This is a genomic window from Polynucleobacter sp. JS-JIR-5-A7, from assembly GCF_018687935.1.
Taxonomy (GTDB): Bacteria; Pseudomonadota; Gammaproteobacteria; order Burkholderiales; family Burkholderiaceae; genus Polynucleobacter.
Genome location: NZ_CP061308.1, coordinates 1,497,934 through 1,553,852 on the forward strand (window position 1 = coordinate 1,497,934; position 55,919 = coordinate 1,553,852).

Here is a 55,919-nt window from a genome sequence, read left to right on the forward strand (position 1 = left end):
CGTGCTGTACCTTCATAACCTACTGGAGCTGAACCAACAATGGAACGTCCTGCTGCTTCAAACTCACGAATACAAGAGGTGTAAAACGGATGTAATGCAGCAACAGTTACACAATCGAGCGCTTGATACATTTCACGCCATTCACGAGTGGGTACTGAAGCCCCAACTGCCAAGCCCATTGGCTCAATCATCATGCCGATGCCAACAGGATCCGCTGGGAAAATTTCACCTAATAGAGTAATCGTTGGCTTACTTGAGCGACCAGCACGAGGTGCTTGTACTGGGCCCGACATGGCTTCATTGCGAGCATAATTGAGCATAGCGCCGGCTAGAACATCTTTTGCTTCAGCATGGGTTGGCACACCAAAGCCTGGTACATCAATCCCAATAATCCTGACACCATTAATTTCTTTTGGCAGCAACTGAAGTGGAACACCACTGGCTGTTGGTACGCATAAATTAATAATGACGATCGCGTCATATTTTTCTGGATCAGCCTCTTGGTAGACAGAGTCGCGAATATCTTCAAACAACTTACCAGTCACGAGGGTCTCTGAATTAAACGGCACATAACCCACACTACGACGGGCGCCATAAAAATGAGAAGTGAAAGTTAAACCATAAACACAGCAGGCAGAACCAGAAAGAATCGTGGCAGTTCTACGCATCCGCAAACCTACGCGCAATGCTCCAAATGCAGGGCACATACTTTGTGGTTGGTCATGCGGGCCCTTAGGATAGTCTTTGGCATATTGCTGCAGAGTTTCAGACTTACCAGCCGCCTTAGCAGCAGCGAGCATCTCTGCTTCACCGGAGTGACAGCCCAGACCATCACCTAAAGTAGGATCGGTCTTGAGCTTTTCCTCGGGAGTAATCGGAATGATCGTTTTAGTCATAGCAGCAGATTGCTCTCTATCTCTTTAAGCTTGATCGTAAATAACTTCGAGTGTTTTCTTAACGACTTCGTCTTTACCCATCATGTCCTTAACGGTAGCAGGCTTCAAAACAATGTCGCGACCAGTCACTTCTGAAGAGAACAAGCCTAGTAACTCATCTTGACTTAATGGTTTAGGACGAACTGGTGGAGCTTCTGAAACATTGGTAGCCAGCTCTTCGAATAGTGGGGCCCACTGCGTGCCAGGCTGACCAATAATTTCATAGCTAGCACTCTTGCGACGAATATCTTCGTTCGCAGGAATAGCTGCTAGTACTGGAATACCAGCCTTTTCAGCAAACGCTTGAGCTTCACCGGTGAGGTCATCTTTATTGATCACCATACCTGCTACGCCCACGTTACCGCCTAATTTACGGAAGTACTCCACCGCTGAACAAACGTTGTTAGCAACATAGAGAGATTGCAAATCGTTACTAGCAACCACAATGACCTTTTGGCACATATCACGTGCGATTGGCAAACCGAAGCCGCCGCAAACCACGTCACCCAAGAAATCAAGGAGTACATAGTCAAAGCCCCAATCATGAAAGCCCAATTTTTCTAAAGTTTCAAAGCCATGAATAATGCCGCGTCCACCGCAGCCACGACCTACTTCTGGACCACCGAGCTCCATCGCAAATACACCATCACGAATAAAGCAAACATCGCCAATCGATACTGACTCACCAGCTAATTTTTTCTTCGAGGAGGTTTCAATAATGGTTGGGCAAGCTTTGCCACCAAATAGGAGAGAAGTAGTATCGCTTTTAGGGTCGCAACCAATCAACAACACTTTCTTGCCTTGCTGAGCCATCATGTAAGACAGGTTCGCAAGCGTAAAGCTCTTACCGATTCCGCCCTTGCCATAAATAGCAATGATTTGGGTTTCTTTGGTCACTGGACCTGTGGAAACTGGATCGGGCTCAATTGCAGCCTCTTTCTTGAGGTCCATGAATTGCACTGTTGCTGTTGCTGGGATGCTTGATGAACTCATTGTAGATTTCTCCAATCTAGAACCATTTTTAAACAATCGATATTGTTGAAAGCCGTGTGATAGGCCTCATTTGCATCATTAGGTGAAGAGCGATGCGTAATCAAGCCATCTAAACTTAACTTGCCCGACTCCACCAAATCTTTAATTGCAACTAAATCTCCAGGCGCCCACTGTGCTGCAATACGAATACGCGCTTCCCGCATAAATGCTTGCGGAAACGAAAAAGAAATCGTGTCATAAAATCCTGCCAAAACAATTTCACCGCCAGGAGTAAGGCAGCTGATCAATGTATCTACTAATTTGGCATCGCCACTCACATCCACAATCGTTTTGTACTTCTTAATCTGATCGTCTTTAGGATCTATGGCCTCATAACCTACAGCGCCTTCTCGGCGGCCCGCATTGGTCTCCCAAACTACTGGGCGCTTGCCTTTAGCAACTGCAATCCGCGCAATCAAGCGACCTAATACGCCATGTCCAACAATTAAATCTGGTTGCTCCTGACCAGGACCAGAGGTCACGTGATAACCAGTCGCAGCCAAAGCAAAGAGGATTGCCTCTTCGCCTAAATGATCTTGAATCGCAATCACGCGATTGCTATCAACAATCACGCGTGAAGCTGCACCACCAAACAGACCTCGAATTTCTCCATAGCATTTAGCTCCTGGAACAAATACTCTTTGTCCCACCTTCAGATTCGAGTCAGTACCTGCTTTGACTACCCTACCTACAGACTCATAACCGGGCACGAGCGGATAACCCATGCCAGGAAAGTTGGGCATTTTTCCGGTCCACAATAATTTTTCTGTACCAGTACTAATGCCGCTCCACTCCATATCTACCAAAACATCGATGGGGGTCATGGGCGTTAATTCAAGATCAGCAAGAATGACACTTTCTGGCTTTTCTAGAACAATTGCCCTGGTTTGATACTTATCGGTCATGTCTCTTGGGTCATTCAATTTTTGATTAAATGTGTAAAAAAATATTTACACTTTAGTTTTTAATCCTTAATTGCCCACTTGTCATCTAGGGGTTTTCTCTACTAAATTGAGTATTTAGAGAGACTTCTATGGATATGTTTTTGAGGTGCGTCTTACGTACCCTAAAGAGCAGGTTTACTGCACTGCAATATTTGTGCATTTAAGGGCATATAGGAATTTAATAATTGAATACCAGTAAAACCTGCATCGCCCAGTAAGCGTCTTATTTCAATTTCAGTTCTCGGTCTGCCCCTACCCATTGCCAACAAATAAAAACCAAAATAGGCGTGACCCATTGCCTCAAAACCTTTGGTCTCAGCCATTGGCTCTGCTAGCAATAAAGTGCCGCCAGGATTAAGGGCATCAAATACATTGGCTAGTAACTGCCTTACGCGAGCATCATCATGATCAAAAATAACCCGCACCAGGGTGGCAAGATCGCACCCTCTTGGCAAGGGATCTTGAAAAAAGTTACCGCCAATCGCTTGCGCGCGGCCAGAAAGTCCAATGTCTTTGAAATGAGCATTGGAGAGCTCTGCTACTCCAGGGATGTCAAATAATTTGAACTGCAAATGAGGGTAACGCGCGGCCAACCTTTTAATAAAGGCGCCCTGCCCACCACCAATATCAAGAACCGTTTGATGCTTACCCATAGAATAGGCATCGATAATTTCATCTGTTACCAGTGATTGCGTATGCGCCATCAATTTGGAGTAAGCGGCAACCTTTTCAGCAGACAAGTTTTCTGGTGCAGCACCCTTTTCAGAAGTGATATAGGGCCAGTATTCGTTGAGCGAAGCAGAACTGGTATCGCCCTGCAAGAGCGCGATTGGGTCAGCGAGATCACGATAAAAATCGGCATGGTGTTTAACCATATCCAAAATAGCGATGTTTCCAACTAATGGGGCGCTCTTCATGCTGAGGGCATAACGATCTTCGCTACGCTTTACAAGCAACTCAATAGCAACAGCTGCATCCAATAAGCGCCTCAGGCCAGCAGGTTTTAATGGGATTTGTTTTTGCAGTTCATCAAAGCTGAGAGCACCCTTCGCCAAAATATCAAACAGGTTGATTTGAGTGCAGGCTAATAGGACTTGGGTATAAACAAACCCCGCCATCAAATCAAAAATATCGGATGCTTGTTTTTTGACTAACCAGCGAGTAAGGGGGAAGCGTGTAGCCCAGCGCTGAAAGCTGGGTGAAGCAATGAGTCGATTTCGCCAATCGAAGAAAATTTCCATGAATGGCAATTCAGAAATTAATTAAGGGTGGTAATGGGATTAAGAATGACTGGTTTGACGAAATAAAATTTTTCTTTTTGCATCTTTAAACCAATCAGAAGGCACAAGACGTTCAGATTCTTGAGTAACAAGAGCACGTAACATCTTCTCACCTTTGCAATGCGGTATAGAGGCAATGGCCTTCCTTACTAATTCATCAAAGCGTTGCACGGCACCACTAAGACCCAAATCCCTAGCAGAGCTCGGACGATCATGAGCTATATCCTGGCCAGCAGGCTTTCCTAATTCTGCTTGATCAGCTACGACATCACGTATGTCATCTGCTACTTGATAAGCCTCACCGAGCCATTCACCAAGTGGCCTCCAGGTGGCGGCATCAGCACCGGCTGCTTGTGCACCAGCAGCAGTTGCTGCCTCGAACAAAGAGCCTGTTTTAGCACGTTGATAGTCGCTCAAATCGACTTTTGGCTCACACTCCCACGCTTGACCTGCAACAATTCCATGGGGTGAACCGACACTCATCGCAATCGTATTCATGAGAGGACCCAAGCGGAAGATAGAGCGTGTACCAGAACTAGCTAAGCACTGAAATGCCAACACAATGAGTGCATCTCCAGCGAGTACTGCAATACGCTCGCCATAGGCAGCGTGCACAGAGGGTCTGCCACGTCGTAACTCTGCATCGTCAAAGCAAGGTAAATCATCATGCACTAAAGATGCACAATGCAATAACTCAATGGCACTAGCAGCCGCATTTGATAAAGCAGGATCATCATCACCACACGCTGCAGCAACAGCTAAACATAATTGCGGACGAATTCTGGCTCCGCCTGGAAACACTGAGTAATGCATTGCCTCTTGCAAGAGCTGTGGCCCGTGTTTGGATTGAGCCAAATGCATCGCATCCTCAAGACTTTGATTAATTCGCTCTAATATGCTCATATTAAATTTTGTATTCAAGTATTGTGTTTAAGAAAGAGTTTTAGCCACTGAAAATCATTAAGCCGCTAAAGAGTTATTGTCGTAAATGCCCTCTAAGCGATCCTCTAGCTCGTCATTAGCCTCTTGCATCGCTTTGAGCATTTCTGGCTCAGGCTGCCAGTAATTTCTTTGCGACGCTTCAGTCAAACGATTCGCTAAACGAGCAGCAGCAGTAGGATTTAGTTTTGCTAAACGCTCACGCATTTCAGGGTTCAGCATAAAAGTCTCTGTTAACTGCTTATAGACCCAAGGCTGCACTTGACCCGTAGTCGCAGACCAGCCCATGGTGTTGGTGATATGCACCTCAATTTGTCGTACACCCTCATAACCACTTTCCAACATGCCTTCGTACCATTTTGGATTGAGCATCCGAGTACGAGTTTCTAAAGAAACTTGTTCAGAGAGTGTTCTGACTGCACCCTCACCTTTTGTCTGATCACCAATAAAGACTGGGACGTCGGCACCGCCCTTGGCACGCTTCACTGCTCTCGTAATTCCGCCCAAGGTATCAAAGTAGTTATCAATTGTTGTTACACCTAACTCCATCGAGTCAAGATTTTGATAAGTCATTTGCACATCGGATAGAACGCTCTTTAACAAAGCGTTATTTTGAATCGGTACACCAGCGCGTCCGAAAGCAAAACCTTTTCTACGGGTGTAGGTTTCAGCTAATTCATCTTCCTCTTCCCACACGCTGTTTTCAACCATATTGCTAACGTTAGAACCATAAGCGCCATCGGCGTTTCCATAAACACGCAATGAAGCTGTTTCTAAATCACAACCATGTTCTTTTTGGTAAGCCAAAGCATGCTTACGAATAAAGTTTTGTTCCAGCGGCTCATCTTCCGCAGAAGCTGCCATAAATGCTGCCTCAGCTAGCAACTTAATTTGCAAAGGTAGTAAATCGCGGAATATGCCAGACAAGGTAATGACTACGTCAACCCTTGGACGACCCAGCTCACTTAAAGGAATTAATTGTGCGCCTGCTAGACGACCATAACTATCGAAGCGTGGTTTTGCGCCCATCAATGCAAGCGCTTGACCAATTTGACCGCCTTCAGATTTCAAGTTATCACTGCCCCACAAAACCATCGCAATCGATTCTGGAAGTGAGTTGCCATCTTCTTGGTATTTATCCAAAATGCGCTGAGCCTGTTTAGCCCCATCTTTCACGGCAAATACACTGGGAATACGGAATGGATCAAAGCCATGTAGGTTGCGACCCGTTGGCAATACTTCAGGATTGCGCATCACATCGCCACCAGCTGCTGGGCGAATAAAGCGTCCATCTAACGCATCTAACATACCAGCCACTTCAGTCTCTGCAGACATCAACTCATTGGACTGCACCATCTTGCCAAACAAATCTTCTAATATCTCGCGAGTACCAAGCTCTAATAGCTTAGGATGAGCATCAATCACTTTGTCAAACTTCTCACCATTCATCAGGGCTTCTACCACCGCATCTTCAACTGGATGATCCAGAGCTACATCAGCCATCGCTTTTAATAATCCAAAGCGCTCAGCTAAAGGTGGCACAGCACCAACCACATGCAAGCCATGAGGAATTAAGGTGTACTCGAGCTCGAGTAATTCATTAAAGAGATTGCTGACGATATTTTGCAAACCATCTAGATCTGTTTTATCCCAGACAGGCTCGGCTTTGCATAGATCAATCTCTGCTGCTTGGGCCTGAATCAGATCTCCCAAATCTATCCGCTCCTGATTTGCATCAACATCTAAAGATCTAAAGCGCTCAATCGATGCTTTGAGATCAGCCAAGCCGGCATATAAACCGGCTTGCGTTACTGGCGGAGTAAGGTAACTAATCAGGGTTGCACCAGAGCGGCGTTTAGCAATCGCGCCCTCAGAAGGATTGTTCGATGCATACAAATAAATATTAGGCAGATCATTGATTAAACGGTCTGGCCAACATGCGCCACTCATGCCAGTTTGCTTACCAGGCATGAACTCTAATGCGCCATGCGTACCAAAGTGAATGACTGCTGTAGCAGCAAAGTCTTCCCGCAAGTAACGATAGTAAGCAGAGAATGCATGGGTTGGCGCAAAACCACGTTCAAATAGCAAGCGCATCGGATCACCTTCATAACCAAACGAAGGTTGCACAGAAATCAGCACATTGCCAAACTGCTTACCAAGGACAAAGATGGAGCTTCCGTTAGAGAGTTGCTTACCTGGAGCTGGACCCCATTGCGCTTCAATTTCTTTTAACCAAGGTTCACGCCGAACATGATCATCTACAGGAATTAAGGTGTGCACGTTTGCATCTGCGCCATACTGCTGGGCATTGCCTTTTAAGATTGAATCACGTAACTCATCTACGGACTTGGGAACGTCAACGGTGTAGCCACGCTCCTTCATGCCAATTAATAAATTTTGGACCGATTGGAAGACGCTCAAGTAAGCAGCGCTACCAATATTGCCGGCATTCGGTGGGAAATTGAACAATACAATGCCAACCTTACGTTGCGCACGCTCCGAACGACGCAAGTCAACTAACTTTCCAACCCGTGCAGCCAGCATTCCAACACGCTCGGTACAGGTAAACATATCCTGTGGATTGTGATCATCTGTAAATGAACACTGCTTATGGCAACCTGTACAGGTGGTACCAGATGCACCGGGTCGCCCACCATATACCATCGGAATGGTTGAGCCATCTAGTTCAGGAATCGCCACCATGATGGTGCTCTCTACAGGGAGCAAACCACGCTCAGAACCTCCCCACTGCTCAAGATTTTGAAACTCAACGGGGTGAGCCGCAATATAAGGAATATCTAATTTAGCCAACACCTCTTCAGCCGCATGAGCGTCGTTATAGGCTGGTCCACCCACCAAAGAGAAGCCTGTTAGAGAAACCATGGCATCAATCGTTGGCTTGCCCTCTTTTGTAAAGTAATCATCAATAGCTGGGCGAGCATCTAAACCGGCCGCAAAAGCAGGCACTACTTGTAAACCTTGCGCTTCTAATGCGGCAATGACCGGATCATAGTGACCACTGTTACCAGAGACCAAGTAAGAACGCAGAACCAAAAGTCCGACTCTTCCGCGCGCTTTTGCATCTGGCACTACCTTAGGCAAATCACTTAAATTACTACTCAAGCGATTTTTCATGCGTGGGTGATACACCCCAGAATCTGGATATTCGACTGGATCAAGGGCCTTCGCATTTTTACGCAAGACCTCACGTGAACCAGCTGCATAACGATTAATCAGATTAACCATCATGTTGTACATGTTCTCTTGAGAACCACCCAGCCAATACTGCAATGACAAGAAATAAGCCCTGAGATCTTGGGCAGTTCCAGGCACAAAGCGCAGCATTTGCGGAATCACGCGCAACATCTTCATTTGCTTTGCGCCAGCAGTCGAACTCTTGCTGTTGCCGTCTTTGTCTTTGGCGCTCGGACGCAGCTTTTTCAGCATGGCCATCAAGCCACTGGCTGGTTGACTCATATCGAGCTTGCCAATTTTTGTTAACTTAGTAACGTCTCCTGCAGACATGGCACAAACCATGGCATCACAATGGTCTCGCCTTGCTTTAAGATCTTCCAAAATTGGTAAATAGTGATCCTCTAGGAACAACATAGTGGCAATCACGATGTCGCCACTAGCAATGTCATCCTTACAGTGTTGTAAATGCTCTGGATTACCGGCAAATTCACTGGCTGAATGGATGCTCAGCGTTGCTCCCGGAATAGTCTTCTTGAGATCCTCATAGGCACGGTTTGCAGCGCTATTTAAATGAGTATCCATCGTCACAAGCACTAACTTAATAGGCTCATGCATATTGGAAGATTTTGTTTTGGTAAGCATTCAATAAGTGTTATTAAAAAGATTAAATTTAAAAAAATTTACTTTTTAGTTTTTACTTTCTATCTCTGATTGATTCTTGAAGAATCCTACAATACTGTCAACCAAATTAGACACCTATTTCGCCTCAAAACTATCCTTTAAGGGTATCTCCTAATAAAAACTCAATACCAGTATATTTAAAGAATTGAGCACTCATCAATTGATTTGCTGCTATGCAATAAATCAATTCATTAGGCTCGTATTAAACAATTTCAAGGAATCTGAATGGCACGTAATTACCCTTTCTCTGCAATTGTTGGGCAAGAGGATATGAAGCTGGCAATCTTGATTGCGGCACTCGATTCCAGTGTTGGGGGAGTGTTAGTAATGGGTGACCGTGGCACAGGTAAATCCACGGCAGTTCGTGCACTTGCAGCATTACTTCCGGAGATGAGCTCAGTTCAAGATTGTGTATATGCCTGTGATCCGAATGCTGCACCAGGAACCTGTCCTGTATGCGATGAATTAAGAGCCAAGCTCAAGGTTGGTGGAAAACTCAAGGCCATTAAGAAAGCAGTGCCAGTAGTGGACTTGCCATTGGGCGCTACGGAAGATCGGGTTATTGGCGCATTAGATATCGAAAAAGCACTGAGTTCTGGAGAAAAAGCATATGAACCCGGCCTTCTTGCTAAAGCACATCGAGGCTTCCTGTACATAGATGAAGTGAATCTTTTAGAGGACCACTTAGTCGACTTATTAATCGACGTTGCTGCTTCTGGAGCCAACGTGGTCGAAAGAGAGGGTCTCAGTATTCGTCACCCTGCAAAATTTGTTCTAGTCGGCAGTGGTAACCCAGAGGAAGGTGAATTACGTCCACAACTACTCGATCGCTTTGGTCTTGCTGTTGAAGTGAAGACTCCTCAAGAATCAAAGTCTCGAGTAGAAATTATCAAACGACGCGATGAGTTTGAGCGCAATCAAGCCAAGTTCATGGAGACTTGGGAAAAAGAAGATGACATCATTCGACAGCAAATTCAAGCTGGGAAAAAGAAATTGCCTTCAGTCAAAGTGGATGATGCGATGCTAGAAAAAGTAACTCAGCTTTGCAGTCACCTGGGAACTGATGGTCTACGTGGGGAGTTAACCCTGCTGCGCGCAACCCGAGCTTATGCTGCACTCTGCGGAAAAAATCAGGTAACGATCGAGCACCTGAAAAAGATTGCAGTACCCGCCTTACAGCATCGACTCAGGCGCAATCCTTTGGATGACTCAAGTTCTGCCGTTCGAGTCAGAAGAGCTTTAGAAGAATTGTTTCCCGAAAAAAGTAAGTAAAAACACTCAATCAGCAAATACTGTCTTTTGGAAAATCTAGCGCAAACGCAAGAGATTAGTAAGAGCGCCAAACTCGAAACTTGGTTGCGGGCGCTCCAGGTTGCCCAACTCTTAGCTATTCATCCGCATGGTTTGGGTGGCGTAATTTTGCGTGCACGCTCTGGACCAGTCAGAGATCGTTGGCTAAGCTACCTCAATACCGTCGCTCAATTGGGAGGTATGCGCCTGCCTTTACGCAAAATGCCTCTTGGCATCTCAGATGAAAATCTGATTGGTGGTATCGATCTCGATCAAACACTACGCACAGGCAAAGCCGTTCTCAGGCAGGGACTCCTCGCGCAATGCGATCAACAGTTATTACTCATGCCAATGGCAGAGAGAGTTGAAGTAGGCGCTGTAGCGAAAGTGGTGAGCGCTTTGGATAATGGATTTATTGCAATTGAGCGTGATGGTCAAAGCCGCAGAATTGAAAGTCGCTTTGGAGTTGTGGCTTTGGATGAGGGTATCGAAGATGATGAACAGCCCAATGAAAAAATTCGGCAGAGAACCGCATTTCTGTTGAACCTCGATATTCTCGGCTGGAGAGATCTACCAGAAACTGATGATGATTTTCTGCCTGATACCCAAACACTTCAATATGCACGTGAGAACTTCTCTGCAGTCACTGTGAGTGAAGATAGTCTTAATGCATTGGTTGGTGTTGCTGAACAGTTGGGGGTGATATCGATACGTGCCCTTAATCTGGCTATGAATACCGCGAAGTGTTTAGCAGCTTTTGATAGAGAAGATGAAGTGACTAGCATGCATTTGCAACAAGCGATTGCATTAGTTTTATCCCCACGCGCTACGCGACTGCCACAAAGCGCTCCGCCCGAAGAGGAAGAGATTCTACCTGAACCAGAGTCAGACGAACAACCTGAGAGTGAGCAAGATCCCTTAGATCAAGAGCCGCCTCCTCCAGAAACACCTCCACCTGATCCGAGTGAAGATCAAAATAGGAATGAAGATGAGGGGGAGGAACAGGAAAATAATGCAGAAAATCCACAAGCGCTTGAAGATGAAATTTTAGAAGCCGCTCAAGCAGCAATCCCTGCAGACCTCTTGGCGCGCTTGGCAGATTTAGCTGACTTAAAAACACCTAAAGGTATGGGTGGCAAAACTGGCGCTATCAAAGTCGGCCGCATACGTGGTCGCCCACTCGGAAATATACCCGGCATGCCCGAGGGTGGCAAAACTCTGAGCATCATCGATACGCTGCGTGCTGCTGTTCCTTGGCAAGCTGTACGCAGAGCAGAAATGAAGGCAGCTGGCAAAACAATCCCTCTTGGGAAAATTTTGATTCGCAAAGAAGATTTTCGGATTAAGCGCTATCAAGAGCGCACTCAAACCTTAACGATGTTTATCGTAGATGCATCTGGCTCCTCCGCGATGCATCGCCTTGCAGAAGCCAAGGGTGCAGTGGAATTGCTATTAGCTGAATGCTACGTAAGACGAGATCAAGTAGCAGTGATGTCATTTAGAGGTAGTGTTGCCGAACTCGTCCTCGCCCCTACGCGTTCATTAGTCAAGGCTAAACGAGCCCTCAGTGGTCTGCCTGGCGGTGGTGGGACCCCCCTGTCTCGTGCGATTGATGAATCTTTTGAAGTTGCTAGCGCATCGATGCGAAAAGGACTTACCCCCGCCTTAGTCTTCTTAACGGATGGCCGAGCCAATATTGCTAAAGATGGCTCTCCTGGAAGACCAAAGGCAATGGAAGATGCGCAGCAGTCAGCACGCGCTGCATCTCATTACTCTTTTAAGTCCTTATGGATTGATACTTCACCGCAAGCTCGAGACGAAGGTAAAGCCATGGCTGCAATGCTGGGGTCTATGTACTTACCACTACCGAATGCAGGCGCTAATGAGGTTTCTCAAGCGATCATGCAAGGCCTGAAAAAGGCTTAATCGCCAAACTCAGTCTTCAAGCCTTCGAGAATCAGTTGTGCCACTTTGTTTGGCTCAAGTTCATGCATGATGTGACCACCCTCCCATTTCACAATCTCTGCAGCAGGAAAATAATCCAGAATAATCTTTTCTAAAGGCTTTACTGGAATCCACGCATCCTGATTACCTAAGACGCAAATTAATTTACCGCGATATAAATTTGCTTCAACCAAAACTTTGTGAATATCTGCCGCCGCCATAAAATTCATGGAGCCGCGTACATGTTCTGAACGCTCAAAGAGTTTACGGTAATAAACTCTGCGATTCTCCGGCAAAATCGTATTCGTTGAGTCTAGCAGCTTATCGACCATTCCTAAACTAGGTGAAAGTGAAGCAAGCAAGCTAGAGAGCGTTGAGGATCGGGTAATGGGACCTAAGAGTGGTCCAAAGAAACTAGTGTAGACAGCTGGTGGCGGTATAAAAGAGGGATTCAAAGCAATCACTAGCTTAGGTGGCTTTGATGAACCTACGGCAAAACGCAATGCTAAAGGTGCGCCAGCAGAATGGCCGACTACGATCGAGGGTGCTTCAATTCCCAATTGCTCAATGAGTAGCTGCAAAGAGTTTGCTATTTCATCAAGTGTTAAGTCTTCTAGTTTTGCACCTAAGGTAAAGGCATGTCCTGGCAAATCCGGCACTAAGACTTGTGCATGGGCTTCTAACAGAGGAATCAGATCAGACCAAGAATGGGTTGAGCTGCCAGTGCCATGTAATAACAAAACAACAGGGCCCTTACCAGTGAGCTGCACATGCCAATCTAAACCTCCAACAGAGACGGTACTACTATGTTGTCGATTGGGCCAATCTAAGGGTATTCGTTTCATTGCTTATAAGAACTCTTTGAGTGCCTGAAGTCCAATTGTAGGTTGCTCTTCTTGTGGCAAGTGGCCAATATTAGGCAAGGATACTCTCTTCACATTAGACATTACCTTCAAGTAATCATTTGAATTTGCAATCGGGATAAAAGCATCTTGCTCACCCCAGATCAATAAAGTAGGTGCCTTGATATTGGTCAAAGAGGGCACTGGATCTTGTAAGACAGTTTGCTGCATACGGGCCAAAATGGCACCTCTTACCCCAGGGGCTAACATCAGGTCGTAGTAACGATTCACTAAAGCATCATTTAATGTTTTTGGATTGGCGTAAGCTGGCTCAAGGTTCATTGCTAAAAAAGTTTTAGAAAAGAAATAGCGATAGAGCTGAGCAATTGCAGGGACTTCAGTCTTTTTGCCGTACTCAATTCCTGGGCTAGCATACCCATCCGGTGAGATGAGCACCAACTTCGCAACCTGATCCGGATACCGCGCGGCAAATTGCCAAGCAAACTTGCCGCCCATCGAATTGCCTACCAACACCACCTTTGGAATTTGTAGCGCTCTCATGAAAGCCTCAAGTACCTCCACACTTCTCTCATCGGTATAGACGCCACTTGGATCTTCTCCGGTAAGACCAAATCCTGGCAAGTCTACAGAAATCACACGGTAGTCCTGACTTAAAGCTTCTGACCAAGCATCCCAAGTCTGCAAACTTGCACCAAAGCCATGCAAAAATAGAATGGGTATCGGGTTTTTGGAAGGGCCAGTATCTTGATAATGAATGTTGACTCCCAATGCACTGACATATGCATTTTTAGGAGAGCCATACATTTTTTCTAACTCTGTTTTAGACTTATCGGGAGCCCATAAATAGAGGGCTGCAAAAAAGATGAAGGTTGTTAATACCAGAGCAATGATCTTGAACGCTTTGAGGAGCATCGATTTCTAGCCTTAAAATAACAATGATGAATTTCTACTAAAACTAAGACTGTAATAGAAAAATGACTGCCAATACTACTCAACCCCTTGCCATTATTACCGGAGCCTCATCTGGAGTTGGCTTATATGCCGCCAAAGCTCTGCTGGCTCGTCATTGGCGACTGATACTGGCAGTCCGAGACCCTCAAAAAATGGAGTTAACCGCAAAGGCACATCAATTTGATTCTAGCCAATATGAAATCTGGGAACTAGACCTTGGAAATCTCGATAGCGTTAAAGCATTTGTCCAACGCTTTAATGAAAGCGGTCAAAAGCTTAACGCTTTGCTCTGTAATGCGGCGACTTATTTACCACTCTTAAAAGAACCTGCCCGCTCTCCTCAAGGATTTGAAATTAGCGTAGCAACGAATTATTTTGGGCACTACGTTCTGAGCAGAATGCTGCTGGACAAGTTAATCCAAACTGCCAAACAACATGAGCATGCACGTCTGATTACCTTAGGCACTGTGACCGCCAACTCAGAAGAATTCGGCGGCAAAGTACCTATCCCTGCCCCCGCAGATATTGGTGCTTTAGAAGGTCTCATGGCAGGCTTTAAAGCACCGATTGCCATGATCAATGGAAAACCCTTTAAACCTGGCAAGGCATACAAAGATAGCAAGCTATGCAATATGGTCATGAATCGAGAGCTACAAAAAAGATATCACGCTAGTACTGGCGTGATCTTTAATACCCTATATCCTGGATGTGTAGCTGAGACGGCACTCTTTAGAGACACTCCGCCACTCTTTCAAAAAATATTTCCCTGGTTTCAGAAAAACATTACTAAGGGTTATGTGAGCCAAGAGCTTGCTGGAGAACGTGTTGCTCAAGTGGTTGCAGATCCACGCTTTACCCAATCAGGTGTTCATTGGAGCTGGGGCAATCGCAACTCGGCTATCAGAGAGCCTTTCGCCCAAGAACTTTCTATGAAAGCCAAGAGCGAAAAATTAAGCAACGATCTCTGGGAAATTACAGCCAAGCTCGTTGGCATGCCCAGTGATTAACTAAGCAGATTAATCAAAGCCAAGCAAATCAAATATATCTCTGTCCTTCATTGGTATTGAAGGCAGGGGATCTGCTCCGGCCCAAAGTGCTGCAGCCAAACGCATGTACTCTTGCTGGACTTTTTCAAGCTCAGGAGAGTACTCCATCTCAAATAAAGTTGACTTTTTAAGACGACTACGACGAATCACATCCAAGTCAGGGAAGTGAGCCATCGTTTTTAATCCAACCTGTTCATTGAATTTGTCGATTTGATCGGTATCCTTACTGCGATTCGCAATCACACCACCTAAGCGAACGTTATAGTTTTTCGCTTTTGCACCAATAGCTTGAATAATGCGATTCATCGCAAAAATAGAATCAAAGTCATTGGCAGTAACGATAAGCGCGCGATCAGCATGCTGCAGTGGCGCAGCAAAGCCGCCACAAACTACGTCGCCCAACACATCAAAAATCACGACATCGGTATCGTCCAGTAAATGATGTTCCTTCAGGAGTTTCACAGTTTGCCCAACCACATAGCCCCCACAACCTGTTCCTGCTGGAGGTCCGCCCGCTTCTACACACATTACGCCGTTATAACCTTCATACACAAAATCTTCGATGCGCAACTCTTCGGAATGAAAATCCACTTTCTCCAGCACATCAATTACCGTAGGCATCAGCTTTTTGGTGAGGGTAAATGTTGAATCATGTTTAGGATCGCATCCAATTTGGATGACGCGTTTTCCTAATTTAGAGAAAGCAACCGATAAGTTAGATGAGGTGGTGCTCTTACCAATCCCACCCTTACCGTAAATCGCAAAGACCTTCGCTTTACCAATTTTCAAATTGGGATCTAGCTGAACTTGAAGGCTTCCTTCACCATCAGGTGGTGGACTGCGAAAATCTGAAACGGGTATGTTAATTGCTTTCATTTTGGATTGCTTTCACTGTTTTTGACTAGATGTCACTATTTAACTTTTAAAGTGTGTCTTTGCATCATACAAAGTTTCTAAGGTAATACTCAAGAGTCCTTGCTCAACTGCATAACGCTCTGTATTTCTTCTGGCCTTGCCTCTCACAAAAAATGGGATTTTATTGAGTTCTTTTTCAGCATCATTTTCCCAGGAAGGTGCTCCATTCTTGACAGTAATCATCGAAGGGGCATTCTCTGAGGCCTCTTTTGCGGGAGTCGAATGTCCAAGATGGGATGGCATCGCGCCATCATGAAACTCAAAGTCTCCTTTGAACATGCCAATTAAATGTTCTTCGAGACCCATCATGAGAGGATGAACCCAAGAATCAAATAATACGCAGGCACCTTCAAAGCCCATTTGCGGAGAATAACGAGATGGAAAATCTTGGACATGCACTGGAGACGAAATGACTGCACAAGGTATTTTTAAGCGCTTGGCAATATGACGCTCCATCTGGGTTCCTAAGATCAACTCTGGCTGAAGTTCAGTAATCTTTTCTTCAACTTCTAAATAGTCGTCCGAAATGATTGCCTCAAGCCCGAATTCAGCAGCAGCCTCACGTACTTCACGAGCTAATTCACGGCTATAGGTGCCTAGTCCAACTACTTTGAAGCCCATTTCATGAGCAGCTACTTTTGCTGCAGCAATAGCATGCGTTGCATCACCAAAAATAAAGACTCTCTTGTTGGTGAGATAGGTTGAGTCTACCGATAACGCATACCAACGTGCTCTAGATGATTGACTTAATTTTTCAACATCACACTCAATACCTGCTAACTGGCAGACTTCAGTAATAAAAGCTTGAGTACCCTTAAATCCAATCGGAATCGTTTTAGTCGAAGGCTGACCAAAGCTTCTACTCATCCAAGTGACTGCAGTGTTTGCTGTCTCTGGGTATAAATTGACATTAAAGTCGGCTTCATGCAAACGCGCAATATCTGCAGGGTTAGCGCCTAAAGGTGCAACCACATTGACTTCAATTCCTAAATCACGCAATAAACGAGAAATTTCTTCGACATCATCGCGATGCCGGAAACCGAGAGCCGTAGGCCCTAAAATATTACAACTCGGCTTTGCATTGGCTGCACGGGCTGGACGTTGTTGGCCTGGAGGCAGAATAAATGACTGCCCTAATAGGCGAACCATCTGATAAAAGGTTTCTGCTGCGCCCCAATTTTCTTTCTTTTGATATGCCGGCAATTCCAGTGGCAAGATCGGTACAGGCAAATCAAGCGCGGCGGCTAAGCCACCAGGGTCATCTTGAATCAACTCTGCTGTACAGGATGCGCCCACCATTAATAAATCAGGCGTAAAACGGGCATAAGCTGATCTAGCAGCATCTTTGAATAATTCTGCAGTATCGCTACCTAAATCACGCGCCTGGAAAGTGGTGTAAGTGACCGGCGGTCTCTTTTTCATCCGCTCAATCATGGTGAAAAGGAGATCGGCATAAGTATCGCCTTGCGGAGCGTGCAGAACATAATGCACCTTCTCCATTGCGGTAGCAATGCGCATCGCTCCGACATGGGGTGGTCCTTCATAAGTCCAAAGCGTTAATTTCATACGGTCTCCGCCATCATGAGCTTATGTTTTCTCGTTAAAGGGCGAGCAAATAATTCCGCAAGATCAGCTGCTTGGTTAAATCCTTGAATAGGTGTGAAGACAAGCTCAATCGACCACTTTGTAGTAAAGCCCTCGGCTTCCAAGGGATTCGCTAATCCCAAGCCACAGACAACCATATCTGGCTGTTGCGCGCGACAACGGTCTAATTGATTTTCTACATTTTGACCTTCAGATAATTGCGTCTGAGAATCCAACATAGTCAATTCTTCCGCCATATGCTGACGATGCAAATAGGGAACGCCGACTTCCATCAATTTCATGCCAAGCTCTCTATTTAAATAACGAGCCAAAGGTATCTCTAACTGTGAGTCAGGGAAGAAGAAAATGGATTTGCCCTGCAGGATCTCACGATGCGGCGCAAGTGACTTATTGGCACGATCACGTTGGGGTGCAATGACCTTCTCAAAGACATCTTTAGGCACACCTAATTCTTGGGCGGCGGCTGCAAACCATTTTTCTGTTCCCTCTACACCCAATGGGAAAGGTGCAGCAATTCTCTGAGCCCCTAAATTTTCCAAGAATCTAGCGGTATCGGTCAAAAATGGCTGAGACAATAAATACTTTGTCTTTGGACCAACAACGATTTTTTGCGTCGACTCCCTAGGCGGGAAAAAAGCAAAAGACTTGAGACCCAGGTCTTTAAAGATGCGACTAAATTGATCTTCAACCACATCAGCCAAACAGCCGACCACCAATAAATCAACTTCATCAGATTGATTAGACTTAGGTAGATCTTGCACTAACGCAGCTAAACAAGCGTCTTCCCCTTGGGTAAAAGTTGTCTCAATACCGCTGCCAGAATAATTCAGAATGCGTACATTTGGCGCAAATGTTTTACCAAGACGTTGTGCTGCCCTCGACAAATCTAACTTTATGACTTCTGACGGGCAAGAGCCCACTAGAAATAATAGTTTGATATCAGGACGACGCTCTAGCAATTGCTTTACAACCTTGTCTAACTCATCATTAGCATCTGCAAGACCAGCTAAATCACGATCATCAATGATTGCTGTTGCAAAACGTGGTTCGGCGAAAATCATCACCCCAGCGGCAGACTGAATTAAGTGTGCGCAGGTTCGAGAACCAACCACTAGAAAAAATGCATCTTGAATTTTTCGATGCAACCAGATAATCCCAGTCAGGCCACAGAAAACTTCTCTTTGGCCACGCTCTTTTAAGGGCTGGAAATCCATCTTCACTTCATTGGCTACAGAATTCAATTCTTACCTCAGACTTTGATGAACGAATTGAATTGGGAATGGAGGACCATCGAACCAATTTCAGACGGGGCACAGAAAAAAGTAGTCATACAGTCATACGCAAATCAATAGATGCCTTAGTAAAAGGCTCTTGAGGGCTTTTAGATATAAGTGTTTATACCCATAAAAAGCCTATCGCTAAAAGGGGAATATTGCCAAGCCAAAGAAAAAGCCCCAAATATTAAGCAACTTGGGGCTTTTAATTGAGTGAAGTTTGAACCTTATCGTTGCGACTTTAGCAATGCTTTAAAGGTTAGCACGCTGAGAGATACCGCAATTCCTAGCGAAACTAAAAACATGGCAAATTTAGACTGGGTCTGGCCCGCAGGAAAGATCAAGTAGAAAGCAACGGTAATGCTGACGACCATTCCAAAAAATCCTGCAATTTTAGAAATCCGGTCTTTCATATCATGGAATTTAAACATGCTCTGTATCCTTTCAGGTTTTATATCTTGTGCGCATAAGAACATCAATGGATGATTGCTAATTGATGTCGAAAACTTTAAACCTCGTTTTTGGTAGAGTCAAGACACTAGGGTAAACCCTCTAAAAATTAGCAGCTTTCTCCATCTCCAGCATGCCATCTTCGATGGAATAGATTGGTTCATAAGCTAACTGATCTTTGGCTTTCTGAATCGAGACAGAAAAAGGGTGCGCCATTAAATGGACCATCTCCCTAATTAACGGGGGTTCGCCACGAAGCGGTAAGTATTTCCAACCATTTTCTGTAAACCGAGCCAACGGCCTAGCCAAGGAGCGAGGTATCGATAAAGATGGCACCTTGTAATGACCGGCTTTGAGTCTCTTGGTCATCCATTGCCTAAATGGAATTGTCTGCCCATCGCTGATAAAAAAACTCTCTTGAGTTGCTGCTGACAGCAGCGCTTTATTTACTGCTTCGCAAAGATTTTGAATGTAGCAAGTTGAGAAGGGGTAGTCACCCTGATCAAACCAGCCAAACTGATTCAGATTAGCAGCCTTGCCCAAGCTTTGGTCAACCAAATCACCTTTACCCCAAATGGATGCAGGTCGAAGGCTTATCGTTCGGAACTCTTCATTTCCAGCATCAAGCACCAACTGTTCTGCTTGGGACTTGCTATGACTATAGGGAAAGTCATGCAGCGCTGGTAAAGATTGAGATTCTGAAAGATTCAGATTTTGCCTCAAGGGATCTTTAGCGATCGATGCATCACTCATGTAAATAAACTGCTTTACACCGGCCAGCTTGGCTGACTCTAAAACATTTTTTGTCATCAGCACGTTAGTCTCAAGCAAAGCTTGCTCTGAATTCCAAAGCCTCATCTCTGCGGCACAATGAATCAGGACATCAAAATCCTGAAGTCTCTTCGTTAAGCTTTGGATATCGTTTAAGTCCCCCGACCAAATCTCAAGATTCTGCGAAGGTTTGCTAGCGACGGCATGCGGCGCACGAAAGTGGCAGAGGATTTCATGCTTGGCAGCATTTAAGGACTCAAGCAAATGACTTCCAACAAAACCGCTAGCTCCAGTTAAAAAGATTTTCATAGAACGAGAGAGTTAGTCACTTACTAAACCTTTGCCCAAGAAATAGAGCTGATTTTCCATAGTAATAGGCGGTGGCCAACAATATCTTTGGTGAGAATGCGATGATAGAAATCAGAAGCAAGGGAATGAAAGACCAATGTTGAGTTGATCCATAAGCACCCAATATGATGAGTGCTAAAAAAATGATCTTACGCACTCCACCGCGAGGTAGCCAGGGACTTCTTTTATATATAGGTTCTTTATGAGTCGCGGGACTGTCGTCTGCCATCTTCCTAGTATCACTAAAAATACACATCCAATCTAAGTGAACTATCATAGATAATTATTAGGGATTCTTCAATGACCAAGCTAAGCAACAAGACAAATCCCCATGGGTTGCGTACCTTAGCAGCACTTCTTCCCTTTTTGAAGCCATATAAAAAACAATTTATATTGGCAATCTTTAGCCTAGTTCTTGCCGCTAGCGCAACTTTAGCTGTTCCCTTCTCTTTTAGGCAAATCATTGATTTAGGTTTCAACACGGATAGTGGCAACCAAATCAATATCACTTTTTTAACCCTATTTATTGTTGCTGCCTTAGTAGCACTGGGAACCTCTCTCCGTTTTTATATGGTGTCCTGGTTGGGAGAAAAAATTACGACTGATATACGCTCAGCTGTCTACAGTCACGTCATCAAACAAAGCCCCGAGTTCTTTGAATCTACACATAGCGGCGAAATACTCTCGCGCCTCAATACAGATACCGTTCTGATTCAGACATTAATTGGTACTAGTGTCTCTATGGCGATCAGAAACATTCTTTTACTAGCAGGCGGTCTGGTGATGATGTTTATCACTAGTCCAAAATTATCTGTGCTGATTTTTGCAACCCTACTACTCACAATTATTCCAACGATGATCATGGGCAGGCGAGTCAGAAAGCTCTCCCGAAACTCGCAAGATAAGATTGCTGATGCCTCAGCTTTGGCAGGAGAGAAATTAAATGCCATCCCCACTATTCAGTCATTCACCAATGAAACAATAGAAATTCAACGATTTGATCAATCCATTCATACCGCTCTTGATGCGGCTATCCATCGATCACAAGCTAGGGCCTTACTGACATTTGTTGCTATTTTGTTTGGCTTCACCAGTATTATTTTGGTTCTTTGGCTTGGTGCCTATGCAGTGATGGATAAGCAAATTACTGCCGGAGAATTATCGCAATTCATTTTGTATGCTGTGATTGTTGCGGGAGCAATCGCTGGCATCTCAGAAGTAATCGGTGACACCCAAAGAGCGATTGGTGCAAGTGATCGCTTGCTGGAACTCTTAAACGTTCAATCTTCTATCCAAGCCTCAGTAATTGTGGAATCAATACCTCAGGTCAATGCCGCAGGTATTGGCGTAGAAATACAAAATCTCTGCTTTCAGTATCCATCCAATCAAAATCAGGTTTTATCAGACGTCTCTCTAGAAATTAAACCTGGGGAAAGAATTGCCATTGTTGGCCCATCAGGCGCCGGCAAGACGACGCTCTTTCAACTCCTGCAACGCTTCTATGATCCCACTAGCGGAGAAATTCTTTTTAATAACATCAACATTCGCAATCTGCGACTTGAAGCACTTAGAAAAATGATCGGTGTTGTTCCGCAGGATATTGTGATTTTTTCAGACAACGCCATGGAAAATATTCGTTTTGGCAGAATGGATGCGACTGATGAGGAGGTGATATTAGCAGCGCGTCTTGCCATCGCTGATGAATTCATTTCTAAATTACCAGAAGGTTATCAAAGCTTCTTGGGAGATCGAGGTATCCGCTTATCTGGTGGGCAAAAACAGCGGATTGCGATTGCTAGAGTATTGTTAAAGAATCCAGCCTTATTACTCTTAGATGAAGCTACTAGCGCCTTAGATGCTGAGTCTGAATTACTTGTTCAGCGCGCGCTTGAAGCTGCGATGGACCACCGGACAACGATTGTGATTGCTCATCGACTGTCTACCGTAAAGCAGGCAGATAAAATTCTTGTGTTGGAAAATGGACGGATCATAGAAACTGGAACCCATGCCGATTTGATTCTACGAAGTGGTCTTTATGCCCGCTTAGCGAAACTACAATTTACTGACCAATAATTGAGAATCCCTCAGACTCAATAAATCAGCATCAGTCATGCTTTAGATTTTAAATACTCACCAAATGAAAATACTGAGTTAGGGCCTAAGCGAGGCTTCAGCTTCTGAGGTTCTTTCTTGGATTTTGCTGCCACAGGAATTTTAGGGACTGCATTAAGTCTTACTTGACCAAGACCTTGTGTAGATTGCTCAAGGACAATAGATGATCTTTGAAGAGCGTCAGATAATGTAATTTGCTTCATCTGCAGATCCATATAGGCATCTAGGTTGGCCCAAAGAGATACACCTAAATCCTCATAAAGTGGCTCTTGTCCGTTCATCAGACTAAGCACATCATATAAAGAAATATCTTCAGGCTTTTTGGCTAAAGAATAGCCTCCTCCAGGACCGCGATGACTACGAATGAAACCCGCATCTCTCAGCTGACCAAAGATGACTTCTAGATAGGAGTGAGAAAGCTGATGCCTGCGACAAACTAAAGGCACAGAAATGGCACGACCTTGGGCTGTGTGAGCCGCAATGTCTAATAAGATATTAAATGCGATTTTGCTCTTGCTGAAAATTCTCATAGCTTTAATGTACAGCCAAAGATTCCGAAATGAAAGTACCCGCCCCTTTTTACATTAAAAAGGCGTTTTTTGAGCGGAATTATTGGCTTTGGGTCTAGGGAATAACCCATAGAACAGGCTTTATCTCAAGCGATCAAGAGTAAGCTCTTCATGGCAATAAAAGCTAAAAATATGGAGACAAAATGAAATTCCTATACGTTGCTACCGCATTTTTTATTTGCACCTCACTGGCAGCGCAGCCAAAAGTGAACCCTACAGATCCTCAGCCAACTTGCTACATGTGTCCGGGCACCTTTATTCCCGTGGATGAGCTGAATGCCTATACCAAAAAAGCCATCCAAGAACGTCACATTGATCAACAGGTGCGTGATATTGATATTGGTAAAGCAAGGGTGGGAATTGGCATGGTTTATCGCGGCAAGCTTGATGCCCCAAATCCAGACTCAGTAGCAGAGCATGATCAGATTAGCGAGGTCTATCACATCATCTCCGGCTCCGGAACATTAGTTCTTGGACCAGACATCACCAATCGTCAACGTAGACCAGCCACCCAAAAAACGGTGGTTGAATTTAACGGCCCAGGAAATAATGGCAGCGAAATTCTGAATGGCATCTCACGCAACCTCCAGCCGGGAGATGTGGTGGTGATACCCGCAGGAACAGGGCATTGGTTTACAGAAATTCCAGACCATATCAATTACCTGATGATCCGATTCGATCCAGATAAGGTAACACCGCTAAAAAGCGAAGCTCAGTCACTCAATTACCTATCAAAACCAGCAAGCCATTAAGGAGATTACTATGAAAAAAATGATTCGTTGCGGACTTGTCATCGCGTTAGTAGCTGTAAGTTGCAGCACATTCTCACAAGGCCAATCATCTGCGAAGGCCCCAGAATATAAAGTGGATGCATCCTGGCCAAAAACATTACCCAATAATTGGATATTGGGTCAAGTAGCTGGCGTAGCTACTGATAAAAATGATCATGTATGGATTATTCATCGCCCATTAACCATTACGGATGATGAAAAAGGTGCGACGCTCACTCCTAAAAGATCAAAATGTTGTATCCCAGCCCCACCCGTTCTTGAGTTTGATAAAAAAGGTAATTTATTGCAAGCCTGGGGCGGTCCTGGCAATGGCTACAACTGGCCAAAAAATGAACATGGAATTTATATCGACCCAAATGGAAATGTTTGGGTTGGTGGCAATGATCAAGCTGACCATATGATTTTAAAATTCACCCAACAAGGGAAATTTCTTCTGCAGATTGGGTCACCTGGTGCAAGTCTTGGTAGTAACGACACAACTCAGCTTGGTCGTCCTGCACACATGAATGTAGATCCGATTGCAAATGAAGTCTATATTGCTGATGGCTACTTAAACAAACGAGTGATTGTGTTTGATTCCAATACTGGCAACTATAAGCGTCATTGGGGTGCTTATGGCAACATGCCCAGTGATGAAAAGATCCCAAACTTTAATCCGACATCAACGCAATTTGCTAATCCAGTTCATTGCGTTCGCCTCATGAAGGACAACACCCTATTTGTTTGCGATAGAGCAAACAATCGCATTCAAGTCTTTGAGAAAAGTGGAAAATTCATTCGAGAAATGGCGTTTGAGACTGACACTAAAGGATCTGGCTCTGTATGGGACCTCATCCCTGCAGATAGCAATCAAAAGTACATCTTAATTGCTGATGGCACCAACAATGAAATCACAGTGATTGAGCGCGATACTGGCCGCAAGCTCAGTTCATTTGGAAGAAGCGGTAGAAATGCCGGTGAATTTCATTGGGTGCATAACATTGCCGTTGACTCCGAGGGTAGCGTCTATACCACTGAGGTAGATACTGGAAAACGTGCCCAAAAATTTATGAGAACTCAATAAATTTGAGACCTCGCTTGAGACCTTACTTGAAACTTCTCTTGGTATGCGCACTTTCTTTCCTGCTGAGCACTCCCGCAATGGCTCAGCTTGAGGTTTTAATTTCGGGAGGCTTTCAAGGTCCTTACAGCCAAATGCTGCCCTCTTTTGAAAAGATGACTGGCATTACAGTCATCACTAAATCAGGCGCCTCACAAGGCTCCGGCCCAAAGACGATCAAAGCACAACTAGCCACTGGTGTTACTGCAGATGTGGTCATATTGTCACGCGAGGGTTTAGCCGAACTCATTGCAGAAAATAAAATCGTGCCAAATTCAGATGTTGATTTAGCACAAGCCCCGCTTGGCTTGGCTGTACCTGCAGGCAATGCTAAACCTGACATCTCTAGCACGAAAGCGTTTGCAGATGCCTTAGTCAAGGCTAAAAAAATTGTTGTTCCCGGAAGTACCAGCGGTATTTACTTAAGCAAGGAACTCTTTCCTAAGCTTGGCATTAGTGAGCAAATCTCAGTACAGATTACCGAACGAGGTTCTCAGGCCACCGCCGCCTTAGCTGCGCGCGAAGCCAATATTGCCGTCCAGCCCAGCAGCGAACTCGTGAATATTTCGGGCATTGATTATGTTGGCCCCCTACCCAATAGCATTCAACTCATTCAAACCTTTGCTGCAGCAAGAGTGATGAACTCATCCAATTCTGAGGCTGCAAAAAAATTAATTGGATATCTAAGCTCACCAAACGCAGCCGAACCCATTAAAAATAGCGGCATGAATCTAGTCCGCTAGCAAAACTCATTGGAATATTACCTATGAATCACCGTAGATCATTTTTAAAAACCTCTGGTAAAGCACTGGGTGGATTATTTTTTTGCGGCTGCGGTCTCGCACATGCTGCAGAGAATCAAACAAAACGGGTAACCCCTGTTTTGATTAACGGCAAACGTATCAAAACAATTGATGTACATGCCCATTGCATGTTTCAAGATGCGATTGACTTAATGGGAGATGAGGCTAAGTCAGTTCCACCTCCAACCAAAGGTGTACCAGAACATTTCATCAAAATTAATGAGCGCATTAAGGCAATGGAAGCTCAGGGCATTGACATGCAAGTTCTCAGCATCAACCCCTATTGGTATCGCAAAGATAAGGAAACCGCTGCAGAAATCTGCCGCCTGAATAACCTGCATTTAGCCGAGCTATGTGAGCTAAGAGCAGATAAGTTTGCAGCCTTTGCTTCACTCAGTATGCAATTTCCAGAACTTGCCGTGGAGCAACTAGAATACGCCGTAAAGCATCAAGGTCTACGCGGTGCCGCCATTGGTGGGAGTGTTGTAGGACAAGATTTTTCAGATCCTAAATTTCACCCAGTATTAGCAAAGGCTCAGGAACTCAATGTCACACTCTTCATTCATCCTCAGAGCACCCCTCAACTCGCGCAACGCTTCAAGGGAAATGGCTGGATGTCCAATGTCATTGGCAATCCACTCGATACAACCATTGCACTGCAGCATCTCATCTATGAAGGGGTGTTAGATAAATACCCACAACTCAAGGTACTAGCAGCTCATGGTGGGGGCTTCTTGGGATCCTACGCACCCCGCATGGATCACAGTTGCTTTGTCTCTCCACAAAATTGTGATCCCAACATTGTGCTCAAGAAAAAACCTTCTGAATACTTAAAGCAGCTTTATTTTGATTCTCTTGTTTTCACGCCGGAAGCCCTAGGATATTTAGTCTCGCAGGTAGGCGCCAGTCAAGTGGTCATTGGAACCGATCATCCTATCCCGTGGGAAGAATTTCCGGTAGAACGAGTCATGCAGACTAAAGGATTAAGTAACGCTGATCGTGTTGGAATTTTGGGTGGAAATGCAGCGCGCCTACTCAATCTAAAACTGGGTTAAGCAAGCCAAGTTGTAAATTCTTCTGCAGTAACACGGGGTGCTCGGAAGGTGTTAACAATCTCTTGTTTATCCGCATAGCCGAGCGCCATGCCACATACCAACATCTCATGATCTTGAGCCCCGATGAAGGGCAAGATGATTTTGGTATAAGCATTCCAGGCAGCCTGTGGGCAGGTATCTAAACCCTCCCCCTTTGCTGCAACCATGAAATTCTGGAGGAACATCCCATAGTCCAGCATGGAGCCCCTACCCAATTCTTTGTCGATGGTAAAAAAGATTCCCACAGGTGCACCAAAAAATTGAAAGTTTTTGCGATGCTGTGCATGCATCTTATCTTTATCGCCTTTAGTGATACCAAGCAATCCATATAAGCTCCAGCCGTTCTCACGACGTCGATCAATGTAAGGGCTAAACCATTTGCTGGGGTAATAGTCATAACCTGGTTGGTATTCTTTTTCTAATTCGGGATTAGCTGCAATGCTGTCATAAGCATCACATACTTGTTTGCAGAGGCCTTCGAGTTTTGCACCCTCGAGTACGTAAGCTTTCCAAGGCTGAGTATTGGTTCCTGAGGGGGCTCTAGCTGAGAGATTTAGAATCTTCAAAATCTGCTCTTTTGAAACCGGTTCTTTTGTAAATGCGCGCACTGACATTCTTGACTGAATAGCCTCTGCTACAGAATTCATATTCCCTCTCTTTTATCTTTCAATACTATTGAGCCATGCTATTTTGATGCAATAAGAAATTGTCTTTCCCATCCAACAATAATGCACTATCAAGGTGCGTGAAATACCCAATATCTATATAGGATTCCCCTAAAAATCAGCTTTCGAGGCACTCTGAGCGCTATTCCCAAAACACCCAAATGGTGCATCTGATTTTCTAAATTGTGCAGGGTGGTAATTACTACTAAATTTTGGAACCTATGATGAGGCATGCGTATCAAAATTACAAAAAGCTTGGTGCTCAATCCCCAAATTCATAATACGGAGACCGTTCCGGAAGCCTTATTTCCGGAGGGGGAGTATCTCGCCAACCTGACTCCAGATGGCAAGATTGAGGTCGTCAACACCAAATCTATTAAGGCGCTATTTTCCTTTTCTCAGTTCAGAGAAAAAGTGTCACAGGGCGACTTTGTGGTCATGGAAGCTTAAGGCGTTTAGTGATCGAGATCTAAGCTCTGCACTAGACTCGCCAACTTCACAACCGATTCAAATGCATTAGAGTCACTAGCCTCTACATCTACATTCTCCCAATTAAATTCCAAGGAGAAATGTGCAGACTCAACAATCAACTCATAACTGGAAGAGGCCTTATTACTTGGATTGGCTTCCATCTCCTCAGTCACTGGAACCTTCAATATCTCAATGGCCTTTAGGAGCAGTTGTGTCTCTGCTGCCGAGAGCTCTCTAGTGTGCAGCACATCATCTGTCCTCTTCACCGAAATCTTAGAGACGCCATCAATAGTGACCTCATATTGATTGAGACCCAAATCAAACCAGACAGTTAATTCAATTGCGATAGGATATGTTTTCATTTAATCGACCTCGTCAGCGTGGGGCTCATCAAAATGTTCGGTATGGGGCTTGAGCTTAGCCTCCATTTGAACCCATTTACTCTGCTGTGTACGGTATGTGCAATCCTCGGCATGATTTTCTAATAAACCAAAAATGACCGTGGTTGGTATTTTGCAATACGCACATCGATAGGCATGTTGGTGCTCTTCTATTTTTTCCTGTGGATAATCAATATAGAACGGCTTCACCATCAACTCCTTTGACTTTTAGGTCTTACTACTTCAATAAATATCTTACACCCCATCTATTTCAACTGAGGGTCAAATATCGCCAAAAAGGGCAGATGAGTTGATAATGAGGTATTCCATTTAATAAAGTCTTGAATCTGATGTTGCCCTGCGTCGAACTCGAAACCTCCCCCAATTCAAGCGCTGCTGTTATTTGGCTCCATGGCCTAGGCGCTGATGGCAATGATTTTGTACCCATCATTCCAGAGTTACGGCTCGAGGGATGCCCTGGAATTCGGTTTATTTTTCCAAGTGCGCCCAGCATGCCGGTCACCGTTAACGGTGGCTATGTCATGCCAGCCTGGTACGACATCATTGGCAGAGACCTCATGGATCAAGAAGATGCCGCAGGCATCCATCGCTCAGCTGCAGCAATTAGTGAGCTGATTGAGCGTGAGGCGAGTCGCGGCATTGCTTACGAAAATATTGTTCTAGCGGGTTTCTCACAAGGCTGTGCAATGGCTCTGCATATTGGCCTGCGCTTTCCGCATCGTTTAGCAGGCATCATCGCTCTTTCTGGATATTTGCCTTTAGCGATATCGCTCCATACTGAAAAACAAGCAGCTAACCAAAAGACACCCATTTTTATGGCGCATGGTTTATATGACGCAGTAGTGATTCCTGAAAGAGCCGAAGCATCCTATGCCATGTTAGAAAAAATGGGCCATCAAGTCAGCTGGAATGAATATCCAATGGAGCACTCAGTCAATCACGAAGAACTCATGGATATTTCGCGATTCTTACAAAGCGTCTTAATTAAAGCTGAGAGCTAGATGAGCCCATCAATCAATAATTTAACTCCAGCCACTAGCAAGAAAAATCGCACGATACGGTAGTACCACCGAACAGGAATATGTTTTGCCAGGTAAAAGCCAAAATACACACCAACAGGTACGCAGGGAAAAATTAAAACCGAAGTAGTCAAATAATCTAATTTGATTAAATCCAAATAGGCATATGGGCCTAACTTCGCAAAATTCATGCAAGCGAAAAAAATTCCCAAAGTAGATGTATAGACTATTGGCGACAGTTTCTCTCTCAACATATAAGCGGTAATGGGAGGCCCTCCGTTATGGGCAACAAAGGAAGTCACCCCTGAAAGTAAGCCCATTACCATCCCGACCCAAGGCGATAACTTCGCTTCTTTTGCATCCAAATAACTCATGACTAAATCTTGGAGCAAATAAAGCAAAATAAAAATACCAATACACAGTGTTAACACTTTAGGTTCAATCACTGTGAAAAAGACCATTCCAACCAGAATCCCACAGACAGCAGGTGGCAATACGAGGGTCAAAATTTTCCAATTGGCATTACGCAGAAAACGTCTTAACCCGACCAAATCAATTGCAATCAGTAGAGGCAACAAAATAGCTAATGCTTCAGCAACACTCACCTGACTCGCTAACAAAGGTAACGAGAGGGTTCCTAAGCCAGCACCAAAACCGCTCTTAGAGATACCCACCAGCAATACACTAATAATGGCGACAATAAAAAACGTCAATGTATGCGCATGAAAAGCTTGGGTTAATGGGGCTAATAATGAATCAGGCATCTATCCATCTTACCAAGATGACATTACCTTAAGCTACAAACATATAGACCGCGGCTATTGCCATAAACAGTGTTGCAAGCCAACCCAGTATTTTCAGAGGCAATGAAGCTACATGCGAGCCCATCACAGATGACCTACTTGAGAGAATCATGATCGCCACCATTAAGGGAACTGCAACTACACCATTGAGCACCGCACTCCAGAACAGCGCTTTCATTGGGCTAATGGGAGAATACTGAATTGCTAAGGCGCCAAGGACACTGAAAGTGATAATTAAATAAAACTTGCCAGCCTGCCGTGCACTATCTTCAAGACTAGAGCGCCAACCAAAGACTTCGGATAAGGCATATGCTGCCGAACCTGCTAAGACTGGAACGCCCATTAAGCCTACACCCAGAATACCTAGGGCGAACAAGAGAAAAGCAAATTCTCCTGCTAGCGGTCTTAAGGCAGATGCAGCCTCTGCAGCAGTATTGATATCGTGAATTCCAGAAGCATGCAAAGTTACTGCGGTAGCCAAAATAATGCAATACGCTGCTATATTGGAATACAGCATGCCACTCCAAGTATCCCAAGAAATTCTACGTAACTCAGAGTGAATTTCCCGCTCTCCCGCTTCGCCAACATCTTTCAGCAAACTGAACTCATGACGCAAATTCATATCTTCCACTTCTTGAGAAGCTTGCCAGAAAAATAAATAAGGGCTGATCGTTGTACCAAAGACACCCACTACTACTGCTGCTGAATCTGCATTCAAAGTAACCTGGGGAAAGAAAGTACTCCAAACGACCTCTGTCCAAGGAACATGAACGGTGAATAAAACAGCGCCATAGGCCAGCAATGAGAGTGATAACCACTTTAAAAAAAATACGTAATGCCGATAAGGAATCAATATTTGCAATGTCAGGGTAAGCAGAACAAAAAAGCCCGTCATGATATGCCAATTAATTCCTGTAACCAGTTGCGCAACCTCGCCCATTGCTGCAATATCAGCGGCAATATTGAGAATGTTCGCAATCAATAAAATACTGACTAATAGGATCAACACCAGCGGAGGAAAAGCTAACTTCATATTGGCAGAGAGACCTCTGCCTGTTACCCTACCAATACGCGCGCACAATACCTGAATAGTAGACATCAATGGATAAGCAAAAGGCATTGTCCACAACATATTGAAACCAAATTGCGCACCGGCCTGAGAGTAAGTCACGATTCCACTTGGATCATCATCTGCGACACCTGTAACTAAGCCAGGTCCCACTCTAGATAAAGGATGCTGTTTAATACGCACCCAAATGGCAGAGAGACTGATCATATTTGCAAATAGCTCTTAATCATCACCTTAGTGTAGTGCGTATAGAGATTTAAAAAGAAAAAGGGCTCTGCTGAGCCCTTGATCGGAGAGCGCGGTGAATACTTACAGCTTTTTATTGAAGCTATATTGAGCAAAAGCCTGCTCTGCAACCCCAAACCACTGGGCTTCCATGTTTCTAAAAACGCGATAGTCATCAAAGATCTTTTTAAACTGAGGATTCTTAGTAGACTCTTCTGCATAAGTTTCCTGACTGGCTTTAAAGCAAGCATCCATGATGGAAGTGTTGAACTTGCGTAAAACAGCGCCATTTTGAATGAGACGCTGCAAAGCAGGTGGATTGAGTGCATCGTATTTTGCGCACATATCAGTATGAGCTTCATAACAAGCCGCTTCCCATGCGGCTTGATAAGAAGGTGGCAGTGCATCCCATTGTTTCTTATTGACTAAGAAGGAGAGTCCAGCAGCGCCCTCCCAAAATGCAGGGTAATAGTAGTTTTTGGCAACTTTTGCTAAGCCCAACTTTTCATCATCGTAGGGACCAACAAATTCGGCCGCATCGATCGTACCTTTTTCTAATGCAGAGTAAATTTCACCAGCAGGCAATTGTTGTGGCACTACGCCTAATTTGGCGAGTACTTGGCCAGCAAAGCCAGCAATGCGGAATTTCAAACCCTTTAAATCTTCTGGTGATTTAATTTCTTTGCGGAACCAGCCACCCATTTGGGTTCCAGTTTGACCGCCAAGAAAGTTGACGATGTTGTAACTTGCATAAAGCTCACGCATTAACTTCATACCATTACCATGAAGCATCCATGCAGATTGCTGACGCGCAGTCATACCAAATGGTGCTGCAGTATCAAAGATGAAAGCGCTATTTTTCCCTAAGTAGTAATAGCTAGCGGTATGTCCACACTCAACCGTACCATTTTGAACAGCATCCAATACCTGCAATGCCGGAACCACTTCACCCGCAGCAAATACTTTGACGTTGAACTTACCATCAGTAGCTTTACGCAATGAATTTGCAAAAACTTCAGGGGTGCCAAAAAGCGTATCTAAAGATTTAGGAAAGCTAGAAACCAAGCGCCAGTTGAGCGTAGGTAAGTTTTGCGCAAGCGCTGGTGCACTCAGGGCAGCTACTCCAGCACCTACAGTTGCCTTCTTCAGAAATGAACGTCTTTGCATCACCATCTCCCTCTAGTATTAGTAGATATGTATACAGATTCTGTCATTGAATTCTATAGCGAGGTTTATTTTCCGCCAACTGTCATAGAACCGAGCAGAATCGAGCCAGTTTCTTTGGTACCCCGAATTAAGGAATCACTTCCAATCAACTCAATATCTAAGAGCATATCGCGTAAATTACCTGCAATCGTTACCTCTTCCACTGGATATTGAATCTCACCATTCTCAACCCAATAACCAAATGCGCCACGTGAGTAATCTCCCGTTACATAATTCACGCCCTGCCCCATCAACTCAGTTACCAATAAACCAGTACCCATTTCTTTTAATAAAGCAGGTAGACCGCCTTTAGGTGTTTTCTTGCTTTGCAGAGTCAAGTGGTGTGAGCCGCCTGCATTACCAGTAGTTTTCATTCCCAATTTACGCCCTGAATAGGTCGACAGAAAATAACCCTGCAAAACACCTTTATCAACTACAGTACGCGCGTTGGTCTTTACGCCCTCTTCATCGAATGGTGCGCTACCGGACATGGCTTTGAGATGGGGATTCTCAAACAGACTGACGTGCTTAGGCAATACCTGCTTACCCAAACTATCGAGCAAAAAACTAGAGCGACGATACAGAGCACCCCCAGATACTGCCTGCACTAAACTACCTAACAAACCCGCAGCCAAAGGAGCCTCAAAGATGACCGGGCAGCGCCGCGTAGTCAATGACCTTGCCTTTAAACGCGATAAGGCGCGCTGGGCAGCGTACTGACCGATAGCTGCAGGATCAGCTAACTCTGTTGGTATACGCGAACTCGAATACCAATCGTCCCTTTGCATAGGAGATTTTTTCCCGCCCTCACTTGCAATCGGCGCACATGAAATATAGTGGCGTGAAAATGGATAACCCCCCATAAATCCAAGTGAGGTACCCATCATGAAATGCGCGTGATGTGCAGATACTGAGGCGCCATCACTATTTTGAATTTGCTTGCTCACTGCAAATGCCGCGCCCTCCGCAATCCGTGCAATTTCTACAGCGCGTCCTGCATCAATATCCCAGGGGTGAAATAAATCAAGATCCAGTGGATTTTTTTCTAGTAACTCTGCTTCGGCTGGTCCAGCGCAATTGTCTTCTGCTGTGTGTTGGGCAATGTGATACGCAGCATCAACGGTCGCCTTCAAAGACTCTTTTGAAAAGTCACTCGTACTGGCATTGCCGCGGTGGTGCCCCAAAAATACCGTCACCCCTACTTGCTTGTCCAAGCTTTGTTCAATGGTTTCGACTTCGCCTTTACGAACGGTTACCGAGAGGCCTTGACCCTCCGATACTTCGGCTACTGCATCCGAGGCGCCCCTTCTTTTGGCCTCTTTGAGCATGAAATTGATAATTTCTTGAAACTGGCTAGATGAATATGTAAACATGCCCTAATAATAGCTAGAATAGAAATATGAAGCATACCGAAACCTCGAAGCGTAATACCCCAAACGAAGTCAAAATTGGTCTAATCTCGATCTCAGATAGAGCCAGTAAGGGTGTTTACCAAGATGAAGGCATTCCAACCCTGCAAACCTGGCTGATGAAAGCCATGAGTAATCCCTGTGTTTTTCATGAACGCCTGATTGCTGATGAGTCTGAGATCATTACCGAAACCATTGTGGAGTTGGTTGATGAGATGGGTTGTGACCTAGTCCTCACCACGGGTGGCACCGGCCCCTCTCGTCGCGATGTCACCCCAGAGGCAACCCTAGAGGCGGGAACCCGAGAAATGCCTGGATTTGGTGAGCAAATGCGTCAAATAAGCCTCAAGTTTGTACCAACGGCTATTTTGTCTAGACAGACAGCGGCCCTGCGTGAAATCGAAGGACATGCGGCTCTCGTGATTAACCTACCAGGGCAACCTAAGGCGATTGCTGAAACCCTAGAGGGCCTCAAAGATGAGAACGGCAAATCAATCGTGCCCGGAATCTTTGCTGCGGTGCCTTACTGTATCGATCTGATTGGTGGACCGTATATCGAGACCAATGAAGAAGTCATTAAAGCCTTTAGACCCAATAGCGCTATTAAAAAATAAATTTCTTAGGGTAGCGGTACGATAAATTTATCGCGGTAATACTTCAGCTCTTCAATCGATTCTTCAATATCCGCTAAGGCAGTATGAGCCTGTTGCTTGGTGAAGCCTTTCACCAACTCTGGATGCCAACGTTTACATAACTCTTTCAGAGTGGAGACGTCGACATTTCGATAATGAAAGTAGGCTTCTAACTTGGGCATGTACTTCGCCATAAAGCGACGATCTTGACCAATAGTATTTCCGCACATCGGAGCAATACCCGCTTTGATGTACTGCCTCAAAAAGGCAATGCATTCTGCCTCTACTGTCGCCTCATCCAGTATCGATGCCTTGACCTTATCAATCAGCCCCGAGCGCCCATGGGTACCTTTATTCCAAGCATCCATGGCATCTAAAAGTGCATCATCCTGATGCACCACCCAAACAGGTGCCGTAGCAATGGTATTGAGGTGGGCATCGGTCACAATAATGGCGATTTCTAGGATACGCTCAGTTTCTGGATCTAATCCAGACATCTCCATATCCACCCAGATTAGGTGCTCGCTGGCTGGTGCCGTCTTTGCTGCTGCAGTATTCGTTTGTTCGCTCATATCTATAATGATTTCATAACTCATGTCAAACGGACACGAGAGGTATATTGGGTATAGGACAGTAATTTAGCTTCTCATGAGAAGATACCAAAAAGATACCAAATAACTGTGTTCTTTTTCGCCCGTCTATATAAAATAAGTTATTCCTGAAACAAACAAGGAATACGTATGTCTATTAGCAAGGTTGAGAAAGAATACATCACTGAATGGCTATGGGATTGGATTACAGATTCATTCGCCGAGCACCTTGATAACAAACCTCTTTTGCGAAGAATGAGTTGTTCGAGCAAATGTCTCAAGTGGATGTTGCGAAATTACGAGGCCTGTCCTCATCCCATAGGTGATTATCCCTTGGGCGAAGTAACACCATTATTTATCGAAGCATCTGAAAGAGCGGCAGAAGATTTTGATCTATGGGCTTATGGCGAGCTACCTCGCTGGTTATAGAATGTAGAAATTAAATTAGCCGAAAGTAAAGTATGAAAAAGTTTTTATTTGCCCTAGCTCTGTTGGGCCTAGTCCAATCGGTAAATGCCAAAGTAATAACTCTTTCATGCGACTGGATTAATTTAAAAGGCGGGACTAACACCACTGATATTTCCATGGATACAGACTTGCAAGTTGGTAGTGCAACGACTAATGGAAAGTTGGATGGGACAGGAAAACTCTATAGCGATGGGGAAGATTACTGGTTTACCGCAAAGGATTTAATTAGCCGTCAAAAGTATCAAGTAAATAGAAATACACTTTCTATGAAACTGTCTTATATTTTAGATAGCGGTATTGCTAATAATAGCTTTCAAGGTCAGTGCAAACAAATCGTTAAAGCACAGCCAAAGATCTAACGTATATGGCTACGAAACTTACAAAAAAAGAATTGCGTGAATACGCTATGGATCGCATGTTTGAAGTATTCGGTGGTCAAGATGACTTTGAGTCTGAATATTCAATGATGGATGAAGAACTGGCCTCTCTCAAGACGAAAGAGGCAGTGGATGAGTATGTAGATTTACTACTCGAACAATATAAAGAACACTTTGAGGATTGGATGCCCGAGCCTAAAGCTTGGGAGTAACCTTCTGTTCTAGGGATTTAAAGTAATCTGAGTTGAGATAAACAATCAACGCCTCTCGAAACATCGTTTGTGGAGATTTATTATTGGCTTGATTAACTATCAACGCTTTCATAAGTTTCTTTGTGGGTAGATTCAAAATCAACTCAATCTCCTTTAGTAAGTGGGAATAAATAACATTCCTATGGACTATGTTTCAAATCCATAGGGTGTTACATATTACTGACTAGCAAATAGCTCACGCAGTGATTTGCTCACCCGCACTGAATAAGTTATTTCTTCGCCAGATTTAATACATGAGATCTCAATTGGTAGGTTTGATTTGTTCGTCAGAACGATCATTACTTACTCCAATCTTTGATTAGGGCTTTACTCATGGGCAAAACCCAACCGCTACGCTCAATGAAGGCACGGTCGTATTCTTCTTTGTTTGTAACTAGACGTTTACGTTGCTCCATAACATCTAACTGAAGTAAGCCGGCATTGATACCAAACTTGTTTCGATCGACGCCCTTCTCACCGCGCTTACCCCGTGGCCCTTGGTCTCCCATACGGCCTTGGTTAGTAGTATCAATCATCCATACGGTTGGAGTGACACCGTAGCGCTTCTCACCAACAAACTCACCGAAGTTGTTAGTTAAATACTCATCACCAGAGAAATCGCGGTCAACAAGAATTGTTCCGTCTTGAATGTATTCAGTAATGGCTTTGAACTTATAACCACTTACCTTATCCATTCCGATTTCAAATCGGCGTTGAATACCATCGTTGGGGCTATTAAATAACATTAGCGCCCTATCTTCTGACAACTTTACGAAAGTCACATCGCGTGGTGTAACCATTTTCTGTCTATCACGCACATCTTCTTCAAGGAAGCGGAACGGTTGGACATTCTTGGCAACACACACCTCTACGGATGGGTCTGTTACATACACACGATAGTGTTCGGCCTTACCTAATAAATGGACATCAAAGTTCCCACATAAGTTCTTTATGTTGGCGGACTTCTTTGACTTGCGCCAAAAGAGTTCGGTTTCAAAGGATGATTTACTGATTAAACCGGTGTAGGCATTGATTGAAAGCGCGATGGCATGGTCTAACTTGGAATAAACCAAGTGGGACTTATCCATACTCTTCACAACCTCTTCGCCAAATAAGAAGTTGAGATTGGTATCGGTTGATAACTCATTGACTATCTTGGTCGCTAAGTCGCGTGGACTTGTTGAGCCTTCAAGTTTGGAGAGTTTCTCGATTACCAAGCGTCTTAGCTTCTTATTAAAGCGAAGATTTTCGGTTGCGGCGGCGGCTTTTGGGTAAAGCGCGCATAACTGACTAATTGTCTGTGACATAGCGTCTCCTTACTTGGAGATGCGTTGGGCGTCACGGATAATCTTCTCGCGCTTAGTCTTCTTATCGCCCAATACGGCTTTGGCCTTATTCAAGGCGGCGGCAGTTTCGAGGGTGTCGTTGGTCATACCGCTAAATCCGGCATTGGCGATCATCTTGCCCTGTTCGATACCTTTGCGGAGGATTGACTGGCGCATAGACTTTTCCATCTTGATCGCTTTGAGTTTCTCTAGCGGAGCGGAAAGTTGTGGCTCAAGTAAATCTAAATCGCGAAGGATTGCAGAAGATTTGGCATACAGAGATTTGCCAACCATTAGAGTATCGCCATTACTGGACAATACGCTTTCGGCGGCATCTTTATAAGCGTTAGCGAGAGCCTTCACTTGGTTGCGAAGGTTTTCAGTTTGTAAATACGCCGGTGAGAATGACATCGCCTGTTCAATATTGTGGCGTGTAGCCGCAGTGAAATGGGATGTTGTATCTCTGAATAGTGCGCTAACACCTTTAGTGTCGTAGCGCTCGGCGTCGTCGTAACGTAAAGCGTTCAAATCATTAAGTTCGTGTTGGACACGATGAACTACTTCCAATAAGTTATCAACTGTCTTGTGAACAGAGGCCTTATCGGTTAGGGGCATAGTTGCGGTTTCGCCGTCAACGAGAATAATGACTTGATCGCCGGAGCGTTTTAATTTTAGTGACATAAATAATCCTTTTATTTAGGATTGATAAACTCCATACACGTTCGCATGAAGATTGGTGTTAATAAGATTTAGATAGATGCGAGTTGCACATCAGTTGGGCGGGCAAGTGTTGGGTGATTCCAGAACTTGACGTAAGCGCCTTGACCATCGTCTTGTAGCGAGATAACTGAGTTGAAATCTTCGTCAGTTAAAGCGGGATAAAGGGATAGGATTTTTTCGTATAGGGTCATACTAGGCTCCTTATAAATGCACCATCAAAATATGTATCGGTGTAATCAACGGATGCCGAGGTAGCGCTATGTTGGACATACAACTCAAAGTAATCACCAACAACACCGCTAACAAGCGCGGAGCCGCTACTGTTTGAATTGCCAGTAGGGATTACGAAGCCGTTTACCAAGAGCGTTCCATTCTTATACAGTTTGGATTGCAAGTTGGTTGCGGTAGTGCCAACTCGCACACGCCAGTTGAAGAGATATGCGCCATCGGTAGCTACAACAAAGCGTCCATCATTAGCGGCAGTAAAACCGTTGCCGATATTGAATGTTGTATCTTTCAAATAAACCTTTGTGGAGGTATTTTGTTGGATAGATTGGTTTGCTGTTGGTGAAGGTGTAGCGCGAAAAGCGGGACCACTTGAGCCACCACTGCCACTACCATCGGCGCCGGCGGGACCTTGTGGGCCTATATCGCCTTTAGGGCCTTGCTCACCTTGAAGACCTTGTGGGCCTTGCTCTCCGGTATCGCCTTTAGGACCTTGCGGACCAATTGGACCTTGCTCGCCTGTTTCGCCTTGTGGGCCAACAACGGGTGGCACGTCTTTTGGTATTACATCCCAAGCGTAGCCATTCCATTTATATGAGATACCCGTATCACTTGTATATATGTCGTCAAGCGATGGATTCTCTGGGAAATTTAAAACTGCCATATGTTCTCCTTATTGAGGAGTAATAGAACTCCATGCGATCTCGCATAGAGATGATTTATAAGATTTCTTAGACTTCTTTACTAAACTTATCCGCTAGGCGGGATAAATCAGGAGGTGGTCGATCGCTCTCTATATCGAATAACTCCAACTCGAAAGAGAAGGCGCCATCTTCATACATGCGATATAGCTTCCACCAAAGTTTTGACCGAAAATCATTGAATGAATAAGGCTCAAGTTTGCGTGGGATTGGCACTTCATTTCGCCACTCGTTGTAGGCGCATTGAGCGAAGCGCTGAAGAATGTAAGCACCTTCGGCATCTAACTCTAAAGGACCATACCAATACTTTTCCGGGTGTTTTTTACGCCTCATTGGGCCAAGTCCTTAACAATCTTCATTACGATTGTTGGGGCAGTTTCATATAAAGCGCGAATAACGTTGTTCCAGTTTTCGAACTCGATAACTGCGGCGCCATTTAAATGGCCTTTATCAACCAAAGATAGTTCGACAATGTCGCTATAGATTTGATACTTGCCCACAATCTTGTCGATTGGTGCGCCAATTGATACACATTGATTTGGAGGCAACTCCTTATCGGTATTAATTAGTGCAGTTACTACGCACAATTCTGTTGTATCTGAGATTTCAGCGCATGGGATGAAAGCCAACTCGGCAAAGCCAAGCGGCTCTGTTTCATACTCATGATGATCTAGTAGCGGGCATAGTTGAGTTTTAGGTGCGTCTTTCTTGCGTATTACTAAATCTCTTGTGCCATCAACGCAATCGATGAAAGGATGAGTGGCTAAGGCGATATATTGGTTTTGTTTGGTCATAGTTGATAGTTTTTTCTTATGTCTGAGAAGTAGAGAAATGGGACGCGTGCCTCCATCCGCTTTAGCTTGTCAAAGAAAGATAGCTCTCGATCTGCTAATAACTCGTCGGTGATCTTTTTATAAATCGGGGAGTTGGAGAAATAGATGCGGATGGCGTCGGGCTCTTGGTCAACGTAGTCTTGCAAGGTTGAGACAATCGCCCACTGAGGGATATATAAATCTATAGTGGATTTATTCTTTATTACTACTTTGAGTGAAAAGCTGTTATTTGGGTTATGTAAGATTGAGGCATCAAATGTGGGATGTCGCCTCATTTGCGGTAGTTACGTGGGTGGAAGTCATCAGCGCAAAACACATTAGTAACAGTGATATCTGGTCTAAGTTGCAACAACTCAGAATTTTTACGACTCCATGCAACGGATGCGTCGGCTTTGAGTAACTCCCACTCATCTTTGAAGTTGACGTCACTAACAAAGACGGTAATTTCTTTTATTGTGAAGTCTTGATTGGCAAATCGAGCCGAAAACTTATTGACGGTAGACTCGAAGTTGTCATACAGCGCTACATAACTGCTAATAGTCTTTTGTTTAGGACGACCGTTTGAGCGTAACTCTGGTGTTTCAACTACAAAAATTGCCATGAAGTATTGATTAATCATTCTCACTGTCCTTTGCGATAAGTTGTAATTTGATGTAACCGCTATCGGGGCGATGTGGGTCAACGAATTGAGATAAATCAATCCCATGACGGATAAGGACGAACTCACTATCGGATTTGTGGTCAAGTAGGATGGCACCAATCTTGATGGTGGCACCGGTTTCTCTAAACCTTGCTACAAGGATTGCGGAGGTTGAGACATTGGGGTTAGGTGTTTTGTTCTGTGGCATTTTTTACTTTCGTGTTTATTAGTTACTCAAACTCAGCGAAGTTATCGGCTTCGAGAAGATTCGCTTGTAGGAGCTTGTGATTAATTTGTGAGAGCAGTCGATCTTCATTAACAAAGGAGTGGTTTTGGTAAACCAAATCGCTTTCGGCAATTGCGCTAATTTGAATGCGAGCGTTAATCCAATCGATTGCTAGATCTTTTGCTTCGGTGGCTTCGTAGCCGGCTTGGAGTAATAGGCGATAGGCGTATTGGATGTAGGCACGTGTTATGTAGTGCTTTGCGCCCTTGCTATCGACAATTACGTATTCGTGGGTCATTGGGTAATACTTTCTAAAGGTAAGTCATCCAAGAAGGCGGTAGCTTTACGGCGGGCTTCTATATCTTTGATATCCAACGTCTGTGCGTCAGTGGTTGAGTTTGTGGATTTCGAGAGCACTAAATTTGCTACCTCTCGGGAGTTGGTATTCATGGCCTCACTCCGCATGGCGGAACCGTTTAACTGTGCGGCGCTAACACCTAGGCGGGTAGTGAGGGTGTGCAACTGGGTTACTACCGAAGCGCAAGCGGTGGAGATCTCTTTAATTGATTTGATATCGCTTGGGAGGAGGATCTCTTTGGCTAGGTATTGGGTTTGTTGCGATGTAAGGTTTGCGAGAGTTGCCTCAAGACGGGCTAAAACGATCAATAGGTTGATTTCGTTTTTATTCCAAAGTCGAGGTGCTCTACATGCCAAGTAGGTAAAGGTTTTCTCGGCTACGGTTTGGGGTTCATCGATTACGAGGCTTTGGGTGTATTCGACTAACGCCGAGAAGTCGGCAAAGATTTGAATACGGCCCGTTACTGAGTTGGATTTGCTTTTAGCCATGGATTGCTAGTTCTTTCGTTTTGGTTACGGGTTGAACGGGTGAGATTGAGCGCAGAAGAGGCTCAGATCACTTCTGATTGGTAGTTAATATGGTTCTATTCCCGGTAGATTCGGGAGTGACTGGGTGAAACGTGGGTGATCCGGATGCGCTTTGGGTCGGCCCGATGATCACGTGCGTGTGGAAAACACCTCCGCACAGGTTACGAAGCAGTGCACCCATTTTGCGTATAGCCGCCTACTTCTTTATGGGAGCCCGCTTGTAGCGTTTAAGGCGTTTTGTAATTAATGGAGCACTGGTTTGTTGGAGTCTGTTTGGTTGTCCGCTTCGGTTGCTACCCTGTTGGACACGTCTTCACCGACTGCACACGTAACACACTCATCACTAACGACTACATCGAATGCAAGGCCATTAGTGGTGGCTATACCGCATACACAATACTTCTGATACAGACCTAACTGTTGCTCTTCATTCTCCACTACCGTTAATGTGTCATGCACGGTATCTAATACGATACCCACAGTAGTATGTCCTTCATCAGTTGTTGTTACGTTCCACACAGCAGTTACGACACTACTACCATCCTCTGTTGTGAATAGCTGTGGCACTATATCTAAGTAATTGGTAATGGTATTTGATACATCTATTATTGTTGTTGTGTTCATTAGGCTCTTTCTGTTAGCTTCTCTACTGCGTATATGGATACGGTATTACCGATGCGGGCGTAGGTAACTACACGATCGGCGTATTTAATTGAATACATGTTTGTTGTTCCTATCGAATGATTGCTTTAGTTAATACATTCATGGCGGACTTAAAGTCATCCTCTAAGTCATCTACATCTGTGGGTATGTAGTCGAAGCCGAACTCTTTATGGTTGGCTAAGGCAATCACATCATCGATTGAGTTGAGATCGCTCACCTTCCCAAAGACGATGTGGTTCTTATTGCCGTATCGCTCTGTAAAGAGTTTGGTTACGTGTAGTGAATACCAACTAATAGAGTGTGGAGTGTCTTTATGTCGCTCTACGGTTATCTCGTTGGTGTCATTGTCTAGATAGACGTTGATTAGGTTCTTGTGCCATGCGATTTTTGGCATGTTAGCGAACCTCCATCATGGCATCGGCTAGCTCGTAAACGTGCTTTGCTAGTCTCTCGTTAGAAATGCCGTCTTCGTAATAGGACTTTTCGGCAAGAGCTTCAAGAGCTTTGGCGGCGAAGTAATCACGCAAGGTCATACCTCGATCTGAGTGAGATGGATACGCGTATTGGGTCTTAGTAGACATAAGTAAGTCTTTCTGAAATAGGTGAAATAAATGAATAAAGCCCACCGATGACATGAGCCAAGGGAGGGCGTTTGGAAGTTCTGGTGGAAGTTCTGCTATATAAATATATTAAGAACTTTGAACTTAGTGCTTGCTAGAAGTCAGATTCAGGAGGTGACTTATAGTTTGCTGCGAACTGCGTTAACGGCAGGATGGCTATGCCTGATTTGGGAAGCTCTACTTCGGCTACCTTAAACAACCAATCCCGATACTGAGGGTAGTCTTGCTTGGCTATGCCGTAAAAGCGAGTAAAGGATGCAGTATCAAACTGTTTAGATATCTCTGATACTTCAGCTTTACCGCCTCTTCCTATTTTGAACTCAATCTCTTTGACACTTTCAGAGAGGTTAATCAGCTTTTGAGCGATTTTCTCGTAAATGCTTTTAGATTTGATCTCGGCACCATTTGAAGCAAGGTGGCGATACTCATCAAGAGTGTAGAGTTTTAGGATAGGAAACCATATGTCTTCTTTGGTCCACTCTCCATTGCGACTAAGAGCAGATTGAGAGACTGTTCTACCACCGGCAATACAGACCTCATAAATACGAGTTTGCCGTTTCTTATTGGCGATTACTCGTGGGATGTTGAGATCCATGTCCCATGAGGAGATGAACGAGGCCTCAAGGTTGGAGACAAGCGAACTGCCGCCGGCACCATGAACGATTACGCCTTCTTCAAATCCGGCACGACCGCGTTGAAGGCCTTGTTCGCCTTCTGAAGTCTTTCCGGTGTGGTGGACTGTAACGGTTGGACATTGAAGGCCTTTAATCAATTTAGTTAACTGACTTAAAAGACTATTGTCATTCTCGTTATCAACGGCGAAACAAAAGCGGAGTGTATCGAAGTAAATAACTGGCTTTACCTCGTAAGTGCCTTCTCCGATTGTCATGGGCTTTTGGACGGTCATCTCTTCGATTAATAGACCTAAAGCGGAGACAAACGCTTCTTCGCTAGCATGATCAGATGGAAGTCCTGTTACAAGTAAAGAGGATTCGAAGATTTCTGTGATTTCTTCGTTACTGCATCCACACTCCTGTAAGTAGGTCATCATCATGTTAGTGAACTGGTCGGTATCCTCAGAGATGTAAATAACCTTGCGAGTATCACGGACGGAGACGTTAATGCACTCTTCGTGAATGTAACCGAGCATGGCGCCGATCTCGCCGACGTTGCTAAAGGTCTTCTTCGCTTGAGTGTGGCCAATTTTGAGGTTGTTACCTTCGGGCATGTAGCCATCGATTAACCATTCGGTCGCTTTGATCTCTTTTGGGAGGATTCGGGACGAAAGAATTCGGTTACGGAAGGTTACTGTGTCCTGTGTTGGGATGGGCTTTGATAAATCTAAGTCGTTAAAAGCGGTCATGCTACTACCTCGCCTTTTACGATTCGCATCGCTTTGCTGAAATCGCCATTACATTCCAAATGATGTAATACATCGAATGGAGAGATAGCGATACGGCCATACCAACTACCGCCAAGAGGTCGAGGCCAATCATTGCGTTCAGCTACTTCAATCATCTTATGCATCAAAAGATCGGTTTCGTGATGGATAAAGACGATGTTGTCGCTTACTACACACGCGGCACTACCGCTACTAGATTGAGGTGAGAGATATCGATCGCCGATACACTGGTAATCGTTTCGCTCTAACATCACTCTAATATCCATGCGCTCGTTGAACACATCGATTGAGCCATTTTGAGATGGATTTATCTGTGAGTTGTATTTGCGGAGGCGCTCGGTTTCTTCTCGCTGAAAACGAAGGTCTTCGGCTAAAGGTTCGAACTTGGATACATTTATCGCGTTACCGTTTAGGTTGATTTCTGATGTGTATGCTTTGGCGTCTTCTGCGTGTGAGGCAATGTAGAAGATGCGAGCCATATCGCAACAGGAACCATCTAAAGCAAAGTCAAACTTACTGTTTAAGCGGGACCATATCACTTCGTAAAGGTCTTTCTCGTGCTTTGCAATGGGACGAGATAAAGGTATTACGATTCGCATTTTATGGTGATCGCTTGAGTGGCTAAAGGAGGTGTAAAGAACGTAGGCGAGATTGAGTTCTTTCAAGATCGCTTTGACATCGCCAAGGGATTTGTAAGGGACCTTGCTATCGTTGTTATCTACATCTAAGCCAATTGCAGTTACGGATTTCATAGCGTCATATCCACGCATGGTTTTATAAAGTTCGCCAGTTTTACCATTAGCCTTCTCGATTACTTGAGTTGAGGATAGTTGGATAAGTTGAGCGTCTTGTTTGTTTGCGTAGGTTTTGTGACGGGAGATAAACTTTGCCATCTCTTGCCATGAGGTTGTGTATTCGCGCCCAAGATAGCTTTTGGCGCTTGGGAATACGGTGTAGGTTACTTTTGAGTTAGCTAGCATGACCCGTAATCTCCTCGTTGCGTTCTGCTACATTTCGCAAGGTGTCGTTCCAGACCACTGCTCTTGAGTAAGTTAGATATGCGTTATAGGCACGTCTAAGTAAGAGTGAGTTTGGGTCGTTGTTTGGAATACTGAGGATACGGGCTTGAGCGGACTCAAGGGAGCGAAGAAGCTCCGGTTCGTGTGCGGCTAGGATATCCGTTGCAGATGATAGGTTGATGCGTAGGAGATCCTTGACCTGATCGTGTAAGGTTGATTTCATGTGAAACTTTCAAGTGAAATAAAGTGAATCTCACCTTAGTGGCGAGAAGATTGCGGTTCAACCGCTGATAAGAGATAGGTGTATTTCTTTAAGAGTTCTAAAGGGCATCGCAAGCTACAGTAGTAGTCCAGACGCTCCATAGCACTCTAAATGCTCGCTTTAGAGCTTGCTCTGCTAGTTCTTAGTTTTCAAAGTTCTATATGTATTTATATAGCAGAACTTCCACCAGAACTTCCACCAAGTGTGAATGGATGCACCGGCGAGAACTATGCCTTTAAGGCTAAATCCAAAGCTCGGTTTACTGCGGCAGTTTTGGATAGGATGATTTCTCGTTCCTTATCAATACCGAACTTCTCAAGAACTGCAAATAGCTTAGATTTCTCTACTTCGCAGTGGATATAGGTTGTATCTTCACTCGGGATGAAATAACCCCGATTGTCGTATTGGGTCATTGGGACCTCCTTGGGTGTAATTTGTGTAATCGAAACTTAACCATCCGCAAAGGGGGATGGCTATATGCCGGTTTTCGGCTTGTCTGTCTACTACTTAGGAATCAGCACTTTGGGTGTGCCGGTGATAGTCTTTATCTATAGGTATAACATTTTTAAAAGGCCTTTTGAGGCACTCCGGAGATGCTTTATCTATAGCGGTAACATGTTGCCGGAGAGGCTTATTTGCTCTTTCTTTTAAGTATAACAATTGGTATTTGGAGGCTTTTGGGAGGCTTAAATCTCGCTACCTATATGCAACTATTACCGGCTGTAAAAATTGAGCACCGGAGGCCTCTGGTAGAAATTCCTCATAAAAAAGGTTAATTCTGATGCACCGGAGTGATGTTTTAAAAGGTCACTTTTGATGCCTACCTATCATTTTTATTGTTTCTTTAGAAACATTTATTTTTGACTGATTTTGGTCAGTTTTGGATTTTCCATGGAAAACTCAACATTGGATCAGTTTGAGTTAACCAAGGTTAATCCAAGTGAGATTTTGTGATCTCAGTTAGGTTTTGAGCTCTTTTCTTTTAGAGAGTATTCAAATCAAACTAGCCTAATCCCGCTTCCTTCTATATAGGGAGTCCTCAAAGTTTCACCATGTGGTATATGAATCCAGAGGCCTCCGGTTCACTCCGGATCGACCGGGTGATTAGCCATAAGCCAACTATGTTGGTATATACATCCTTCGAGTTTGGGTGTCCCTCGGCCTCACGTGGTGACTCTGGAAGTGAAAAAAAGGCCTACCCTTTCGGATAGACCTTAAGACTTACGCTGTCACATTTAAATTAAACCACTGCTCACCATCTCCAATATTTGAGATTTCATGCCTTAAAGCGTATTCATGCGCTAAATAATGGTGCGGGAGATTGTCAGTTACGTTATCCGCTATTGCCTCAACGATGTAATCGACAGCGACCAAATCCATCATTCTCTCGCTTACATTGTTTGTCCATTCTTGCTCTGTCACTCCAAGATTTTCAGTGGCAAATGTAATTAGTGCTTCTTGATACTTTAATTCAGCCATTACCATTGCTTGTTGGTGTCGAGCCATTTCTTGATTAAATAAATCTACAACTTCTTTTTGTGTCAATTTTGTATTCATAATGTTTATTCCTTATTGGTTAGAAATATTTGCCATTTCTTTCATCCTATTTTGAAAGCGGTCTTGCAATATTTCCAAAAGAGAGATGTTTGGGTTGTCTTCGAGTTTTGTCAAAATCAACAACTCTAAATACTTCGATGGATCCATTGCCGCACGGGCAACTTTCTTACCGTCATTTTGGATAGCTAAATTAAGCCCCGCTAAAACTGCCTCGCTACTTCCTGAGTAACCAAAGTGTTTCACTGCGAAGTCTGCATAAATACTCGCTAATTTGACGTTATGTTCATGGATAGCGTCATAGTGCTCTTTAGTTGGTAGTGCCTCGTAAAGGGCTATGAGGTCTCTATCGATTTTGATTGTGTTCATTTGTTTATTTCCTTATTTAGTTAGATTTTTAGTATTAGGGTATTTCAAGGCGACAGATATAAAAGTAAAAAGTGATTGCTCAACTCTTTCCAAATAATCTTTGTCATCTTTCTTTTCTATAGCGAGAGCAATGATTGCCTCGATTACATCTTCTTTAAGTTTTTTATTGAATCTTTTTCGGATGATTGAAGCTTTAAAGCTGTCTTTATCATCAATCCCCTTTACTAAAGGGATACCAAAGTAATCTGATTCAAATAAATACAGGGTTTCCAATAAAGCACTTCTCAACTTATTGCCTGAATTTAGACTTCGTGTTTCAGCTTTGTCTAATAAAGCATGAAAGGTGTTTTGTGCGTCCGTGAATGTAGCTCTTGTATTCATATTGGTAATTCCTTCATAAAAAGTAGTGAAAAAGAAACGATATTGTTTCCTTAACGATACAAACTATGAAGCCAATATATATAAGGATTTAAGGTGTTATAACCTTTTCCTTTTTGGTGGATATGTGGCTTTAATACCATCGAAGATGGCTTTAATCGCCTCTTTATCTACCTTGCTACTCATAATGTGGCGCTTGACCCAGTAAGGCATGAATAGGCGCTCATAGCCTCTTGGATTGTTATTGGCCTCATTACCATGCACATACCATTTATTACGTATGGCACTGAAGTCGGTATACAACTCCATGAATGGGAATCCTTTACGAACTCTAACGAAGTGAATGTAGCAACGAAGGTCGGTCATTGGGTTTATCTCTTCGGGCTCTTGCTCTTCTTCCGAATCCCAATCCTCTTCCTCTTCGTCACTTATGTCTTCATACATACCTTGAGCACCACCATTGGCATACCAAATCTCTTGGAGTTCTAAACGCTCTTTACGGCGTTGAGATTCAATAGCTCTTAGGATTTGCCGACGATCACCTTCGCAGAGTCGGGCGATGTCTTGTAGGCGTAAAGGGACTGACGAGGTTTTGATTAGCTCTATTGGGTCTTTAGACCACGAGATGGGCTTCTTGTTTGCCACAATGAATTACGAAATCAGATTAACTGGCTTACTCGATAACTTATTGGTAACGGCACTGGCATTGCCGATAAGAGCGGGATCACTACGCATATCGTTCAACCCATAAGCCGATATCAATGTAACTGGCACGTGTTTATCGTTGTATATGTCTTGCGCCCTAGTCGTTGCACCGGAGCCAATTAAGTGAGAGATATAGGCAACAAACTTGAGTTCAAGATTGCGTGAGCCATATAGCTCATAGGCATGCTTAACGTAATTGTCCTTAGCCTTTGATACGTCTTGGGATGGCAAATCATAAACATCCATAGATTTAGTATCGATAATTCCACACAGATTTCTACCAAGCTCTACAACAAACACATCCATGTAGCCGCCTGTTCCGGCTCTTTGCTTTCGACCAATCCAAGTAGACTCATATCCGAAATCAACTTCAAATATCTTGGTTACATTCTTTTCGAAGGCTTCGGCGGTAGTTGTGCCGCCTTTAGATAACTCAACTAGACGATTATTCACATAAGTATCGGAGCTATTGATGATCGGCTGTAAAGCATTAATCACGGCATCATAGCTAATACCCAATTCAACGGTCATCTTCCTTGCAAACTCAGTGATATCTCTTTGTGTTGCTGGTAATTCAACATCCTTGAGAAATCTTTCGTAAATAACACCGCTTGCCGTATCTAGCTTTGGCAGTTTGAATGGCATTAAAGAGCGTCTTGTGTCTTTTGAAGAATCTTTTCTGAGGCCATATTGCAGTTGGGCTTGTAATGGCTCTAGCTTATCGAAATCAACGAATGGAACTTGCTTTACTTCATTGAGAACTGGAATGATATTGCGACCAATGAACCATCTTGTCTTATCTTCCTCAACAACGCGCTCTTCAATCATGCCGGCGCCTTGCAAAACATTCTTAAACGTATTGGCAATATCTTTAATATCGGCCAAACGCATATCGTATGGTGTATCAATTGTTTTGGTGGTGCGTAGATATTCACCATCGGGTAATACAGAAGCAATCCCATTCTTTCTTGCTAAGAGGATCTTTGCTTTGCACTCATCATACGTAGCGTGATTATGGCCAAATACAACAGGCACTTCCATATCAACATCGGTTAAGCCATTGAGTTCCGGATCTTGCATCAAATCAAGTAATAAAACGAATGGCCTTACTTTGATAGATGGATCGATGTTTACATTGCGGCCAACTGAATATTGGCATGGGTATTGAACTTTAAGGATTTGCCAAATAAAAGTATTAGCAAGATCTTCTAGTTCAACCGCGGCTAAGCCGGATTGAGTAAGAGATAGATTGCCTTCTTTATCCTTGTATAGCAATCCCAATAAACGTAACTGCGCTTCATACGTTCTAGCGCCACCGCTATTCTTATCGCGTTGATTGCCGCCACCTTTAAGGCCATAGTCTTCTAATAACTTAGCAAAGTGATTTTGTTGTTTTTGATCGCCCGTCCAGTTGGATCCTAGTTCGGATGCCACAACCATTGCCTTCAAGAATAAGGCCGTCTCTAATGGAAGAATACGGCGCTTATTGCGTGGAAACATCCATATTTGGCGATACATAGTTACTCGATATTTGCCGGCACTGATTTGTAATCAATACCTTCTAAAGTTTTGATAATCGCTTCAAAGATAACCTTTGCACCTTCGGGCGGAACAGCCATACCGATTTGTCTTCTGATAGCTTCTTTATTACCTTCAAATACAAAGTTATCTGGAAAGGTTTGTAAGCGAGCGCGCTCTCTATTCGTCAATGCTCTATCTTCTGACCAGTGATAAACGTGAGTGCCACCACCGCCGGAACCGGTAATTGTGTAAGCCGGCTTGGTTGGATCTAATCTCTTATAGATTTGGCTAATTTGCGCGCCAGTTACATTTAATTTCAAATGAGGCGGCAAGTTTGCAGTCCAAGCATTCTCGCCGGGCTTGATGTGTTGCAAGCGCTCAACGACTCTTGGATGTTGCTTTGTAAGGTCGTGGTTATCGGCACCCTTCTTAATCGGCGGCTTCTCAATAGCCTCTTTACACGTCTTTTGCTTCTTGATGTGCGTTGGTGCCGGTGGTTGGAATGTTTTCTTTAAATCTTTACGAATACCAACCATGATTACACGGTGTCGTGCTTGCGGAACTCCATACTCTTCAAACTTATAAAGATGTGGAGTGATTGTGTAACCTTTACCGGCATTGGAAAGGTCGTCAAGAATCTTGATTAAGGTTTTACCTTCATTGGCACTACGAATACCACCGACGTTCTCAGCAATAAAAAACAGTGGGTTGAATTCATTAAGGATTGGTAAGCCGTATGTGTATAAAGGGCCGAAATGCCCATCAATACCTTTATGCTCGCCAACCAATGAGAAGTCGTTGCATGGAAAGCCATAAGCAAAGCCATCAATCTTCTTTGATATCTTGGCTAAATCTTTAGCGGTTATCTCTCTTACATCCGAAACTATCGCGGTCTTTTCATCCGCGCCTTTAACGTTGCGTCGATATGTAGCTACAGTTTCATCGTGATAATCAACAGCCCAACCGTGGACAAGTTCTACATCACTGAAATCCTTGATTGTGTCATTGGCCATTTCTGCGCCAATTGCAATACCGCCGGGTCCTGAGAACAACTCACCTAATATTAATTTTTTCTTAGCCATCTTTTGAGTATATTTTGTTTGCTTTTAAAAAGCAGCAACTATTTACTATCTTCTGTATTCTTTTTGTTTGCACTGAGGGTTGACCAAATGCCAGTCAATATTTGCAAGCCTTGATCCAATGAGTTGGTTAAAAGTGCTTGCATTGGGTTTCCATAAAACCTAATAATCATCTTCATTAAATCTTCACTGAAAAGAGGTTCTCCAACAAACGACTCTTCCATAATGATGCTAACCAATACCTCGCGTGTAACGTCCTCTTTGGTTTTGTTATCGAGAACAACGATGTCGCGCCCTTCCATAATCTTTAAACGAAGATTGGGAAAGGTTACGTAGCAACTGTTTTCAGTATCGTAGAGCCTTCTATTTGGGTATTTGACGTAGGTGATCGGTTTCATAGCTAAAGTCCAGTTTCATCAGTGTAACAAGCCATAAAAGGCTTAATATAGACCTATTAAATAAGAGGGCTAGATGATGAAATTCCTTACTTTTGGTGTCTTTTTGGGCCTATTTACCCAACTTTGTGGCGCTCAAGCGATCTATGACGCTAATGGCCAATACAAAGGATATTCACAGACAAGCCCAAGCGGTGTGACTACGACTTACACGCCATCCGGTCAAAGTGTGGGGTCATCACAGGTGGATAACGGGCAAACGAGCTACTACTCACCCAATGGCGCATACCAAGGAACGAATACGGCTACTCCGGCTCCGATGCAACCCAATACAACCATCAATACACCACGCCAAGCGCCTCAAGCGCCAGTGATGAAGGGTTGGTAATTAATCCTCGAAGCGCTCTCTAGTCTCTTCGGGCTTAGGTTCATTCAATAAGCCTAAACGTTTTAATCTACGGCGCTCTTCATCGGCACGAAACTGCGCTCTTTCTTCGGCGAGTTCTTGCTCCCAACCCTTAATCGGCTTAGGATTCATTCTCCCAACGAATTCAACGGTCATTTTGTATTGTTAGCCTTATAGCGGCGCTCACGGATCTCAAACTCGATAGCCTCATCCATAACCTTCTTGCGCTCAACAATTACTTTACCGGTAACTACTTGATTAGATTTCAGTAAATCTTCCAATGTTTGCTTTGGTGGTCTAGGTTTTTTTGGCTCAATCATTTTGCTTCCAACCACTCAATCGCTTTACTCATAGCTATAGTTTTATTCTCAATGTTATAGCCCAAACCGTAGTATTGAGTCATAGATTTTTGAGAAGATGACCAACCAAGAATAGATTCGGCAAGCTCTTTTTGCACCATAGCATTTGACATAGCGGTGTTGAGCAAGTGGCGCACTGAGTGAACCATGATCTTAGCGGTATCACCCTCTTTAGCAAACTTAGTTTTTAACCAACGGTTGTAATACACGCTAGCGGTGTTTGATGTTTCAGCGTAACTTGGGAATAAATATGCATTCTTCGCTTTGCCATTACTTGCGGCAAGCAAGCCCTCGCTAACGCTATCAACACAGATCGGTGTTTCTCGGACAGAGTTTGAATTTTTTAATCTTCTACCGTCATGGACCACAATTGCGATAGAAGTTACCTTCTCGTCTTTGATAACTAGATCGCTTACCCGCAAAGCGCATATCTCGGCAAGACGCGCACCAGTGGCAAAGATGGTTTGAAGGAGTAGTTGGCGCTCGGGCGTCATATCAGTGCCACTCATTACCTCTTGCCACATTTCCTTGGTTAAACCGTTTCTATCATCTTTATCGTCAATCGTTACTTTGAATGAAGCGAATGGATTTGTAATACCAGTCATATCGCCTTCGATGATGGCGGTCTTAATTACCTTTGCGATCGATGAGATATACGTCGACACGGTAGTTTTCTTGTAATCTTGCGAAATCAACCAGTCATAGAATTGATTGGCGTTTTGACGGCGTAATTGAGATAGCTCCATATCGCCAATAAGAGCGATTAGCGCCTTCATAGATTTCTCAGCGTCATAAGAAGAGCGACCACGCTTACGAGTTGCGGTCATATATAAATCTAAGGCAATTGATAAGGTGTGGGTATTCCTACCAGTAACGATTCCAACAGCTTGTTTATAGGCTTGTGGGAATTGGTCGTATTCAAGCCCATCACCCTTGGCAATAAAGGCTTGATTGAATGGCTCACCAAACTCGTCTAACTCTGTGGCTTGGAGTTTCCGGACGGGCAACTCATAAGCCTTTAAAACATCTATAGCGGTCATATTGGGCGCGCTACGTGATCGGAGGAGTTGGACCCTTTGCTCATAGTAATGCTCCAACTGAGCGTGTTTTATGAGCGCCTCTTTCTTGTTATTTCCAAGCCGTGTTTTGATAATCGTTTTATTATTGAACTCATTCTTTAAATCATCCGGGACATTCCATCGATGGGTATACGTTTCACCATGAAAGACGCTTTGGCGGATGAATAGATTCTTTAGCTTCATTTGGAGATTATAAACAATCTCATGACAAAATACCAAAAAGATACCAAATTAATACTTAAAGCCTATACAGGGTATGACTCAGGTGTCCAAAATGACACTTTTACAAATATAATCAAAATATAATGATCTCATGACATTCACAATTATTTTCCTAATCGCTTTTATTGCCAGTTTTGGCCTGCGCCACTGGCTCTCCCAACGTCAAATTCGCTATGTTGCCCAGCATCGAGATGCGGTCCCGACAGAGTTTGCTGAAAAAGTCACTCTAGCCGAACACCAAAAAGCTGCTGACTACACGATCGCAAAATTGCGCTTAGCGATTTTAGAAAACGGGGTGAGCGCCGTCATTTTAATTGCCTTCACATTGTTGGGCGGATTAGAAATCCTCAATCTTGTTCTTCTACAATTACTTGGTGAAGGTATTGCACAACAAATTGCACTGCTAGTATCGATTGTCATCATCTCCGGAATACTGGATCTACCTTTCTCTTGGTACAAACAGTTTTATCTTGAAGAGCGCTTTGGCTTTAATCGCATGAATAAAAAATTGTTCTTTAGCGACATGGTGAAAGGTTTGTCGGTAGGTGGCGCCATTGGCATTCCCTTGCTATGGGTCATCCTCACACTCATGCTCAAGGCTGGCGATCTTTGGTGGCTCTGGGCGTGGGCTGTACTTTCGATATTTAGTCTGTTGATGCAGTGGATCTTCCCAACCTTCATTGCACCCTTATTTAATAAGTTTCAAGCATTAGAAGAAGGTCCACTCAAAACCCAAATTGAGGCCTTACTAAGCCGTTGCGATTTTGCTAGTCAAGGCTTGTTTGTTATGGATGGTAGTAAGCGTAGCGCCCATGGCAATGCATTCTTTGCTGGCATGGGTAAAGCCAAGCGCATTGTGTTCTTTGACACCCTCATTGAAAAACTCAATCCTGGTGAAGTAGAAGCAGTGCTCGCGCATGAGTTGGGTCACTTTAAGTGCAAACATATTCGTAAGCGTCTCATCGTTTCCTTTGCCTTAAGCTTTGCTATGTTTGCATTACTCGGCTGGATCAGCACGCAGGTTTGGTTCTATACCGACCTGGGTGTAATGCCTAATCTGAATGGCTATAATGGCGGTCTGGCTTTAGCACTATTTATGTTGGTCTCGCCCGTATTTAGCTTCTTCTTCACGCCACTAGGAAGTCTTGCTTCGCGTAAACATGAATATGAGGCCGATGGCTTTGCCGCAGAAAAATCATCAGCAAAAGATTTAATTTCTGCCCTAGTAAAGTTATATCAAGATAACGCTGCAACACTGACGCCAGATCCAATCTATACCGCCTTTTATAGCTCGCATCCACCTGCGCCACTGCGTATCGCAAACCTACAGCGCCTTAGCTGATTGCAATTATCGGCATGGAACAATTTCGCGCGCTACTGACTGCTTCCTACGGAAGACATTATTTAGCGCAGCGCCTAGTAGCAGATACCGTAGGGAAAGAATCCCCAAGCGGTCCTTTAATTCAAGTGAGCACTCCCGCTAAGCAGCATATTGGTGCTGTGGGTGATCGTATGTTGCTGGAGATGACATCTGCAGATCAAGCGCGCATTATTGAAATTGAGCCTCGTGAAAATATTCTCTACCGCTCTGACGCTTTTAAAAGCAAAATCATTGCTTCTAACGTCGATCAAATTCTGGTGGTACTAGCAACCCAACCCGCCTTCTCTCCCGACCTCCTGGGCAGAGCGGTCGTGGCGGCTGAGGCCAATCAAATTGGCTTGCATATCCTACTCAATAAATGTGATCTCCAAGATAACTTAGTGCAAGCGCGCAAAATCATTGAACCCTATGCGCGCATGGGCTATCCCGT

64 protein-coding genes (2 of these 64 only partly in view) are annotated in these 55,919 nt (G+C 44.2%); 17 read left to right on the plus strand and 47 right to left on the minus strand.

Features of this window, described 5'->3' with window-relative positions:
- From bchY to AOC29_RS07815, 6 genes are all read right to left on the minus strand, one after another.
- Window positions 1-896, minus strand: partial view of a chlorophyllide a reductase subunit Y gene (gene bchY, locus AOC29_RS07790; protein ID WP_215295331.1) — the 5' portion only. Its footprint begins 643 nt before the window's first position; the window shows 896 of its 1,539 coding nt (coding positions 1-896); the start codon lies at window positions 894-896; its stop codon lies off the left edge, out of view.
- Window positions 897-920: 24 nt separating this feature from the next.
- Window positions 921-1,928: a chlorophyllide a reductase iron protein subunit X gene (locus tag AOC29_RS07795; RefSeq protein ID WP_215295333.1), complete on the minus strand. Its 1,008-nt coding sequence runs from the start codon at window positions 1,926-1,928 to the stop codon at window positions 921-923.
- Window positions 1,925-2,890, minus strand: coding sequence for a chlorophyll synthesis pathway protein BchC (gene bchC, locus AOC29_RS07800; protein WP_251369963.1), 966 nt, complete (start codon window positions 2,888-2,890; stop codon window positions 1,925-1,927). The genes AOC29_RS07795 and bchC overlap by 4 nt, the downstream gene beginning before the upstream one ends.
- Window positions 2,891-3,033: 143 nt before the next feature.
- On the minus strand, window positions 3,034-4,152 hold the full coding sequence (locus AOC29_RS07805) for a methyltransferase (RefSeq protein WP_215295335.1): 1,119 nt from the start codon (window positions 4,150-4,152) through the stop codon (window positions 3,034-3,036).
- Window positions 4,153-4,191: 39 nt separating this feature from the next.
- Window positions 4,192-5,094, minus strand: coding sequence for a polyprenyl synthetase family protein (locus AOC29_RS07810; protein WP_215295337.1), 903 nt, complete (start codon window positions 5,092-5,094; stop codon window positions 4,192-4,194).
- Window positions 5,095-5,151: 57 nt separating this feature from the next.
- A complete protein-coding gene (locus AOC29_RS07815) occupies window positions 5,152-8,970 on the minus strand; it encodes a magnesium chelatase subunit H (RefSeq protein ID WP_215295339.1) in 3,819 nt (1,272 codons plus the stop codon).
- Window positions 8,971-9,234: 264 nt separating this feature from the next.
- Between AOC29_RS07815 and bchI the strand changes: the two genes are divergently transcribed.
- Complete coding sequence (bchI, locus tag AOC29_RS07820) at window positions 9,235-10,281, plus strand: magnesium chelatase ATPase subunit I (RefSeq protein WP_215295341.1); 1,047 nt, start codon at window positions 9,235-9,237, stop codon at window positions 10,279-10,281.
- A gap of 27 nt (window positions 10,282-10,308) precedes the next feature.
- A complete protein-coding gene (locus AOC29_RS07825) occupies window positions 10,309-12,225 on the plus strand; it encodes a magnesium chelatase subunit D (protein ID WP_215295343.1) in 1,917 nt (638 codons plus the stop codon).
- Here AOC29_RS07825 and bchO read toward each other — a convergent pair.
- On the minus strand, window positions 12,222-13,088 hold the full coding sequence (gene bchO / locus AOC29_RS07830) for an alpha/beta fold hydrolase BchO (RefSeq protein ID WP_215295345.1): 867 nt from the start codon (window positions 13,086-13,088) through the stop codon (window positions 12,222-12,224). The genes AOC29_RS07825 and bchO overlap by 4 nt on opposite strands.
- A 3-nt stretch (window positions 13,089-13,091) precedes the next feature.
- On the minus strand, window positions 13,092-14,018 hold the full coding sequence (locus AOC29_RS07835; protein ID WP_215295347.1) for an alpha/beta fold hydrolase: 927 nt from the start codon (window positions 14,016-14,018) through the stop codon (window positions 13,092-13,094).
- A gap of 62 nt (window positions 14,019-14,080) precedes the next feature.
- On the opposite strand from AOC29_RS07835, the gene AOC29_RS07840 reads away from it, so the two are divergent.
- Window positions 14,081-15,064, plus strand: coding sequence for a protochlorophyllide reductase (locus AOC29_RS07840; RefSeq protein ID WP_215295349.1), 984 nt, complete (start codon window positions 14,081-14,083; stop codon window positions 15,062-15,064).
- 9 nt (window positions 15,065-15,073) lie between these two features.
- Here AOC29_RS07840 and bchL read toward each other — a convergent pair whose 3' ends face one another.
- The 5 genes from bchL to AOC29_RS07865 all read right to left on the minus strand — a co-directional run bounded on the left by bchL (window position 15,074) and on the right by AOC29_RS07865 (window position 20,427).
- Complete coding sequence (gene bchL / locus AOC29_RS07845; RefSeq protein WP_215295351.1) at window positions 15,074-15,979, minus strand: ferredoxin:protochlorophyllide reductase (ATP-dependent) iron-sulfur ATP-binding protein; 906 nt, start codon at window positions 15,977-15,979, stop codon at window positions 15,074-15,076.
- A gap of 39 nt (window positions 15,980-16,018) precedes the next feature.
- Window positions 16,019-17,584, minus strand: coding sequence for a ferredoxin:protochlorophyllide reductase (ATP-dependent) subunit B (gene bchB, locus AOC29_RS07850; protein WP_215295353.1), 1,566 nt, complete (start codon window positions 17,582-17,584; stop codon window positions 16,019-16,021).
- On the minus strand, window positions 17,581-18,864 hold the full coding sequence (locus tag AOC29_RS07855) for a ferredoxin:protochlorophyllide reductase (ATP-dependent) subunit N (RefSeq protein ID WP_251369964.1): 1,284 nt from the start codon (window positions 18,862-18,864) through the stop codon (window positions 17,581-17,583). The genes bchB and AOC29_RS07855 overlap by 4 nt, the downstream gene beginning before the upstream one ends.
- 260 nt (window positions 18,865-19,124) lie before the next feature.
- A complete protein-coding gene (locus AOC29_RS07860) occupies window positions 19,125-19,328 on the minus strand; it encodes a hypothetical protein (protein ID WP_215295355.1) in 204 nt (67 codons plus the stop codon).
- A 121-nt stretch (window positions 19,329-19,449) separates the two neighbouring features.
- Complete coding sequence (locus AOC29_RS07865) at window positions 19,450-20,427, minus strand: NAD(P)-dependent oxidoreductase (RefSeq protein WP_215295357.1); 978 nt, start codon at window positions 20,425-20,427, stop codon at window positions 19,450-19,452.
- A 339-nt stretch (window positions 20,428-20,766) separates the two neighbouring features.
- On the opposite strand from AOC29_RS07865, the gene AOC29_RS07870 reads away from it, so the two are divergent.
- Window positions 20,767-22,539 carry an ABC transporter transmembrane domain-containing protein gene (locus AOC29_RS07870; RefSeq protein WP_215295359.1) on the plus strand — a complete coding sequence of 591 codons (1,773 nt, stop codon included), beginning with the start codon at window positions 20,767-20,769 and terminating at the stop codon, window positions 22,537-22,539.
- A gap of 35 nt (window positions 22,540-22,574) precedes the next feature.
- Here AOC29_RS07870 and AOC29_RS07875 read toward each other — a convergent pair whose 3' ends face one another.
- Window positions 22,575-23,108, minus strand: a complete 534-nt coding sequence (locus AOC29_RS07875; protein WP_215295361.1) for an Rrf2 family transcriptional regulator — start codon at window positions 23,106-23,108, stop codon at window positions 22,575-22,577.
- 182 nt (window positions 23,109-23,290) lie between these two features.
- On the opposite strand from AOC29_RS07875, the gene AOC29_RS07880 reads away from it, so the two are divergent.
- Genes AOC29_RS07880 through AOC29_RS07895 form a run of 4 tightly spaced genes read left to right on the plus strand, consistent with a single transcriptional unit; the run spans window position 23,291 to window position 26,895 of the window.
- On the plus strand, window positions 23,291-23,899 hold the full coding sequence (locus tag AOC29_RS07880; RefSeq protein WP_215295363.1) for a hypothetical protein: 609 nt from the start codon (window positions 23,291-23,293) through the stop codon (window positions 23,897-23,899).
- A gap of 10 nt (window positions 23,900-23,909) precedes the next feature.
- A complete protein-coding gene (locus AOC29_RS07885) occupies window positions 23,910-25,001 on the plus strand; it encodes a two-component regulator propeller domain-containing protein (protein WP_215295365.1) in 1,092 nt (363 codons plus the stop codon).
- Between the two features lie 26 nt (window positions 25,002-25,027).
- A complete protein-coding gene (locus AOC29_RS07890) occupies window positions 25,028-25,780 on the plus strand; it encodes a substrate-binding domain-containing protein (protein WP_215295367.1) in 753 nt (250 codons plus the stop codon).
- Window positions 25,781-25,803: 23 nt separating this feature from the next.
- On the plus strand, window positions 25,804-26,895 hold the full coding sequence (locus tag AOC29_RS07895) for an amidohydrolase family protein (protein ID WP_215295369.1): 1,092 nt from the start codon (window positions 25,804-25,806) through the stop codon (window positions 26,893-26,895).
- Here AOC29_RS07895 and AOC29_RS07900 read toward each other — a convergent pair.
- Window positions 26,892-27,581, minus strand: a complete 690-nt coding sequence (locus AOC29_RS07900; RefSeq protein WP_215295371.1) for a nitroreductase — start codon at window positions 27,579-27,581, stop codon at window positions 26,892-26,894. The genes AOC29_RS07895 and AOC29_RS07900 overlap by 4 nt on opposite strands.
- Before the next feature lie 249 nt (window positions 27,582-27,830).
- Between AOC29_RS07900 and AOC29_RS07905 the strand changes: the two genes are divergently transcribed.
- The gene (locus AOC29_RS07905; RefSeq protein WP_215295372.1) at window positions 27,831-28,049 is read left to right on the plus strand and encodes a hypothetical protein; all 219 of its coding nucleotides are present in this window, start codon (window positions 27,831-27,833) and stop codon (window positions 28,047-28,049) included.
- A 5-nt stretch (window positions 28,050-28,054) separates the two neighbouring features.
- Here AOC29_RS07905 and AOC29_RS07910 read toward each other — a convergent pair whose 3' ends face one another.
- Both AOC29_RS07910 and AOC29_RS07915 read right to left on the minus strand, forming a co-directional pair.
- Entirely contained in the window at window positions 28,055-28,432 is a 378-nt protein-coding gene (locus tag AOC29_RS07910) for a hypothetical protein (protein WP_215295373.1), read from the minus strand.
- Window positions 28,433-28,663 carry a hypothetical protein gene (locus AOC29_RS07915; protein ID WP_215295374.1) on the minus strand — a complete coding sequence of 77 codons (231 nt, stop codon included), beginning with the start codon at window positions 28,661-28,663 and terminating at the stop codon, window positions 28,433-28,435.
- 137 nt (window positions 28,664-28,800) lie between these two features.
- Between AOC29_RS07915 and AOC29_RS07920 the strand changes: the two genes are divergently transcribed.
- Window positions 28,801-29,472 carry an alpha/beta hydrolase gene (locus tag AOC29_RS07920; protein ID WP_215295375.1) on the plus strand — a complete coding sequence of 224 codons (672 nt, stop codon included), beginning with the start codon at window positions 28,801-28,803 and terminating at the stop codon, window positions 29,470-29,472.
- Here the strand turns inward: AOC29_RS07920 and AOC29_RS07925 are convergent.
- From AOC29_RS07925 to pmbA, 4 genes are all read right to left on the minus strand, one after another.
- Complete coding sequence (locus tag AOC29_RS07925) at window positions 29,469-30,254, minus strand: sulfite exporter TauE/SafE family protein (protein ID WP_215295376.1); 786 nt, start codon at window positions 30,252-30,254, stop codon at window positions 29,469-29,471. The genes AOC29_RS07920 and AOC29_RS07925 overlap by 4 nt on opposite strands.
- Before the next feature lie 28 nt (window positions 30,255-30,282).
- Window positions 30,283-31,569, minus strand: coding sequence for an NRAMP family divalent metal transporter (locus AOC29_RS07930; RefSeq protein ID WP_215295377.1), 1,287 nt, complete (start codon window positions 31,567-31,569; stop codon window positions 30,283-30,285).
- Between the two features lie 102 nt (window positions 31,570-31,671).
- Window positions 31,672-32,754: a TRAP transporter substrate-binding protein gene (locus AOC29_RS07935; protein ID WP_215295378.1), complete on the minus strand. Its 1,083-nt coding sequence runs from the start codon at window positions 32,752-32,754 to the stop codon at window positions 31,672-31,674.
- A gap of 65 nt (window positions 32,755-32,819) precedes the next feature.
- Window positions 32,820-34,166 (minus strand): metalloprotease PmbA, encoded by a 1,347-nt coding sequence (gene pmbA / locus AOC29_RS07940; protein WP_215295379.1) that lies wholly within the window; start codon window positions 34,164-34,166, stop codon window positions 32,820-32,822.
- Between the two features lie 26 nt (window positions 34,167-34,192).
- On the opposite strand from pmbA, the gene mog reads away from it, so the two are divergent.
- Window positions 34,193-34,816 carry a molybdopterin adenylyltransferase gene (mog, locus tag AOC29_RS07945; RefSeq protein WP_215295380.1) on the plus strand — a complete coding sequence of 208 codons (624 nt, stop codon included), beginning with the start codon at window positions 34,193-34,195 and terminating at the stop codon, window positions 34,814-34,816.
- Between the two features lie 5 nt (window positions 34,817-34,821).
- Here mog and orn read toward each other — a convergent pair whose 3' ends face one another.
- Window positions 34,822-35,406 carry an oligoribonuclease gene (orn, locus tag AOC29_RS07950; RefSeq protein ID WP_215295381.1) on the minus strand — a complete coding sequence of 195 codons (585 nt, stop codon included), beginning with the start codon at window positions 35,404-35,406 and terminating at the stop codon, window positions 34,822-34,824.
- A 168-nt stretch (window positions 35,407-35,574) separates the two neighbouring features.
- On the opposite strand from orn, the gene AOC29_RS07955 reads away from it, so the two are divergent.
- Genes AOC29_RS07955 through AOC29_RS07965 form a run of 3 tightly spaced genes read left to right on the plus strand, consistent with a single transcriptional unit; the run spans window position 35,575 to window position 36,481 of the window.
- The gene (locus AOC29_RS07955) at window positions 35,575-35,853 is read left to right on the plus strand and encodes a hypothetical protein (RefSeq protein ID WP_215295383.1); all 279 of its coding nucleotides are present in this window, start codon (window positions 35,575-35,577) and stop codon (window positions 35,851-35,853) included.
- Between the two features lie 32 nt (window positions 35,854-35,885).
- Complete coding sequence (locus tag AOC29_RS07960; protein WP_215295385.1) at window positions 35,886-36,251, plus strand: hypothetical protein; 366 nt, start codon at window positions 35,886-35,888, stop codon at window positions 36,249-36,251.
- A gap of 5 nt (window positions 36,252-36,256) precedes the next feature.
- The gene (locus AOC29_RS07965; RefSeq protein WP_215295387.1) at window positions 36,257-36,481 is read left to right on the plus strand and encodes a hypothetical protein; all 225 of its coding nucleotides are present in this window, start codon (window positions 36,257-36,259) and stop codon (window positions 36,479-36,481) included.
- 338 nt (window positions 36,482-36,819) lie between these two features.
- On the opposite strand, the gene AOC29_RS07970 is transcribed toward AOC29_RS07965, so the two are convergent.
- From AOC29_RS07970 to AOC29_RS08075, 22 genes are all read right to left on the minus strand, one after another.
- Window positions 36,820-37,827 (minus strand): hypothetical protein, encoded by a 1,008-nt coding sequence (locus AOC29_RS07970; protein WP_215295388.1) that lies wholly within the window; start codon window positions 37,825-37,827, stop codon window positions 36,820-36,822.
- Between the two features lie 9 nt (window positions 37,828-37,836).
- Window positions 37,837-38,526, minus strand: a complete 690-nt coding sequence (locus AOC29_RS07975) for a hypothetical protein (RefSeq protein ID WP_215295389.1) — start codon at window positions 38,524-38,526, stop codon at window positions 37,837-37,839.
- Window positions 38,527-38,594: 68 nt separating this feature from the next.
- Window positions 38,595-38,756: a hypothetical protein gene (locus tag AOC29_RS07980; protein WP_215295390.1), complete on the minus strand. Its 162-nt coding sequence runs from the start codon at window positions 38,754-38,756 to the stop codon at window positions 38,595-38,597.
- The gene (locus AOC29_RS11345; protein WP_215295391.1) at window positions 38,753-39,454 is read right to left on the minus strand and encodes a complement C1q tumor necrosis factor-related protein; all 702 of its coding nucleotides are present in this window, start codon (window positions 39,452-39,454) and stop codon (window positions 38,753-38,755) included. Before AOC29_RS11345 ends, AOC29_RS07980 begins: the two co-directional genes overlap by 4 nt.
- Before the next feature lie 67 nt (window positions 39,455-39,521).
- Window positions 39,522-39,824: a hypothetical protein gene (locus AOC29_RS07990; RefSeq protein WP_215295392.1), complete on the minus strand. Its 303-nt coding sequence runs from the start codon at window positions 39,822-39,824 to the stop codon at window positions 39,522-39,524.
- Entirely contained in the window at window positions 39,821-40,285 is a 465-nt protein-coding gene (locus AOC29_RS07995; RefSeq protein WP_215295393.1) for a hypothetical protein, read from the minus strand. Before AOC29_RS07995 ends, AOC29_RS07990 begins: the two co-directional genes overlap by 4 nt.
- A gap of 310 nt (window positions 40,286-40,595) precedes the next feature.
- Window positions 40,596-40,943, minus strand: a complete 348-nt coding sequence (locus tag AOC29_RS08000) for a hypothetical protein (RefSeq protein WP_215295394.1) — start codon at window positions 40,941-40,943, stop codon at window positions 40,596-40,598.
- 251 nt (window positions 40,944-41,194) lie between these two features.
- Window positions 41,195-41,488 carry a hypothetical protein gene (locus AOC29_RS08005; protein ID WP_215295396.1) on the minus strand — a complete coding sequence of 98 codons (294 nt, stop codon included), beginning with the start codon at window positions 41,486-41,488 and terminating at the stop codon, window positions 41,195-41,197.
- Entirely contained in the window at window positions 41,485-42,036 is a 552-nt protein-coding gene (locus tag AOC29_RS08010) for a hypothetical protein (RefSeq protein ID WP_215295398.1), read from the minus strand. The genes AOC29_RS08005 and AOC29_RS08010 overlap by 4 nt, the downstream gene beginning before the upstream one ends.
- Before the next feature lie 282 nt (window positions 42,037-42,318).
- Entirely contained in the window at window positions 42,319-42,642 is a 324-nt protein-coding gene (locus AOC29_RS08015) for a hypothetical protein (protein ID WP_215295399.1), read from the minus strand.
- A gap of 166 nt (window positions 42,643-42,808) precedes the next feature.
- Window positions 42,809-43,132: a hypothetical protein gene (locus AOC29_RS08020; RefSeq protein ID WP_215295401.1), complete on the minus strand. Its 324-nt coding sequence runs from the start codon at window positions 43,130-43,132 to the stop codon at window positions 42,809-42,811.
- A gap of 1 nt (window position 43,133) precedes the next feature.
- Window positions 43,134-43,319, minus strand: coding sequence for a hypothetical protein (locus tag AOC29_RS08025; protein ID WP_215295403.1), 186 nt, complete (start codon window positions 43,317-43,319; stop codon window positions 43,134-43,136).
- A 133-nt stretch (window positions 43,320-43,452) separates the two neighbouring features.
- Entirely contained in the window at window positions 43,453-44,586 is a 1,134-nt protein-coding gene (locus AOC29_RS08030) for a helicase RepA family protein (protein WP_215295405.1), read from the minus strand.
- Between the two features lie 131 nt (window positions 44,587-44,717).
- The gene (locus AOC29_RS08035) at window positions 44,718-45,740 is read right to left on the minus strand and encodes a hypothetical protein (RefSeq protein ID WP_215295407.1); all 1,023 of its coding nucleotides are present in this window, start codon (window positions 45,738-45,740) and stop codon (window positions 44,718-44,720) included.
- Window positions 45,741-46,268: 528 nt separating this feature from the next.
- Window positions 46,269-46,454, minus strand: a complete 186-nt coding sequence (locus AOC29_RS08040) for a hypothetical protein (RefSeq protein ID WP_215295409.1) — start codon at window positions 46,452-46,454, stop codon at window positions 46,269-46,271.
- A gap of 808 nt (window positions 46,455-47,262) precedes the next feature.
- Window positions 47,263-47,598 carry a hypothetical protein gene (locus tag AOC29_RS08045; RefSeq protein WP_215295411.1) on the minus strand — a complete coding sequence of 112 codons (336 nt, stop codon included), beginning with the start codon at window positions 47,596-47,598 and terminating at the stop codon, window positions 47,263-47,265.
- A gap of 12 nt (window positions 47,599-47,610) precedes the next feature.
- Window positions 47,611-47,964 (minus strand): hypothetical protein, encoded by a 354-nt coding sequence (locus AOC29_RS08050; RefSeq protein ID WP_215295413.1) that lies wholly within the window; start codon window positions 47,962-47,964, stop codon window positions 47,611-47,613.
- A 12-nt stretch (window positions 47,965-47,976) separates the two neighbouring features.
- On the minus strand, window positions 47,977-48,345 hold the full coding sequence (locus AOC29_RS08055; protein WP_215295414.1) for a hypothetical protein: 369 nt from the start codon (window positions 48,343-48,345) through the stop codon (window positions 47,977-47,979).
- 96 nt (window positions 48,346-48,441) lie between these two features.
- Window positions 48,442-48,987 carry a hypothetical protein gene (locus AOC29_RS08060; protein WP_215295416.1) on the minus strand — a complete coding sequence of 182 codons (546 nt, stop codon included), beginning with the start codon at window positions 48,985-48,987 and terminating at the stop codon, window positions 48,442-48,444.
- Between the two features lie 6 nt (window positions 48,988-48,993).
- Complete coding sequence (locus tag AOC29_RS08065) at window positions 48,994-50,565, minus strand: hypothetical protein (RefSeq protein ID WP_215295418.1); 1,572 nt, start codon at window positions 50,563-50,565, stop codon at window positions 48,994-48,996.
- A gap of 2 nt (window positions 50,566-50,567) precedes the next feature.
- On the minus strand, window positions 50,568-51,650 hold the full coding sequence (locus AOC29_RS08070) for a DNA cytosine methyltransferase (protein WP_215295420.1): 1,083 nt from the start codon (window positions 51,648-51,650) through the stop codon (window positions 50,568-50,570).
- 38 nt (window positions 51,651-51,688) lie between these two features.
- Window positions 51,689-52,045 (minus strand): polyhydroxyalkanoate synthesis regulator DNA-binding domain-containing protein, encoded by a 357-nt coding sequence (locus AOC29_RS08075; RefSeq protein ID WP_215295422.1) that lies wholly within the window; start codon window positions 52,043-52,045, stop codon window positions 51,689-51,691.
- A 73-nt stretch (window positions 52,046-52,118) separates the two neighbouring features.
- Here AOC29_RS08075 and AOC29_RS08080 point away from each other — a divergent pair, with 73 nt between their 5' ends.
- Entirely contained in the window at window positions 52,119-52,430 is a 312-nt protein-coding gene (locus AOC29_RS08080) for a hypothetical protein (protein ID WP_215295424.1), read from the plus strand.
- Here AOC29_RS08080 and AOC29_RS08085 read toward each other — a convergent pair whose 3' ends face one another.
- From AOC29_RS08085 to AOC29_RS08095, 3 genes are read right to left on the minus strand one after another with little or no spacing between them, the layout of a single operon-like run.
- A complete protein-coding gene (locus AOC29_RS08085; protein ID WP_215295426.1) occupies window positions 52,431-52,604 on the minus strand; it encodes a hypothetical protein in 174 nt (57 codons plus the stop codon).
- Window positions 52,601-52,768 (minus strand): hypothetical protein, encoded by a 168-nt coding sequence (locus AOC29_RS08090; protein WP_215295428.1) that lies wholly within the window; start codon window positions 52,766-52,768, stop codon window positions 52,601-52,603. The genes AOC29_RS08085 and AOC29_RS08090 overlap by 4 nt, the downstream gene beginning before the upstream one ends.
- On the minus strand, window positions 52,765-54,069 hold the full coding sequence (locus tag AOC29_RS08095; protein WP_215295430.1) for a site-specific integrase: 1,305 nt from the start codon (window positions 54,067-54,069) through the stop codon (window positions 52,765-52,767). The genes AOC29_RS08090 and AOC29_RS08095 overlap by 4 nt, the downstream gene beginning before the upstream one ends.
- 130 nt (window positions 54,070-54,199) lie before the next feature.
- On the opposite strand from AOC29_RS08095, the gene AOC29_RS08100 reads away from it, so the two are divergent.
- Window positions 54,200-55,450 carry a M48 family metallopeptidase gene (locus AOC29_RS08100; RefSeq protein WP_215295431.1) on the plus strand — a complete coding sequence of 417 codons (1,251 nt, stop codon included), beginning with the start codon at window positions 54,200-54,202 and terminating at the stop codon, window positions 55,448-55,450.
- 14 nt (window positions 55,451-55,464) lie between these two features.
- On the plus strand, window positions 55,465-55,919 hold the 5' portion of the coding sequence (rsgA, locus tag AOC29_RS08105; protein WP_215295433.1) for a ribosome small subunit-dependent GTPase A. The gene runs 559 nt beyond the window's last position; only the first 455 of its 1,014 coding nucleotides appear in the window; it begins with the start codon at window positions 55,465-55,467; its stop codon lies beyond the right edge, outside the window.

Bases quoted from the DNA above. Each gene is read 5' to 3' on its own strand.
- AOC29_RS07795 (WP_215295333.1), bottom strand. From the start codon at position 1,928: ATGAGTTCATCAAGCATCCCAGCAACAGCAACAGTGCAATTCATGGAC.
- AOC29_RS07805 (WP_215295335.1), bottom strand. From the start codon at position 4,152: ATGGAAATTTTCTTCGATTGGCGAAATCGACTCATTGCTTCACCCAGC.
- AOC29_RS07810 (WP_215295337.1), bottom strand. From the start codon at position 5,094: ATGAGCATATTAGAGCGAATTAATCAAAGTCTTGAGGATGCGATGCAT.
- AOC29_RS07815 (WP_215295339.1), bottom strand. From the start codon at position 8,970: ATGCTTACCAAAACAAAATCTTCCAATATGCATGAGCCTATTAAGTTA.
- bchI (WP_215295341.1), top strand. From the start codon at position 9,235: ATGGCACGTAATTACCCTTTCTCTGCAATTGTTGGGCAAGAGGATATG.
- bchO (WP_215295345.1), bottom strand. From the start codon at position 13,088: ATGAAACGAATACCCTTAGATTGGCCCAATCGACAACATAGTAGTACC.
- AOC29_RS07835 (WP_215295347.1), bottom strand. From the start codon at position 14,018: ATGCTCCTCAAAGCGTTCAAGATCATTGCTCTGGTATTAACAACCTTC.
- AOC29_RS07840 (WP_215295349.1), top strand. From the start codon at position 14,081: ATGACTGCCAATACTACTCAACCCCTTGCCATTATTACCGGAGCCTCA.
- bchL (WP_215295351.1), bottom strand. From the start codon at position 15,979: ATGAAAGCAATTAACATACCCGTTTCAGATTTTCGCAGTCCACCACCT.
- bchB (WP_215295353.1), bottom strand. From the start codon at position 17,584: ATGAAATTAACGCTTTGGACTTATGAAGGACCACCCCATGTCGGAGCG.
- AOC29_RS07860 (WP_215295355.1), bottom strand. From the start codon at position 19,328: ATGTTTAAATTCCATGATATGAAAGACCGGATTTCTAAAATTGCAGGA.
- AOC29_RS07865 (WP_215295357.1), bottom strand. From the start codon at position 20,427: ATGAAAATCTTTTTAACTGGAGCTAGCGGTTTTGTTGGAAGTCATTTG.
- AOC29_RS07870 (WP_215295359.1), top strand. From the start codon at position 20,767: ATGACCAAGCTAAGCAACAAGACAAATCCCCATGGGTTGCGTACCTTA.
- AOC29_RS07875 (WP_215295361.1), bottom strand. From the start codon at position 23,108: ATGAGAATTTTCAGCAAGAGCAAAATCGCATTTAATATCTTATTAGAC.
- AOC29_RS07880 (WP_215295363.1), top strand. From the start codon at position 23,291: ATGAAATTCCTATACGTTGCTACCGCATTTTTTATTTGCACCTCACTG.
- AOC29_RS07885 (WP_215295365.1), top strand. From the start codon at position 23,910: ATGAAAAAAATGATTCGTTGCGGACTTGTCATCGCGTTAGTAGCTGTA.
- AOC29_RS07895 (WP_215295369.1), top strand. From the start codon at position 25,804: ATGAATCACCGTAGATCATTTTTAAAAACCTCTGGTAAAGCACTGGGT.
- AOC29_RS07900 (WP_215295371.1), bottom strand. From the start codon at position 27,581: ATGAATTCTGTAGCAGAGGCTATTCAGTCAAGAATGTCAGTGCGCGCA.
- AOC29_RS07905 (WP_215295372.1), top strand. From the start codon at position 27,831: ATGCGTATCAAAATTACAAAAAGCTTGGTGCTCAATCCCCAAATTCAT.
- AOC29_RS07910 (WP_215295373.1), bottom strand. From the start codon at position 28,432: ATGAAAACATATCCTATCGCAATTGAATTAACTGTCTGGTTTGATTTG.
- AOC29_RS07915 (WP_215295374.1), bottom strand. From the start codon at position 28,663: ATGGTGAAGCCGTTCTATATTGATTATCCACAGGAAAAAATAGAAGAG.
- AOC29_RS07920 (WP_215295375.1), top strand. From the start codon at position 28,801: ATGTTGCCCTGCGTCGAACTCGAAACCTCCCCCAATTCAAGCGCTGCT.
- AOC29_RS07925 (WP_215295376.1), bottom strand. From the start codon at position 30,254: ATGCCTGATTCATTATTAGCCCCATTAACCCAAGCTTTTCATGCGCAT.
- AOC29_RS07930 (WP_215295377.1), bottom strand. From the start codon at position 31,569: ATGATCAGTCTCTCTGCCATTTGGGTGCGTATTAAACAGCATCCTTTA.
- AOC29_RS07935 (WP_215295378.1), bottom strand. From the start codon at position 32,754: ATGCAAAGACGTTCATTTCTGAAGAAGGCAACTGTAGGTGCTGGAGTA.
- pmbA (WP_215295379.1), bottom strand. From the start codon at position 34,166: ATGTTTACATATTCATCTAGCCAGTTTCAAGAAATTATCAATTTCATG.
- mog (WP_215295380.1), top strand. From the start codon at position 34,193: ATGAAGCATACCGAAACCTCGAAGCGTAATACCCCAAACGAAGTCAAA.
- orn (WP_215295381.1), bottom strand. From the start codon at position 35,406: ATGAGCGAACAAACGAATACTGCAGCAGCAAAGACGGCACCAGCCAGC.
- AOC29_RS07955 (WP_215295383.1), top strand. From the start codon at position 35,575: ATGTCTATTAGCAAGGTTGAGAAAGAATACATCACTGAATGGCTATGG.
- AOC29_RS07960 (WP_215295385.1), top strand. From the start codon at position 35,886: ATGAAAAAGTTTTTATTTGCCCTAGCTCTGTTGGGCCTAGTCCAATCG.
- AOC29_RS07965 (WP_215295387.1), top strand. From the start codon at position 36,257: ATGGCTACGAAACTTACAAAAAAAGAATTGCGTGAATACGCTATGGAT.
- AOC29_RS07970 (WP_215295388.1), bottom strand. From the start codon at position 37,827: ATGTCACAGACAATTAGTCAGTTATGCGCGCTTTACCCAAAAGCCGCC.
- AOC29_RS07975 (WP_215295389.1), bottom strand. From the start codon at position 38,526: ATGTCACTAAAATTAAAACGCTCCGGCGATCAAGTCATTATTCTCGTT.
- AOC29_RS07980 (WP_215295390.1), bottom strand. From the start codon at position 38,756: ATGACCCTATACGAAAAAATCCTATCCCTTTATCCCGCTTTAACTGAC.
- AOC29_RS11345 (WP_215295391.1), bottom strand. From the start codon at position 39,454: ATGGCAGTTTTAAATTTCCCAGAGAATCCATCGCTTGACGACATATAT.
- AOC29_RS07990 (WP_215295392.1), bottom strand. From the start codon at position 39,824: ATGAGGCGTAAAAAACACCCGGAAAAGTATTGGTATGGTCCTTTAGAG.
- AOC29_RS07995 (WP_215295393.1), bottom strand. From the start codon at position 40,285: ATGACCAAACAAAACCAATATATCGCCTTAGCCACTCATCCTTTCATC.
- AOC29_RS08000 (WP_215295394.1), bottom strand. From the start codon at position 40,943: ATGATTAATCAATACTTCATGGCAATTTTTGTAGTTGAAACACCAGAG.
- AOC29_RS08005 (WP_215295396.1), bottom strand. From the start codon at position 41,488: ATGACCCACGAATACGTAATTGTCGATAGCAAGGGCGCAAAGCACTAC.
- AOC29_RS08010 (WP_215295398.1), bottom strand. From the start codon at position 42,036: ATGGCTAAAAGCAAATCCAACTCAGTAACGGGCCGTATTCAAATCTTT.
- AOC29_RS08020 (WP_215295401.1), bottom strand. From the start codon at position 43,132: ATGCCAAAAATCGCATGGCACAAGAACCTAATCAACGTCTATCTAGAC.
- AOC29_RS08025 (WP_215295403.1), bottom strand. From the start codon at position 43,319: ATGTCTACTAAGACCCAATACGCGTATCCATCTCACTCAGATCGAGGT.
- AOC29_RS08030 (WP_215295405.1), bottom strand. From the start codon at position 44,586: ATGCCCGAAGGTAACAACCTCAAAATTGGCCACACTCAAGCGAAGAAG.
- AOC29_RS08035 (WP_215295407.1), bottom strand. From the start codon at position 45,740: ATGCTAGCTAACTCAAAAGTAACCTACACCGTATTCCCAAGCGCCAAA.
- AOC29_RS08040 (WP_215295409.1), bottom strand. From the start codon at position 46,454: ATGACCCAATACGACAATCGGGGTTATTTCATCCCGAGTGAAGATACA.
- AOC29_RS08045 (WP_215295411.1), bottom strand. From the start codon at position 47,598: ATGAATACAAAATTGACACAAAAAGAAGTTGTAGATTTATTTAATCAA.
- AOC29_RS08050 (WP_215295413.1), bottom strand. From the start codon at position 47,964: ATGAACACAATCAAAATCGATAGAGACCTCATAGCCCTTTACGAGGCA.
- AOC29_RS08055 (WP_215295414.1), bottom strand. From the start codon at position 48,345: ATGAATACAAGAGCTACATTCACGGACGCACAAAACACCTTTCATGCT.
- AOC29_RS08065 (WP_215295418.1), bottom strand. From the start codon at position 50,565: ATGTATCGCCAAATATGGATGTTTCCACGCAATAAGCGCCGTATTCTT.
- AOC29_RS08070 (WP_215295420.1), bottom strand. From the start codon at position 51,650: ATGGCTAAGAAAAAATTAATATTAGGTGAGTTGTTCTCAGGACCCGGC.
- AOC29_RS08075 (WP_215295422.1), bottom strand. From the start codon at position 52,045: ATGAAACCGATCACCTACGTCAAATACCCAAATAGAAGGCTCTACGAT.
- AOC29_RS08080 (WP_215295424.1), top strand. From the start codon at position 52,119: ATGATGAAATTCCTTACTTTTGGTGTCTTTTTGGGCCTATTTACCCAA.
- AOC29_RS08085 (WP_215295426.1), bottom strand. From the start codon at position 52,604: ATGACCGTTGAATTCGTTGGGAGAATGAATCCTAAGCCGATTAAGGGT.
- AOC29_RS08090 (WP_215295428.1), bottom strand. From the start codon at position 52,768: ATGATTGAGCCAAAAAAACCTAGACCACCAAAGCAAACATTGGAAGAT.
- AOC29_RS08095 (WP_215295430.1), bottom strand. From the start codon at position 54,069: ATGAAGCTAAAGAATCTATTCATCCGCCAAAGCGTCTTTCATGGTGAA.
- AOC29_RS08100 (WP_215295431.1), top strand. From the start codon at position 54,200: ATGACATTCACAATTATTTTCCTAATCGCTTTTATTGCCAGTTTTGGC.